This is a genomic window from Pseudomonas sp. NFACC46-3 (genome assembly GCF_900114515.1).
In the GTDB taxonomy this organism is placed as follows: Bacteria; Pseudomonadota; Gammaproteobacteria; order Pseudomonadales; family Pseudomonadaceae; genus Aquipseudomonas; species Aquipseudomonas fluorescens_Q.
This window is the reverse complement of the sequence record NZ_FOTH01000030.1, coordinates 1-57,671: the sequence shown is the minus strand read 5'-3', so window position 1 is coordinate 57,671 and position 57,671 is coordinate 1. Positions and strand designations below refer to the sequence as shown.

Annotated in this window: 52 protein-coding genes and 2 pseudogenes (1 of these 54 running past the window's edge); all 54 read right to left on the bottom strand. The window is 59.2% G+C overall.

The window, feature by feature from the left end:
• Positions 1-578: the 5' portion of a flagellar motor protein gene (locus BM300_RS24035; protein WP_063322393.1), read on the bottom strand. It extends 163 nt beyond the left edge of the window; 578 of the gene's 741 nt are visible here — the first part of the coding sequence; the start codon lies at positions 576-578; the stop codon falls past the left edge of the window.
• Complete coding sequence (locus tag BM300_RS24030) at positions 578-1,711, bottom strand: protein-glutamate methylesterase/protein-glutamine glutaminase (RefSeq protein ID WP_072341648.1); 1,134 nt, start codon at positions 1,709-1,711, stop codon at positions 578-580. Before BM300_RS24030 ends, BM300_RS24035 begins: the two co-directional genes overlap by 1 nt.
• 48 nt (positions 1,712-1,759) lie before the next feature.
• Positions 1,760-4,018, bottom strand: a complete 2,259-nt coding sequence (locus BM300_RS24025; RefSeq protein ID WP_092348947.1) for a chemotaxis protein CheA — start codon at positions 4,016-4,018, stop codon at positions 1,760-1,762.
• 30 nt (positions 4,019-4,048) lie between these two features.
• Positions 4,049-4,834 (bottom strand): protein phosphatase CheZ, encoded by a 786-nt coding sequence (locus BM300_RS24020; RefSeq protein ID WP_063322395.1) that lies wholly within the window; start codon positions 4,832-4,834, stop codon positions 4,049-4,051.
• 18 nt (positions 4,835-4,852) lie between these two features.
• Positions 4,853-5,224 carry a chemotaxis response regulator CheY gene (locus BM300_RS24015; protein ID WP_003199125.1) on the bottom strand — a complete coding sequence of 124 codons (372 nt, stop codon included), beginning with the start codon at positions 5,222-5,224 and terminating at the stop codon, positions 4,853-4,855.
• Between the two features lie 167 nt (positions 5,225-5,391).
• Positions 5,392-6,135 carry an RNA polymerase sigma factor FliA gene (gene fliA, locus BM300_RS24010; protein WP_014337177.1) on the bottom strand — a complete coding sequence of 248 codons (744 nt, stop codon included), beginning with the start codon at positions 6,133-6,135 and terminating at the stop codon, positions 5,392-5,394.
• Complete coding sequence (fleN, locus tag BM300_RS24005; protein WP_003184001.1) at positions 6,132-6,962, bottom strand: flagellar synthesis regulator FleN; 831 nt, start codon at positions 6,960-6,962, stop codon at positions 6,132-6,134. Before fleN ends, fliA begins: the two co-directional genes overlap by 4 nt.
• A 116-nt stretch (positions 6,963-7,078) precedes the next feature.
• The gene (gene flhF, locus BM300_RS24000) at positions 7,079-8,428 is read right to left on the bottom strand and encodes a flagellar biosynthesis GTPase FlhF (RefSeq protein WP_063322396.1); all 1,350 of its coding nucleotides are present in this window, start codon (positions 8,426-8,428) and stop codon (positions 7,079-7,081) included.
• 11 nt (positions 8,429-8,439) lie between these two features.
• A complete protein-coding gene (gene flhA / locus BM300_RS23995; protein ID WP_092145041.1) occupies positions 8,440-10,569 on the bottom strand; it encodes a flagellar biosynthesis protein FlhA in 2,130 nt (709 codons plus the stop codon).
• Between the two features lie 339 nt (positions 10,570-10,908).
• On the bottom strand, positions 10,909-12,045 hold the full coding sequence (gene flhB / locus BM300_RS23990) for a flagellar biosynthesis protein FlhB (protein ID WP_092144955.1): 1,137 nt from the start codon (positions 12,043-12,045) through the stop codon (positions 10,909-10,911).
• 3 nt (positions 12,046-12,048) lie between these two features.
• On the bottom strand, positions 12,049-12,831 hold the full coding sequence (gene fliR / locus BM300_RS23985; RefSeq protein WP_063322398.1) for a flagellar biosynthetic protein FliR: 783 nt from the start codon (positions 12,829-12,831) through the stop codon (positions 12,049-12,051).
• 4 nt (positions 12,832-12,835) lie between these two features.
• Positions 12,836-13,105 (bottom strand): flagellar biosynthesis protein FliQ, encoded by a 270-nt coding sequence (gene fliQ, locus BM300_RS23980; RefSeq protein WP_014337170.1) that lies wholly within the window; start codon positions 13,103-13,105, stop codon positions 12,836-12,838.
• A 23-nt stretch (positions 13,106-13,128) separates the two neighbouring features.
• Positions 13,129-13,878, bottom strand: a complete 750-nt coding sequence (gene fliP / locus BM300_RS23975) for a flagellar type III secretion system pore protein FliP (protein ID WP_003199111.1) — start codon at positions 13,876-13,878, stop codon at positions 13,129-13,131.
• Positions 13,878-14,288 (bottom strand): flagellar biosynthetic protein FliO, encoded by a 411-nt coding sequence (gene fliO, locus BM300_RS23970; protein ID WP_063325145.1) that lies wholly within the window; start codon positions 14,286-14,288, stop codon positions 13,878-13,880. The genes fliP and fliO overlap by 1 nt, the downstream gene beginning before the upstream one ends.
• A gap of 27 nt (positions 14,289-14,315) precedes the next feature.
• The gene (fliN, locus tag BM300_RS23965) at positions 14,316-14,774 is read right to left on the bottom strand and encodes a flagellar motor switch protein FliN (protein ID WP_003199107.1); all 459 of its coding nucleotides are present in this window, start codon (positions 14,772-14,774) and stop codon (positions 14,316-14,318) included.
• Between the two features lie 72 nt (positions 14,775-14,846).
• Positions 14,847-15,815 carry a flagellar motor switch protein FliM gene (gene fliM / locus BM300_RS23960; RefSeq protein WP_003184019.1) on the bottom strand — a complete coding sequence of 323 codons (969 nt, stop codon included), beginning with the start codon at positions 15,813-15,815 and terminating at the stop codon, positions 14,847-14,849.
• Between the two features lie 9 nt (positions 15,816-15,824).
• Entirely contained in the window at positions 15,825-16,328 is a 504-nt protein-coding gene (gene fliL / locus BM300_RS23955; RefSeq protein WP_092348944.1) for a flagellar basal body-associated protein FliL, read from the bottom strand.
• A 233-nt stretch (positions 16,329-16,561) separates the two neighbouring features.
• Positions 16,562-17,938, bottom strand: coding sequence for a flagellar hook-length control protein FliK (locus tag BM300_RS23950; RefSeq protein WP_092348941.1), 1,377 nt, complete (start codon positions 17,936-17,938; stop codon positions 16,562-16,564).
• Positions 17,939-18,026: 88 nt separating this feature from the next.
• Positions 18,027-18,371: an Hpt domain-containing protein gene (locus BM300_RS23945; protein WP_063322400.1), complete on the bottom strand. Its 345-nt coding sequence runs from the start codon at positions 18,369-18,371 to the stop codon at positions 18,027-18,029.
• Positions 18,372-18,402: 31 nt separating this feature from the next.
• The gene (locus BM300_RS23940) at positions 18,403-20,109 is read right to left on the bottom strand and encodes an ATP-binding SpoIIE family protein phosphatase (RefSeq protein ID WP_072341619.1); all 1,707 of its coding nucleotides are present in this window, start codon (positions 20,107-20,109) and stop codon (positions 18,403-18,405) included.
• 5 nt (positions 20,110-20,114) lie between these two features.
• On the bottom strand, positions 20,115-20,420 hold the full coding sequence (locus BM300_RS23935) for an STAS domain-containing protein (RefSeq protein ID WP_053182985.1): 306 nt from the start codon (positions 20,418-20,420) through the stop codon (positions 20,115-20,117).
• 102 nt (positions 20,421-20,522) lie between these two features.
• Positions 20,523-20,972 (bottom strand): flagellar export protein FliJ, encoded by a 450-nt coding sequence (gene fliJ, locus BM300_RS23930; RefSeq protein ID WP_003199091.1) that lies wholly within the window; start codon positions 20,970-20,972, stop codon positions 20,523-20,525.
• Between the two features lie 6 nt (positions 20,973-20,978).
• Positions 20,979-22,337 (bottom strand): flagellar protein export ATPase FliI, encoded by a 1,359-nt coding sequence (fliI, locus tag BM300_RS23925; RefSeq protein WP_063322402.1) that lies wholly within the window; start codon positions 22,335-22,337, stop codon positions 20,979-20,981.
• On the bottom strand, positions 22,327-23,172 hold the full coding sequence (fliH, locus tag BM300_RS23920) for a flagellar assembly protein FliH (protein ID WP_092348938.1): 846 nt from the start codon (positions 23,170-23,172) through the stop codon (positions 22,327-22,329). Before fliH ends, fliI begins: the two co-directional genes overlap by 11 nt.
• A gap of 7 nt (positions 23,173-23,179) precedes the next feature.
• Complete coding sequence (gene fliG / locus BM300_RS23915; RefSeq protein ID WP_003199086.1) at positions 23,180-24,199, bottom strand: flagellar motor switch protein FliG; 1,020 nt, start codon at positions 24,197-24,199, stop codon at positions 23,180-23,182.
• On the bottom strand, positions 24,192-25,976 hold the full coding sequence (gene fliF, locus BM300_RS23910) for a flagellar basal-body MS-ring/collar protein FliF (RefSeq protein WP_092464213.1): 1,785 nt from the start codon (positions 25,974-25,976) through the stop codon (positions 24,192-24,194). Before fliF ends, fliG begins: the two co-directional genes overlap by 8 nt.
• 15 nt (positions 25,977-25,991) lie before the next feature.
• Complete coding sequence (fliE, locus tag BM300_RS23905) at positions 25,992-26,318, bottom strand: flagellar hook-basal body complex protein FliE (protein ID WP_003199082.1); 327 nt, start codon at positions 26,316-26,318, stop codon at positions 25,992-25,994.
• Positions 26,319-26,525: 207 nt separating this feature from the next.
• The gene (gene fleR, locus BM300_RS23900) at positions 26,526-27,920 is read right to left on the bottom strand and encodes a sigma-54-dependent response regulator transcription factor FleR (RefSeq protein WP_092464211.1); all 1,395 of its coding nucleotides are present in this window, start codon (positions 27,918-27,920) and stop codon (positions 26,526-26,528) included.
• A gap of 5 nt (positions 27,921-27,925) precedes the next feature.
• Positions 27,926-29,134 (bottom strand): sensor histidine kinase, encoded by a 1,209-nt coding sequence (locus BM300_RS23895; protein ID WP_092222859.1) that lies wholly within the window; start codon positions 29,132-29,134, stop codon positions 27,926-27,928.
• A gap of 110 nt (positions 29,135-29,244) precedes the next feature.
• Complete coding sequence (locus BM300_RS23890; RefSeq protein WP_003199076.1) at positions 29,245-30,720, bottom strand: sigma-54 dependent transcriptional regulator; 1,476 nt, start codon at positions 30,718-30,720, stop codon at positions 29,245-29,247.
• Positions 30,721-30,888: 168 nt separating this feature from the next.
• A complete protein-coding gene (locus BM300_RS23885) occupies positions 30,889-31,185 on the bottom strand; it encodes a flagellar protein FliT (protein ID WP_092144965.1) in 297 nt (98 codons plus the stop codon).
• Positions 31,186-31,196: 11 nt separating this feature from the next.
• Entirely contained in the window at positions 31,197-31,592 is a 396-nt protein-coding gene (fliS, locus tag BM300_RS23880; RefSeq protein ID WP_092222857.1) for a flagellar export chaperone FliS, read from the bottom strand.
• Between the two features lie 131 nt (positions 31,593-31,723).
• A complete protein-coding gene (fliD, locus tag BM300_RS23875; protein WP_092222855.1) occupies positions 31,724-33,157 on the bottom strand; it encodes a flagellar filament capping protein FliD in 1,434 nt (477 codons plus the stop codon).
• Positions 33,158-33,239: 82 nt separating this feature from the next.
• Positions 33,240-33,605, bottom strand: coding sequence for a flagellar protein FlaG (locus BM300_RS23870; protein WP_092222853.1), 366 nt, complete (start codon positions 33,603-33,605; stop codon positions 33,240-33,242).
• Positions 33,606-33,677: 72 nt separating this feature from the next.
• Complete coding sequence (locus BM300_RS23865; RefSeq protein ID WP_092222851.1) at positions 33,678-34,529, bottom strand: flagellin domain-containing protein; 852 nt, start codon at positions 34,527-34,529, stop codon at positions 33,678-33,680.
• 251 nt (positions 34,530-34,780) lie between these two features.
• Positions 34,781-35,050, bottom strand: coding sequence for a hypothetical protein (locus BM300_RS23860; protein ID WP_092222849.1), 270 nt, complete (start codon positions 35,048-35,050; stop codon positions 34,781-34,783).
• Positions 35,047-36,339, bottom strand: a complete 1,293-nt coding sequence (locus BM300_RS23855; RefSeq protein ID WP_092222847.1) for a motility associated factor glycosyltransferase family protein — start codon at positions 36,337-36,339, stop codon at positions 35,047-35,049. The genes BM300_RS23860 and BM300_RS23855 overlap by 4 nt, the downstream gene beginning before the upstream one ends.
• A gap of 83 nt (positions 36,340-36,422) precedes the next feature.
• Positions 36,423-37,349 (bottom strand): ketoacyl-ACP synthase III, encoded by a 927-nt coding sequence (locus BM300_RS23850; RefSeq protein ID WP_092222845.1) that lies wholly within the window; start codon positions 37,347-37,349, stop codon positions 36,423-36,425.
• A gap of 197 nt (positions 37,350-37,546) precedes the next feature.
• Entirely contained in the window at positions 37,547-38,599 is a 1,053-nt protein-coding gene (gene pseI, locus BM300_RS23845; protein ID WP_092222843.1) for a pseudaminic acid synthase, read from the bottom strand.
• Positions 38,592-40,095, bottom strand: a pseudogene (gene pseG, locus BM300_RS23840) (UDP-2,4-diacetamido-2,4,6-trideoxy-beta-L-altropyranose hydrolase). Before pseG ends, pseI begins: the two are co-directional and overlap by 8 nt.
• Positions 40,092-40,793, bottom strand: a complete 702-nt coding sequence (pseF, locus tag BM300_RS23835; RefSeq protein WP_092222841.1) for a pseudaminic acid cytidylyltransferase — start codon at positions 40,791-40,793, stop codon at positions 40,092-40,094. Before pseF ends, pseG begins: the two are co-directional and overlap by 4 nt.
• A 4-nt stretch (positions 40,794-40,797) precedes the next feature.
• Complete coding sequence (gene pseC / locus BM300_RS23830) at positions 40,798-41,958, bottom strand: UDP-4-amino-4,6-dideoxy-N-acetyl-beta-L-altrosamine transaminase (protein WP_092222839.1); 1,161 nt, start codon at positions 41,956-41,958, stop codon at positions 40,798-40,800.
• Positions 41,955-42,954 (bottom strand): annotated as a pseudogene (pseB, locus tag BM300_RS23825) (UDP-N-acetylglucosamine 4,6-dehydratase (inverting)). The gene pseC and the pseudogene pseB overlap by 4 nt, the downstream one beginning before the upstream one ends.
• Before the next feature lie 30 nt (positions 42,955-42,984).
• Positions 42,985-45,912 (bottom strand): TIGR00180 family glycosyltransferase, encoded by a 2,928-nt coding sequence (locus BM300_RS23820; RefSeq protein WP_092222835.1) that lies wholly within the window; start codon positions 45,910-45,912, stop codon positions 42,985-42,987.
• 44 nt (positions 45,913-45,956) lie between these two features.
• Entirely contained in the window at positions 45,957-46,685 is a 729-nt protein-coding gene (locus BM300_RS23815) for a cephalosporin hydroxylase family protein (RefSeq protein ID WP_092222832.1), read from the bottom strand.
• A 26-nt stretch (positions 46,686-46,711) separates the two neighbouring features.
• Positions 46,712-47,377 (bottom strand): DapH/DapD/GlmU-related protein, encoded by a 666-nt coding sequence (locus BM300_RS23810; protein ID WP_092222830.1) that lies wholly within the window; start codon positions 47,375-47,377, stop codon positions 46,712-46,714.
• The gene (locus tag BM300_RS23805) at positions 47,374-48,495 is read right to left on the bottom strand and encodes a DegT/DnrJ/EryC1/StrS family aminotransferase (protein ID WP_092222828.1); all 1,122 of its coding nucleotides are present in this window, start codon (positions 48,493-48,495) and stop codon (positions 47,374-47,376) included. Before BM300_RS23805 ends, BM300_RS23810 begins: the two co-directional genes overlap by 4 nt.
• Positions 48,492-49,718 (bottom strand): class I SAM-dependent methyltransferase, encoded by a 1,227-nt coding sequence (locus tag BM300_RS23800; RefSeq protein WP_092222826.1) that lies wholly within the window; start codon positions 49,716-49,718, stop codon positions 48,492-48,494. The genes BM300_RS23805 and BM300_RS23800 overlap by 4 nt, the downstream gene beginning before the upstream one ends.
• Entirely contained in the window at positions 49,715-50,275 is a 561-nt protein-coding gene (locus tag BM300_RS23795; protein ID WP_092222824.1) for a dTDP-4-dehydrorhamnose 3,5-epimerase family protein, read from the bottom strand. Before BM300_RS23795 ends, BM300_RS23800 begins: the two co-directional genes overlap by 4 nt.
• Complete coding sequence (gene rfbG, locus BM300_RS23790; protein WP_092222823.1) at positions 50,272-51,354, bottom strand: CDP-glucose 4,6-dehydratase; 1,083 nt, start codon at positions 51,352-51,354, stop codon at positions 50,272-50,274. Before rfbG ends, BM300_RS23795 begins: the two co-directional genes overlap by 4 nt.
• Positions 51,336-52,109, bottom strand: a complete 774-nt coding sequence (rfbF, locus tag BM300_RS23785; protein ID WP_092222821.1) for a glucose-1-phosphate cytidylyltransferase — start codon at positions 52,107-52,109, stop codon at positions 51,336-51,338. Before rfbF ends, rfbG begins: the two co-directional genes overlap by 19 nt.
• A gap of 214 nt (positions 52,110-52,323) precedes the next feature.
• Entirely contained in the window at positions 52,324-53,634 is a 1,311-nt protein-coding gene (locus BM300_RS23780) for an HlyD family type I secretion periplasmic adaptor subunit (protein WP_092144997.1), read from the bottom strand.
• Positions 53,634-55,373 carry a type I secretion system permease/ATPase gene (locus BM300_RS23775; protein ID WP_092348934.1) on the bottom strand — a complete coding sequence of 580 codons (1,740 nt, stop codon included), beginning with the start codon at positions 55,371-55,373 and terminating at the stop codon, positions 53,634-53,636. Before BM300_RS23775 ends, BM300_RS23780 begins: the two co-directional genes overlap by 1 nt.
• A 271-nt stretch (positions 55,374-55,644) precedes the next feature.
• Positions 55,645-57,671: calcium-binding protein (locus BM300_RS23770; protein WP_092464209.1), on the bottom strand; the 2,027-nt coding region annotated here is incomplete at its 5' end.

Below are 57,671 nucleotides of genomic sequence, written 5' to 3'. Positions count from 1 at the left end.
ACGCCATAGATCGTGGCGACGAACGCCACGGCGATGCCGCTGCCCAGTTGCGATGGATCGGCCAGGTTGCCCATTACATGGATCAGGCCCATCACCGCACCGATGATGCCGATGGTCGGCGCGTAGCCGCCCATGCTTTCGAATACCTTGGCCGCTTCGATATCGCGACTTTCCTGGGTGTAGAAATCCACTTCCAGAATGCTGCGGATGGCTTCCGGCTCGGCGCCGTCCACCAACAATTGCAGGCCTTTGCGTGAGTAGCTGTCAGGTTCGGCATCGGCCACCCCTTCCAGGCCCAGCAAGCCTTCCTTGCGCGCGGTCAGGCTCCAGTTCACCACCCGGTCGATACCACCGGCCAAGTCGACACGGGGCGGGAACAGAATCCAGATCAGCACCTGCATGGCGCGTTTGAAAGCGCTCATGGGCGACTGCAACAGCGCCGCGCCAATGGTGCCACCGAGCACGATCAACGCCGCCGGGCCGTTGGCCAGCGCGCCCAGATGCCCACCTTCCAGATAATTGCCGCCAATGATGGCGACGAACGCCATGACGATGCCGATCAGGCTGAGCACATCCATTACAGGCACGCCTCGACCAGGTGTCTACCGATGTCGTCCAGCCCGTACACCGCGTCGGCGAGGTCCGCCTTCACGATGGCCATCGGCATGCCGTAGATCACGCAGCTGGCTTCGTCCTGGGCCCAGATCGCACTGCCGCCTTGCTTGAGCAGGCGCGCACCTTCACGACCGTCGGCGCCCATGCCGGTGAGCACCACCGCCAGAACTTTGTCACCGTAGGACTTGGCCGCGGAACCGAAGGTAATGTCCACGCAAGGCTTGTAGTTCAGACGCTCGTCACCGGGCAGGATTTTCACCGCGCCCCGACCATCGATCATCATCTGCTTGCCACCGGGTGCCAACAACGCCAGGCCGGGACGCAGGATGTCGCCATCCTCGGCTTCCTTGACGCTGATGTTGCACAGCTTGTCCAGACGCTCCGCGAAAGCCTTGGTGAACGCCGCCGGCATGTGCTGGATCAACACGATGGGGGCCGGGAAGTTGGCCGGCAACTGGGTCAGGACCCGTTGCAGTGCCACCGGGCCACCCGTGGACGTACCGATAGCGACCAGCTTGTAGGCTTTGCGCTTGGGTGCCGGCGACGTTGCACTGGCGGGTGCCGAACGCGTCGGCGCAGGTGCCGGCGCGCTGCGTACCGGGGCCGGATTGAAACTGCTCGATGCCGTCGGCGCTGGCGCAGGGCTTGGTGCCGCAACCGGGGCTGGCGCCGGTGCGCTGTAGGCACCGACACGGCGATTGCTGCGGGAAATGCTGTGGACCTTTTCGCACAGCAACTGCCGGACCTTGTCGGGGTTGCGCGAAATGTCTTCGAAATTCTTCGGCAGGAAATCCACCGCCCCGGCGTCCAGCGCATCGAGGGTCACCCGAGCGCCTTCATGGGTCAGGGACGAGAACATCAATACCGGGGTCGGGCAGCGCTGCATGATATGCCGCACGGCCGTGATGCCGTCCATCATCGGCATCTCGTAGTCCATGGTGATCACGTCCGGCTTGAGCGCCAGGGCCTGATCAATCGCCTCTTTGCCATTGGTCGCGGTACCGACGACCTGAATACTCGTGTCCGCCGAAAGAATTTCCGAGACGCGGCGGCGGAAAAACCCCGAATCGTCCACCACCAGGACTTTAACTACCATAAACACTCCGTTAGACGAGGCGCGGCCCTGGGCCACGCCCCTCCAGAATCAAATACGCCGAGCGGCGTAACGCTTGAGCATGCTTGGCACATCGAGGATCAACGCGATGCGGCCGTCGCCGGTGATGGTGGCGCCGGACATGCCCGGGGTGCCCTGGAGCATCTTGCCCAACGGCTTGATGACCACTTCTTCCTGGCCCACCAACTGGTCGACAACGAAGCCGATCCGCTGGGTGCCCACCGAAAGGATCACCACGTGGCCTTCGCCCTGCTCCACATGAGCGGCGGAACTGACCAGCCAGCGCTTGAGGTAGAACAGCGGCAGTGCCTTGTCCCGTACGATCACCACTTCCTGGCCGTCCACCACGTTGGTGCGCGACAGGTCGAGGTGGAAAATCTCGTTGACGTTGACCAGCGGGAAGGCGAACGCCTGGTTGCCCAGCATCACCATCAGGGTCGGCATGATCGCCAGGGTCAGCGGGACCTTGATGACGATCTTCGAGCCCTGGCCCTTGGTCGAGTAGATATTGATCGAACCGTTGAGCTGGGAAATCTTGGTTTTCACCACGTCCATGCCCACGCCACGGCCCGACACGTCGGAAATCTCGGTCTTGGTCGAGAAACCTGGGGCGAAGATCAGGTTGTAGCACTCGGTGTCGCTCAGGCGGTCAGCGGCATCCTTGTCCATCACACCGCGTTTCACCGCGATGGAACGCAGCACGTTAGGGTCCATGCCTTTGCCGTCGTCGGAGATCGATAGCAGGATGTGGTCGCCTTCCTGCTCGGCGGCCAGGATCACCTTGCCGCTGCGGACCTTGCCCGAGGCTTCGCGTTCTTCCGGCGACTCGATGCCGTGGTCGACCGCGTTGCGCACCAAGTGGACCAGCGGGTCGGCCAGGGCCTCGACAAGGTTCTTGTCGAGGTCGGTTTCTTCACCCACCAGTTCCAGGTTGATTTCTTTCTTGAGCTGGCGAGCCAGGTCGCGAACCAGGCGCGGGAAGCGCCCGAAGACTTTCTTGATCGGCTGCATCCGGGTCTTCATGACCGCGGTCTGCAGATCCGCCGTGACCACGTCGAGGTTCGACACGGCCTTGGACATGGCTTCATCCTGGCTGTTGAGGCCCAGGCGCACCAGACGGTTACGCACCAGCACCAGTTCGCCGACCATGTTCATGATCTCGTCCAGGCGCGCGGTATCGACCCGAACAGTGGTCTCGGCTTCGCTGGCCGGTTTTTCCGCTGGCGCAGCCGCCGCAGCACGGGCGGGCGCCGGAGCAGCAGCGGCAGGCTTGGCAGGTTCGGCCTTCGGTTCCGGTGCCTTGGCAGCGGGTTTGGGCGCAGCCTTGGCCGCCGGTGCAGCCGCTGCGGCAGCGGCAGCAGGCGCAGCAGAAGCGGTACCGACTTCGCTGAACTTGCCCTTGCCATGCAACTCGTCGAGCAGTGATTCGAATTCGTGATCGCTGATCAGGTCGCTGCCCGCGGTAGCAGCGGCAGGCTTGGCCGGTGTCGGCGCCGAAGCGATGGCTGAATCCAGCGCGTCAACGGCAAAGGTGCCCTTGCCATGCAACTGATCGAGCAAGGCTTCGAATTCGTCGTCGGTGATGTCCGAGCTGTCGCCCGCGGCTTTCGGGGCGGCCGGAGCCGTCGGCGGCACGACCGCATCCGGCGCGAACTGGCCCTTGCCATGGAGCTGGTCGAGCAGTGACTCGAACTCGGCATCGGTGATTTCATCGCTGGCAGCCCCATCGGCGACCGGTGCAGCAGGTGCAGCCGGAGCGACCGGCGCCTCGGCCTGGGCCTTGACGGTATTCAGGGAGTCCAGCAGTTGTTCGAATTCGTTATCGGTGATGTCGCCCGATGCCTCGGCGACCGGTTCTTCAACCGCAGGCTCGGCAACCGGAGCCGCTTCGTCAGCCGATTGCGGCTCGGCCAGGCGCGCCAGCGCAGCGAGCAGTTCGGGGGTGGCAGCGGTGATCGGCGAGCGCTCACGCACTTCGCTGAACATGCTGTTGACCGCATCCAGCGCTTCAAGCACCACGTCCATCAGTTCCGAATCAACGCGACGCTCACCCTTGCGCAGGATGTCGAACACGTTTTCGGCAATGTGACAGCACTCCACCAACTCGTTGAGCTGGAGGAAGCCGGCGCCTCCTTTTACAGTGTGGAAACCGCGAAAAATTGCATTGAGCAGATCCGCATCATCTGGTCGGCTTTCCAGCTCGACCAGCTGTTCAGACAGTTGCTCTAGAATCTCGCCGGCCTCAACCAGGAAATCCTGAAGGATCTCTTCATCGGCGCCGAAGCTCATTAATGGCTGCTCCTAAAACAGGGCTAAAACTCAGAATCCAAGGCTGGACAGCAAATCGTCCACATCGTCCTGACCGGACATAACGTCTTCTCTTTTATCGGCATGAATCTGCGGACCTTCACCCTGAGAGAGATGTTTTTGTGGATCTTTTTCAGCGAGCATCGCTTCACGGTCGTGTTCGATGCCTGCAAAGCGGTCGACCTGGCTGGCCATCAACACCAGTTTGAGCAGGTTGCTTTCGACTTCGGTGACCAACTGGGTCACGCGCTTGATCACCTGACCGGTCAGGTCTTGATAGTCCTGAGCCAGCAGGATGTCGTTGAGGTTACTGGCCACGGCGCGGTTCTCGTTGCTGCTGCGCGTCAGGAAACCGTCGACCCGACGGGCCAGCTCCCGAAATTCTTCGGCGCCGACTTCGCGCCGCATGAACCGACCCCAGTCGGTGCTCAAGGCCTGGGCTTCGTCGCTCAGGCCATTGACCAGGGGCGTTGCGCTTTCCACCAGGTCCATGGTGCGGTTGGCCGCAGCCTCGGTCAGCTTGACCACATAACCCAGACGCTCGGTGGCGTCGGTGATCTGCGAGACTTCCTCGGCCTGCGGCATATTCGGGTCGATCTGGAAATTGACAATCGCGCTGTGCAATTCACGCGTGAGCTTGCCCACCTCCTGATACAGACCGCGGTCACGGGTCTGGTTGAGCTCATGGATCATTTGAACCGCATCGCCAAAGCGACCTTTTTCAAGGCTGTCGACCAGTTCGCGGGCATGTTTTTTCAGGGTCGATTCGAAATCGCCCATTGAAGATTCGTTATCCATAGCTCCCCCGTGGCGCCGTTAACCGATGCGTTCGAAGATTTTTTCGATCTTCTCTTTCAACGCCTGGGCCGTGAAGGGTTTGACCACATAGCCGTTTACACCGGCCTGGGCCGCTTCGATGATCTGCTCGCGCTTGGCTTCGGCAGTGACCATCAGCACCGGCAGATGCTTGAGTTTTTCGTCGGCACGCACCTGGCGCAACAGGTCGATACCGGTCATGCCCGGCATGTTCCAGTCGGTGACCAGGAAATCGAAGTTGCCACTGTGCAACATCGGGAGCGCAGTGGTCCCGTCATCTGCTTCGGCCGTGTTGGTGAACCCAAGGTCACGCAACAGGTTTTTTATGATCCGCCGCATCGTTGAGAAGTCATCAACGATGAGGATTTTCATGTTCTTGTCCAATTCGACCTCCAAGCAGTCTTAAACGCGCCCAGCACCTGGACGCGCCATTTCAATCAATCCGGCACAACACTCGACAACGGTCTGGAGCACAACGGATGGAGACTGGTACAGCACCTGCCAGGCCAGCCTCGTTCGCAGTGTCCCCACACTGCCTGTCAACGCGCTCGCCACTCCCCCAAACGCCCCCGCAAACGGGCCGCGCACTGGCTGTGTAACTGGCTGACCCGCGATTCGCTGACCCCCAGGACCTCACCGATTTCCTTGAGGTTCAGCTCTTCGTCGTAGTACAGCGCCAAGACCAGCCGCTCACGCTCCGGCAGATTGGCAATCGCATCCGCCAGCGCGCTCTGGAAACGTTCATCTTCCAGGTCACGCGACGGCTCCATGTGAGCACTTGCATTATCCTCGTGCAGCCCTTCATGCTCGCCGTCCTGCAACAGGTCGTCGAAACTGAACAGGCGACTGCCCAAGGTATCGTTCAAAATCCCGTAATAATCGTCGAGACTCAACTGGAGTTCGGCCGCAACCTCGTGATCTTTAGCGTCACGCCCGGTTTTAGCTTCAATTGCCCGAATTGCATCACTGACCATGCGGGTATTGCGGTGTACCGAACGCGGCGCCCAATCGCCCTTGCGGACTTCATCGAGCATCGCACCGCGAATGCGAATACCGGCATACGTCTCGAAACTCGCGCCCTTGCTCGCGTCGTATTTGTTCGACACTTCGAGCAGGCCGATCATGCCCGCCTGGATCAAGTCCTCGACCTGGACACTGGCCGGCAACCGCGCCAGCAAGTGATAGGCGATACGCTTGACCAGTGGCGCGTAACGCTCGATCAATTCGTATTGGGCGTCCCGTGCCGATTTTTTGTAGAGATGGTTGTAACCGCTGGCTGTCATAGCACGGGCCCTGCTGTTTGTTGCACAAGACGCTCGACGAAAAATTCCAGATGCCCGCGAGGGTTGGCCGGCAGTGGCCAGGTATCGACCTTCTGGGCGATTGCCTTGAACGCCAGCGCGCATTTGGAACGTGGAAAGGCTTCATAAACGGCACGTTGCTTCTGGACGGCCTTGCGTACGCTTTCGTCGTAAGGCACTGCGCCGACGTATTGTAGGGCGACGTCCAGGAAACGATCCGTGACCTTTGTCAACTTGGCGAACAGGTTGCGTCCTTCCTGCGGGCTCTGGGCCATGTTGGCCAGGACGCGGAAGCGGTTCATGCCATAGTCGCGGTTAAGCAACTTGATCAGGGCATAGGCGTCGGTGATGGACGTCGGTTCGTCGCAGACCACCAGCAGCACTTCCTGGGCCGCGCGGACAAAACTGACGACCGAGTCACCGATACCGGCTGCGGTGTCGATCACCAGCACATCGAGGTTGTCGCCGATGTCGCTGAAAGCCTGGATCAGGCCCGCGTGCTGGGCCGGGGTCAGGTGAACCATGCTCTGGGTGCCTGAGGCAGCCGGCACGATGCGAATCCCGCCCGGCCCCTGCAACAATACGTCACGCAGCTCACAGCGCCCTTCAATCACGTCCGCCAGCGTGCGTTTGGGTGTAAGCCCCAACAACACGTCGACGTTCGCCAGGCCCAGGTCGGCGTCCAGCAGCATGACCCGTCGGCCAAGCTCTGCCAGAGCCAGGGACAAGTTCACTGACACGTTAGTCTTCCCGACGCCACCTTTGCCGCCGGTCACCGCGATCACCTGTACGGGATGCATGCTGCCCATGTTCGTTCTTTACCTTGTCTTACTTAGACGGAGGCCACATTACTGGCTGCGCGTTCACATACGGAACAATGCATGGCAGACCATCGATGTAGGTACAAAAAATATTCATGATTACCTCAGCCGACCTGCTTGGTCGGGCTGTGGTAGATATCAGCGAACATATCAGCCATGGCTTCTTCGCTGGGTTCTTCCTGCATTTGCACACTCACGGCACGACTGACCAGTTGATGACGGCGCGGCAGATGCAAATCATCCGGGATCCGCGGCCCGTCGGTCAGGTAGGCCACCGGTAATTCATGACCGATCGCCAGGCTCAACACCTCGCCCAGGCTTGCCGTTTCGTCCAGCTTAGTCAGGATGCAGCCGGCCAGCCCGCAGCGTTTGTAGCTGTGGTATGCGGCGGTTAGAACCTGTTTCTGGCTGGTGGTTGCCAATACGAGATAATTTTTTGACTTGATACCGCGTCCGGCCAGGCTTTCGAGCTGCATGCGCAGGGCTGGATCGCTGGCTTGCAGGCCTGCGGTATCGATCAGCACGACGCGTTTGCGCAGCAGCGGCTCCAGCGCCTGGGCCAGGGACTGACCCGGATCCACATGGGTCACCGACACATTGAGGATCCGGCCGAGGGTCTTGAGTTGTTCCTGGGCGCCGATACGGAAACTGTCCATGCTCACCAGGGCAATGCTCTGGGCGCCGTACTTGAGTACATAACGGGCGGCGAGCTTGGCCAGGGTGGTGGTCTTGCCCATGCCGGCAGGACCGACCATGGCGATTACCCCGCCTTCTTCCAACGGCTCGACTTCCGGGGTCGCGATCATCCGCGCCAAGTGCGCCAGCAACATGCGCCAGGCCTGACGAGGCTCCTCGATATCATTGATCAGCGCCAGCAGGTCCCGGGACAACGGGCCGGACAGGCCGATGCGTTGCAGGCGACGCCACAGGTTGGCCTGGGCTGGACGGCTGCCTTGCAGCTGGTTCCAGGCCAGGGAGCCGAGCTGGACTTCCATCAGCTCACGCAGGCTGTTGAGTTCAAAGCGCATCGAATCCAGGGCCCGCGGATCGACACCCCGGGCAGGCGCTGCGGGCGCTGGCTCAGGACGACGCGGTTCGGCGTGGGCCTGCTCGATCAGCGGTTCGGCAGCAGTCAAAGGCAGGCCGGCCGTCAGCGGCTGACCGGCAAACAATTGACGATTGGTGCCTGCCGCGCCCTCGCCTTCGCTGCTGCGCAGGCTCAGCTCGGCCTGGGCGCTGGCGATGCGCGATTGGGTCTTGCGCAGCTCGTCTTCAAGTTCCATGTTCGGAACCCGGGGAGCCAGCGCCGACAATTTATAATCCAGCGCAGCCGTCAGTTCGACACCGCCAGCGATCCGGCGATTACCGATGATGGCCGCTTCAGCGCCCAGCTCGTCACGAACCAGCTTCATGGCCTGACGCATATCGGCGGCGAAAAAACGCTTCACTTGCATAAACCACTACCTCAGCCGTTGGGCCCTACTGTCGCAACGATGGTCACTTGCTTGTTGTCCGGTATTTCCTGGTACGCCAGCACATGCAGCCCCGGAACCGCGAGGCGCCCGAATCGCGAGAGCATCGCGCGAATCGGACCGGCCACCAGCAGGATCACCGGTTGGCCTTGCATCTCTTGCCGCTGGGCTGCTTCGATCAGCGAACGCTGCAGCTTCTCGGCCATGCTTGGCTCCAGCAGAACACCCTCTTCCGAGCCTTGTCCTGCCTTCTGCAGACTATTGAGCAATATCTGTTCCAACCTTGGCTCCAAGGTGATCACAGGCAGCTCAGACTCAGTGCCTACAATGCTTTGGACGATTGCACGGGACACGCCGACCCGAACCGCAGCCACCAGGGCGGCGGTATCTTGACTCTTGGAAGCGTTGTTGGCGATAGCCTCGGCAATACTGCGTATGTCGCGCACGGGCACCTGTTCGGCCAACAGCGCCTGCAGCACCTTGAGCAACTGCGACAACGAAACCACACCCGGCACCAGCTCTTCGGCCAGCTTCGGCGAGCCTTTGGCCAGTACTTGCAGGAGTTGCTGGACTTCTTCGTGGCCGATCAGCTCGCTGGAGTGCTTGTACAGGATCTGGTTCAAGTGGGTCGCCACCACTGTACTGGCGTCCACCACGGTGTAGCCAAGGGACTGCGCCTGGGCCCGTTGACTGATTTCGATCCACACCGCTTCCAGGCCGAAAGCCGGATCCTTGGCGGTGATGCCGTTGAGGCTGCCGTAGACCTGCCCCGGGTTGATCGCCAGCTCGCGATCCGGGTAGATCTCGGCTTCAGCCAGGATCACCCCCATCAAGGTCAAGCGATACGCGCTCGGCGCCAGATCGAGGTTGTCGCGGATATGCACGGTGGGCATCAAGAAGCCCAGGTCTTGGGAGAGCTTCTTGCGCACCCCCTTGATACGCGCCAGCAACTGACCACCCTGGTTGCGGTCGACCAATGGAATCAGGCGGTAACCGACTTCCAGGCCGATCATGTCGATAGGCGTCACGTCATCCCAGCCCAGTTCCTTGGTTTCCATGGCGCGGGCCGGCGACGGCAGCAGCTCCTGCTGACGCTTGACCTCTTGCAGGGCCTGGACTTTCTGCACGTTCTGCTTTTTCCAGAACAGGTAGGCGCCACCGGCAGCCATGGCAGCCATGGTCAGAAAGGAAAAGTGCGGCATTCCCGGCACGATCCCCATCACCGCCATCAAGCCTGCGGCCACGGCCAAGGCCTTGGGCGAGGCGAACATCTGACGACCAATTTGCTTGCCCATGTCTTCGGAGCCCGAAGCGCGGGTCACCATGATCGCAGCAGCTGTGGATAGCAACAGTGATGGCAATTGCGCCACCAAACCGTCACCGATGGTCAGCAGGGCGTACACCTTACCGGCATCGCCAAAAGTCATGCCGTGCTGGAAGATACCGACGGCCATGCCGCCGATCAGGTTAATGAACAGAATCAGCAAACCGGCGATGGCGTCACCGCGTACGAATTTGCTGGCACCGTCCATGGAACCGTAGAACTCGGCCTCCTGGGCCACTTCCAGACGACGCAGCTTGGCCTGGCTCTGGTCGATCAAGCCGGCGTTGAGGTCGGCGTCGATCGCCATTTGCTTGCCAGGCATCGCATCGAGGGTAAAACGCGCGCTCACCTCGGAAATCCGTCCGGCACCCTTGGTCACCACGACGAAGTTGATGATCATCAAAATGGCGAAGACCACGATACCGACCACATAGTTGCCGCCGATCACCACCTCACCGAACGCCTGGATCACCTTACCGGCGGCAGCGTGCCCTTCATGCCCGTGGATCATCACGACCCGGGTGGAGGCCACGTTCAACGCCAGGCGCATCAACGTGGCTACCAGCAGGATGGTGGGGAATACTGCGAAATCCAATGGCCGCAAGGCGTAGACACAAACGAGCAGCACCACGATCGACAGCGCGATGTTGAACGTGAAGAACACGTCCAGCAGGAACGGCGGCACCGGCAGCATCATCATGGCGAGCATGACCAGCAGCAACAGCGGCACACCCAGGTTACCCCGGCTGAGGTCTGCTACGTTGCTGCGAGCGGTGCTGAGTAACTGAGAGCGATCCACCAATAATCCCCGTGCCTGTAAAGCAAACTTTTGACGCCCCGGACGGGCGCAGACGGGGTATTGCAAGAAGCCTTCCAACTTTGGCCGCAGGTAGGAACGGAGGGCGCTACAGGAAAAATCATGCCCCGCCGAACGCAGAACCTGTAGTGAGGGGATTTATCCCCGACGGGCTGCGAAGCGGCCCCTGAATCTGGGATATTCAGGTATGCCTGGGGAATTGAGTGGGTCTGGTTTGGGGCCGCTTCGCAGCCCAGCGGGAGCAAGCTCCCTCGCCACAGGTCCACCGTGTCCCCGCTCCAAACAGTTCTGCACCTGGTTCAACGCCTGCAATAGCCAGACTCAGGAATCCCGTCGCAAATCCGGCGGAATCGGCAAATCCTTGAGTGGCTCGGGGCGCTTGCCCTTGCCGGCGCGGTGTTGGCGGATCTGGTAGACGTAGGCCAGTACCTGGGCCACGGCCAGGTACAGGCCGCCAGGGATTTCCTGATCGAGTTCGGTGGAGTAGTAAATCGATCGCGCCAGGGCCGGGGATTCGAGCAACATCACTTCATTGGCCACGGCGATTTCACGGATTTTCAGCGCCAGGAAGTCACTGCCCTTGGCCAGCAACACCGGAGCGTTGCCTTTTTCGGGGTCGTACTTGAGGGCTACGGCGTAGTGAGTCGGGTTGGTGATAACCACATCGGCGTCGGGGATCGCCGCCATCATCCGCCGCTGGGACACCTCGCGCTGCAACTGGCGAATCCGCTGCTTGACCTCCGGCTTGCCCTCCTGGTCCTTGTGCTCGTCGCGTATCTCCTGCTTGGTCATCATCAACTTCTGCTTGCTCTGATACAGCTGGATTGGCACATCGATGGCAGCGATCAGGATCAGGCCGCAGGCCATCCACAATGTGCTCCAGCCCACCAACTGCACACTATGGATAATGGCCTGCTCCAGAGGCTCATGGGCGATGCGCAACAGGTCGTCAATGTCGGACTGCAAGACGGTGAGCGCCACAAACAGAATCAGCAGGAATTTCCCAAAAGCCTTGAGCAGCTCCATCAGCGCCGTAGTAGAGAACATACGTTTGATGCCGGCGGCCGGATTCATCCGGCTGAATTTAGGGGCCAAGCTCTTGCCGGCGAACAGCCAGCCACCGAGGGAAATCGGGCCAATGATGGCAGCCAACAACAAGAAGAGCAGGACTGGCTGTACCGACAGAATCGCAATTTTTCCCGAGTGCAGCAGATACTGCCCCATCGCTCCCGGACTCAGCAGCACTTCACGGGGCAGGGAGAAATTCAGCCGCATGATTTCCAGCAAGTCCAAGGCCAACCCACCACCATAAATCAGCAACCCGCCCGCCCCGGCCAGCATCACCGCCAGGGTATTGAGTTCCTTGGAGCGAGCGATCTCACCCTTTTCCCGGGACTCCCTCTTGCGCTTATCCGTGGGGTCTTCTGTCTTGTCCTGACCACTCTCGCTCTCGGCCATGGTTCAGCGCGCCTGTGCCATGTCGCGTAAAAGCTGCAAGGCCTGGGTAGCCAGCGGCTGATACTGATTGAGGATATCCCCCAGGCTGACCCAGAAAATCACCATGCCCAGCACAAGGGTGAGCGGGAAACCAATGGAGAAAATATTCAACTGCGGCGCCGCGCGGGTCATCACGCCAAACGCGATGTTGACTATCAGCAACGCGGTGATCGCCGGCAATACCAGCACCATCGCCGCACCCAGGACCCAGCCGAGCTTGCCGGCGATTTCCCAGAAATGATTGACCAGCAACGCACTGCCCACCGGCATCGTGGTGAAACTCTCGGTCAACACCTCGAACACCACCAGATGCCCGTTCATGGCGAGGAACAACAGAGTCACCAGCATCGTCAGGAACTGACCGATCACCGCCGTGTTGACGCCGTTGGTAGGGTCGATCATGGACGCGAAGGCCATGCCCATCTGGATCGAGATGATTTGCCCGGCCACCACGAAGGCCTGGAAGAACAGCTGCAGCGAAAACCCCATCAAGGCGCCGATGAGGATCTGCTCGGCGATCAACATCAGGCCGCTGAGATCCAAGGCATTGACCGGCGGCATCGGTGGTAACCCAGGCGCAATGACCACCGTGATGGCCAAGGCGAAATACAGCCGCACGCGGGTCGGCACCAGGGTCGTGCCGAAGACTGGCATGCTCATGAGTACCGCGGTGACGCGAAACAGCGGCAGGATGAACGACGCCACCCAGGTACTGATCTGGGTGTCCGTCAGCGCGAGCATCGACATGGGGTCAGCCGATCAACTGCGGAATACTGCCATACAGCTGCAGAATGTATTCCATGAAGGTTTGTACCAGCCAGGGGCCAGCGACGATCAGCGTCACCAGCATCACCAGCAGGCGCGGCAGGAAGCTCAAGGTCTGTTCGTTGATCTGGGTCGCGGCCTGGAACATTGCCACCAGCAACCCCACCAGCAGACTGGGGATCACCAGGATGGCAACCATTATGGTCGTCAGCCAGAGTGCTTCACGGAACAGGTCTACCGCTACTTCAGGCGTCATATCGCCCTCCCCGCACAAAAGGCCTAAACACCGCCGAAACTGCCCGCCAGGGTACCGATGATCAGCGCCCAGCCATCCACCAACACAAACAGCATGATCTTGAACGGCAAGGAAATGATCAGCGGAGAGAGCATCATCATGCCCATGGCCATCAGGATACTGGCGACCACCAGGTCAATGATCAGGAACGGGATGAAAATCATGAAGCCGATCTGGAACGCGGTCTTGAGTTCAGAGGTCACGAACGCTGGCACCAGGATGGTCAGCGGCGCCTGGTCGGCACTGGGGATATCGGTGCGCTTGGACAGGCGCATGAACAGCTCCAGGTCGCTGCTGCGAGTCTGGGCCAGCATGAAATCCTTGATCGGCACTTCAGCCTTGGCCACGGCATCCTGGGCGGTGATTTTTTCTGCCAGGTAGGGTTGCAGCGCATCCTGGTTCACCCGGTCGAACACCGGCGCCATGATGAACATGGTCAAAAACAGCGCCATACCGGTGAGGATCTGGTTCGAGGGGGTCTGTTGCAGGCCCAGGGCCTGGCGCAGGATCGAAAAGACAATGATGATCCGGGTGAAGCTGGTCATCAGCATGACGAACGCCGGGATGAAACTCAGCGCGGTCATGATCAGCAGGATCTGCAGGCTGACCGAGTATTCCTGGGCCCCTTCGGCGTTGGTTCCGAGGGTGATCGCCGGGATCGACAGCGGATCGGCGGCGAACGCCAACGGTGCGGCCAGCATCAAGGCCAATGCCAACAGAATGCGCAATGGCATTACTTTTTATCCTTCTGGTCTTTACCCAACAGTTCCATGAGGCGCTGGGCAAATTCGGGGCTGGCCTGCTCGGCGGAGGGCACCTGCACCGGCTCCTTGAGGACGTGCAAGGCGGTGATGGTGCCCGGGCTCAAGCCGAGCAGGATCTGCTCGTTACCGACCTGTACCAGCACCAGCCGGTCGCGTGGCCCGAGCGCGCGCGAACCGACGATGTCGATGACCTGCCCCTTGCCAGCCGGCCCCGCCTGCTGCACACGCCGCAATAACCAGGCGAGAAAGAAGATCAAGCCCAGAACCAGCAGCAAGCCGAGCACCAACTGCGCCAATTGCCCGGCGATACCACTGCCTGCTACCGGCGCAGCGGCGGCCGTGGCAACCGGTTCGGCCGCCAGCACACTCAATGGCAGCATCGCGGCTGCAGCGAAGAAACCTTTCACTCAGCGCAACTTCTTGATGCGTTCGCTCGGGCTGATCACGTCCGTCAGGCGAATGCCGAACTTCTCGTTGACCACCACCACTTCGCCATGGGCGATCAAGGTACCGTTGACCAGTACGTCGAGCGGCTCGCCGGCCAGGCGGTCCAGTTCGATCACCGAACCCTGGTTGAGCTGCAGCAGGTTGCGGATGTTGATGTCGGTGCTGCCCACTTCCATGGAGATCGACACCGGGATATCGAGGATCACATCCAGGTTCGGACCATCGAGCGTCACCGGCTCATGACTCTTCGGCACGCTGCCAAATTCTTCCATCTGCAGGCGACTGGACGCATGGGCGCCAGTATCGGCCGCCAGCAAGGCGTCGATGTCGGCTTGCCCGGCATCGCCGGTTTCTTCCAGGGCCGCGGCCCATTCGTCGGCCAGCGCCTGGTCATCCTGGGTATTCATATCGTCAGCCATCATGTTTCCTCGGCGGGCAAAAATTCAGTTAGAAGCAAAAAACCGTTACAAACTTAAGGCGTTCGACACCGCTCAGCGGCGTTCGATCGGCTCGATCACCTGCAACGCCAGGTTGCCTTTGTGAGAGCCCATCTTGACCTTGAAGGCCGGCACGCCATTGGCGCGCATGATCATGTCTTCCGGCATCTCTACGGGGATGATGTCCCCCGGCTGCATGTGCAGGATGTCCCGCAGGCGCAGTTGCCGGCGAGCGACCGTCGCACCGATCGGCACGTCGACATCCAGCACGTCCTGGCGCAAGGCATTGATCCAGCGCTCGTCCTGATCGTCGAGGTCCGACTGGAAACCGGCGTCGAGCATTTCACGCACCGGCTCGATCATCGAGTACGGCATGGTCACGTGCAGATCGCCGCCACCGCCATCGAGTTCGATGTGGAAGGTCGAGACCACAATGGCCTCGCTCGGGCCGACAATGTTGGCCATGGCCGGGTTCACTTCCGAGTTGATGTACTCGAAGTTCACTTCCATGATCGCCTGCCAGGCTTCCTTCAGGTCGACGAAGGCCTGCTCCAGCACCATGCGCACCACCCGCAACTCGGTTGGGGTGAATTCCCGACCTTCGATCTTGGCGTGACGGCCGTCACCACCGAAGAAGTTGTCCACCAGCTTGAACACCAACTTGGCGTCAAGGATGAACAACGCGGTGCCGCGCAACGGCTTGATCTTCACCAGATTGAGACTGGTGGGCACGTACAGCGAGTGCACGTACTCGCCGAACTTCATCACCTGCACGCCACCGACGGCCACATCGGCCGAACGGCGCAGCATGTTGAACATGCTGATGCGGGTGTAGCGGGCGAAACGTTCGTTGATCATTTCCAGGGTCGGCATGCGTCCGCGAACGATGCGATCCTGGCTGGTCAGGTCGTAGCTTTTGACGCTGCCCGGTTCAGCAGCGTTTTCGGTCTGTACCAGACCGTCGTCGACACCATGCAACAGCGCATCGATTTCGTCCTGGGACAGCAGGTCCTGCACGGCCATGTCGTGTTCCTACTGCAATACGAAGTTAGTGAAGAGCAACTGTTCGATCACCACTTTGCCAAGCTCTTTCTGAGCGACTTCCTGCACGCTGGCCGTGGCTTTCTGACGCAACATTTCCTGGCCGACGGGCGTGGCCAAGGTGTCGAAACTCTGTCCGGAAAAGAGCATCACCAGGTTATTGCGGATCAGTGGCATGTGTACCCGCAGCGCTTCCAGGTCAGCCTGGTTGCGACCCAGCAGGGTAATGCTCACCTGCATGTAGCGTTGACGACCGTTCTGGGTGTAGTTGGCCACGAAGGCTGGCGCCATCGGTTCGAAAATCGCCGGCTGCTTGCCCACTGGCGCAGCTTCGACCGCCACTGCCGGCTTGCTTTGAGCGCTGTGCATGAAATACCAGGTCGCACCCACAGATACACCGATCGCCAGGAGCAAACCCACTACGATCATGATGATCAGCTTGAGTTTGCCTTTGGTTGCAGGGTCTTTTACAGCTGCTGCTTCACTCTTCGCCATGCCAATAATCCGTCACTAATCGGGGTTTTCACTGTTGCACGGCAAGGCTGGAGCAAGTGTTATGCCAGAAGTGGCAAGAGAGAAGATGGCTGGGCGGATGCAATCTTTGATCGCCCTGAAACCAATGTGGGAGCGAGCTTGCTCGCGATAGCGAAGGATCAGTTACCTGCAAGGTAACTGACAAGCCGCTATCGCGAGCAAGCTCGCTCCCACTGAGGGGGGGGGCTGTGACATCAGGCGTAGTAGTCGACCGCACTGGAGCCAATGACGCTGGTGGTACTGGCCGCCACTTCCGCAACGCTGGCCGGCAGGTGTTCATCCGCCGAGTCCACTCGCCCACCGGACGACGTCGTGCGCCCGGCCTGGGCTTGCTGCTGGGCCTGCTGCCCCTGGTTCTGCGAGCCTCGGGATTGATCGGACACGCTGACATCGACCTGGCCCATGCCCTGCTGGGCGAAACTGTCCCGCAGGCGATGCATCTGACCCTCGAGAGCTTCGCGAACGCCGGAGTGGGCACTCATGAACGTGACCTGGGTCTGCTGGTCCGGAACCATGTTCACCCGGATATCCAGGCGTCCGAGTTCGGCGGGTTGCAGCTGGATGTCGGCCGCCTTGAGATTGACGCTGGACAGGTACATCACCCGGTTGACCACCTCTTCGGTCCAACCGCTCTGATTCATCGCGATAGGTTGATTGACCGGCACCGCGTTGGCGGTCTTGGGCGTAGCAGCCTGGGTCAGTGCGGCCAGGCGGTTGGCGAAATCGTCCACGCGAGTATCATTGGAAGCGGCGCTCAGGTCCTTGAGACCCTCGCTGATCAAGCCGCCGAATGCCTTGTCACCGCCCTGCTGGCTACCAGAATCGGTACTGTTCTGGTCGGCCTGCACGGTGAGCATGCTCGCCATGCCTGCGGCGAAGGTCTGCGCCGAAGTCGGCTCACCGTCGAGCGACGCCGAGGCAGCAGTCTTGGATTGCGCCTGGCTGGAGGCGGAAACATGACCGCCCTGCTCCATCGCCAACCGCAAGGCAGGCAATGCGTCGAGCGGGTCGGCTTCAGGGTCAAAGGCTGGGTCGACCTCCGGGACCACCGCAGCCTGGGCTGGCGCCACCAGCGGGGCAAGCGGTGCCGCGACGGCTGTGGAGACCTGAGTCTCGGTCGTGGCCACAGGCGCAGGTTCCGGCGCGATTGTCGCCACCGGCACCGTCACGTCGGGTAGCAATCCTGGATCAAGGCTCGGATCGACGGGTGCAGCATCCGCCACTGGCGTCTCAGCCGAGTCGGCGTTGTCGTCACTGGCAGTCTCGTCGTCGGCGCTAACCGGTTTGTCCGCGGGCAAGGGTTTGCCGCTATCGGCAACTGTCGGTTCCGAGGTGGCAGGGGTTTGGTTGCCGGTGTCTTTTTTGACGGTGTTACTGGAAGCGTTGTCGCGCGCCGATTTCACTGGTGGCTCAGGGGCCGCCGCAGCCTTGTCAGGCGCCTGCTTGGCGAAGACTTGAGCGAAGCTGGAGGCTCTATCCCCGAGATCCGGGGCCGCTGCCGGTGAATTGACGGCGGCCTTGGGCTTGGCCTGGACAGAGGCCTGAAGCAGTGTATTGGGGGTAACGGGCATAAAAAGGTCTCCGCTGCACTGGAATCATAGGTACAGTCGAGACTAGGCAATGCAAGGCACGGGCCAACGTCTGCCCGACCGTCAAATCTCAGCAGTGAAAGCCTTCGCGCTCTTCCCTGCAAAGCTTGCGAACATAAGCAAATTCGCTGTCGATTTCGTTGACCAGTTTCTCGATACCGCCCAATGACGGCTGCTTGGCACGTTGCTCCAGTTCGCCACACAGCTCGGCCAGGCGGATAGCGCCCATGTTGCTGCTGCTGCCCTTGAAGCTGTGGGCCGTGGCGCTCAGTTTTTCAGCGTCCCGTGCCTCATGCAGCACGCGCAAGCGAGCCTCCGAATCATTGAGAAACGTATCCAGCAACTCCAGATACCCCTCCTCCATGACTTCCTTCAGCGTGCTGAGCACGTCGCGGTCCAGATGAATCTCGTTCACTTGTTCGCTCCCTGATCAAGAATGGCGCCGATTATGCCGGAGCCTCCCAGAAAAACTCCACGCGCGCACTACGACCATCGTCTGACCAACTGGCCTGGTGGCTCAACTGGCGTACCAGGCTCACCCCACGCCCCGACAACCGATCAGTGTCCACAGGACGCGCCAGCACCCTGGCGACGTCAAAACCCTCGCCACTGTCCTCGACCTCTATGGCCAGGCGACCACCCTCGCCGCTTGGCGAGACATGCAAGTGCACCCGCACATAGCCGTCGCTCAGCTCATCCAGGCGCGTATTGCGCTCTCTGTAATAGCGGGCAAAACCCACCGCGTCACGCTTGAGGCTGGAGTCAAGCCCCAGCACCCCATGATCCAGGGCATTGGAATACAGCTCCGACATGACGCTATAAAGGGCGCCACTTTGCACCCTGAGCCCATGGACCTCAAGTAACAACTGCAGCAAATAGGGCATCGGATTGAAGCGCTTGAGCGTCTGCGCCCGGAATTCGAAGCTCACCGACCAATCCAGAGGGCTGGACTGGCCGCTATCGGAATAGACCGGTGGCGGCGGATTGAGTTGCGTCGGGGCGACCAGTCGCAACTCGACCATGCTGAAGTCATCCCGCGACTCACCGCGAAAATCTCGCAAGGCCTGCTGGATGTCTTCAAACAGCAGGTCGGGTTCACGGTTGGCGGCAAACACCTGTTGCAGCCGTTCAACGCCAAACAGTTGCTCGTCTTCGTCAGTGGTATCGATCACGCCATCGGACAACAGGAACACCCGGTCACCCAGCGACATGGTATGCACTTCGGTGCGGTCATCGAATAATTGAGGGGTGAGCACGCCCAATGGCAGGTGACGCGCCGGCAATGGCGTACGCACGCCGCTGAGGCTGTCATGCAGGTATCCATCGGGCATGCCGCCGTTCCAGATCTCTACCGTGCAACGCTGGAAGCTCAGGCATAACAACGTCGCGCAACAGAACATGTCCACGGGCAGGATGCGTTTGAGCTTGGCATTCATCTCTCGCAGGATCTGCGCCAGGCCATAGCCTTTGGCAGTCATCCCGTAGAACACTTCCGCCAGCGGCATCGCGCCGACCGCCGCCGGCAAACCGTGGCCGGTGAAATCCCCCAGCAGGACGTGCATGTCGCCAGCCGGATTGAACGCTGCCAACAGCAGGTCACCGTTGAACAAGGCATAAGGCGATTGCAAGTAACGGATGTTCGGCGCACTCAGGCAGCCGGAGTGGGCGATCTTGTCGAACACGGCCTTGGCGACCCGTTGCTCGTTGAGCAAGTAGTCATGGTGCCGGGCAATCTGGTCGCGCTGCTCCACCACCGTGGCCTGCAACCGACGCAAACGGTCCATGGCCTTGATCTTGGCCGCCAGGATCACTTGGTTGTAGGGTTTGGCCAGGAAATCGTCGCCGCCCGCCTCCAGGCAACGGGCCAAGGCTTCGCTCTCGGTCAACGAGGTGAGGAAAATGATCGGGACCAACTGGTCCCCGGCCAACTGCTTGATTTTCTGCGCGGCTTCGAAGCCGTCCATTACCGGCATCATTGCGTCCATCAGCACCAGGTGCGGACGCTTTTCCAGATAGACCTCGACCGCTTCGGCGCCATCGGCCGCAGTGAGCACATGATGCCCCTGGCGGCGGACGATGGTCGACAACAGCAGTCGATCAGCGGCACTGTCTTCGGCAATCAGGACCGTCAGTGGCTCCGACGACGATTGCATGGCGATCAACTGATGTCGAACAGCTTGTCAAAATTGGAGATCGCAAGGATTTTCTTGACGTCGCTGCTGCTGTTGACGACCCGGATGTCCGACTCGTCGCCACCGGCATGATCACGTAACAGCAAGAGCATGCCCAAGGCGGAACTGTCGAGATAGGTGGCTTTCTTCAAATCCACCACAATGGACTCGGGCTTGTTATTGAGTCTCTCGTAAGACTCGCGAAACTCCTGGTGCCGTCCGAAATCGAATCGACCTTCGATCGAAATCGTCAATTTCTTCCCATCTTGGGATACTTCTGTAACGACTGACATGTTCAGCTTCCCTGTCATGGACATACGTGTACAAGGTGTAGCATCAGGTAGAGGTCTGAGCAAGGTTTTGCCTCGATCATCCGACAAAATCCTGGTTTCTCATCAATAGGGATTCTGACGCGGCAGGCGCTGGGACAACTCATCCAGCAGTTTCTGTTCGCGCTTGTCTTCCAGTTGCCGCGCCTCATCAATATAGCGCTGCACCAGTTTGCGCAACCCTTCGACCCGGGCAAACGCCTCTTGCCAGCTCTGACGGGCCTTTTCCAGGTTGTTCTGGTGCCAGACCAGGCTTTGACGCTGTTGGTCGATAGCGGTACCCAACTGCGCGAGGAATCCTTGGTAACCCAACAACCACTGCCCGGAAACCCCATGGGCGCCACGGGCGATCCACTGTTCCTGGTATTCGAGTCGAAAGTTTTCGAGGTCAGCCAGCTTGCTTTCGGCGACTTTGACCTGGCCCTGGAAATAGGCCAGTCGCTGGACGGCGGTCTTCTCGGCCTTTTCGGCCATGTCCACCACTGGCGCCAGGCGTGCCGCACGACTCGTGGCCATGGCCGGTTACGTGCCTGAGACCGGGGCGAAAATAGTCTGCAAGTGCGCTTCGCTGGCGCCCATGCCGATGTTGTCGTTCAGGCTCTGGCGCAGGTAAACGGCCATGGACGGGTAAAGACTGATGGCGGTGTCGGTCTCGCGATCACCGCCGGGGACATAGGCGCCGACGCTGATCAGGTCGCGGCTTTGCTGGTAGCGCGACCAGTACTGCTTGAACTGCTGGGCCCGCTTCATGTGTTCGGCACTGATCACCGACGGCATGACCCGACTGATGGACGCCTCGATGTCGATGGCCGGGTAATGCCCTTCTTCGGCCAGGCGTCTGGACAGCACGATGTGCCCGTCGAGTACGCCCCGGGCCGAGTCGGCGATGGGGTCCTGCTGGTCGTCGCCTTCGGACAGCACGGTATAGAAGGCGGTGATGGAACCGCCGCCCTTTTCCGCATTGCCGGCGCGTTCCACCAGTTTCGGCAGCTTGGCGAATACCGAAGGCGGATACCCCTTGGTGGCCGGCGGCTCGCCGATGGCCAAGGCGATTTCCCGCTGAGCCTGGGCGAAACGGGTCAGAGAATCCATCAGCAACAGCACGTTCTTGCCTTTGTCGCGAAAGTACTCGGCAATGCGCGTGCAGTACATGGCTGCCCGCAGGCGCATCAATGGCGCATCGTCCGCTGGCGAAGCCACCACCACCGAACGCTTGAGCCCTTCCTCGCCAAGAATGTGCTCGATGAATTCCTTCACCTCACGACCCCGCTCGCCGATCAGTCCCACCACGATGATGTCGGCCTCGGTGAAGCGGGTCATCATGCCCAGCAGCACACTCTTGCCCACCCCGGTACCGGCAAACAGGCCCAGGCGCTGGCCGCGCCCGACCGTCAATAAACCGTTGATGCAGCGGATGCCCACGTCCAGCGGTACGCTGATGGGGTCGCGCTTGAGGGGGTTGATCGTCGGGCCGTCCATCGGCACCCAATCTTCGGCCTTCATGCCGCCCTTGCCGTCCAGGGCGCGTCCGGCCCCGTCCAGCACGCGCCCGAGCATGCTCATGCCCATGGGCAGGCGACCGTTATCGGCCAGGGGCACCACGCGCGCACCGGGCGCGATACCGGCGACACTGCCCACCGGCATCAAGAAAACCTTGCTGCCGGAAAATCCCATGACTTCGGCTTCGACCTGCACCGGGTGGTAGCTGTCGTCGTTGATCACCATGCAACGGCTGCCCATGGCGGCACGCAGGCCCTCGGCTTCGAGGGTCAGGCCGACCATGCGCAGCAGGCGACCTTCCAGGATCGGTTGGCCGGCCAGCTCACTGGCCTCGGCGTAGCTGCCCAGGCGCTTGCCGAAGCTGGTTCGCTCAAGGCGCATCGCGGCTGTCCAGTGCAGAAGCGTCCAATTCAGGTACATCCAAGCCAGCATCGGCCGGCGCGGCATCAGCGCTGATCAGGGGTTCGTCCGGCAACTCCAGGCTCAGGTCGGGAGCGGCCGGATGCAGGGCCTGTTCGTGCAACTGGTCGAACAATTTGGCCATGATCTGGCTGATGCGGGTTTCAACGGTTGCGTCGATGCGGCTGTGTTCGGTTTCCACACGGCAACCGCCGGGCAGCAGCGAAGCGTCCTCGACGATACGCCAGGTTTCTTCATGACGTTCGCGCAGGGCCTTGACCAGCTCGAAGTCCTGGGGATTGATGTACAGCCGCACATTGCCCACGCCCAATGGCAACAACTTGAGCGCTTCGCGCATGACATGTTCGATCTGGGTCGAATCGATGGCCAGTTCACGCTGGATGACTTGCCGGGCAATGTGCTGCACCAGCCCGACCAGGGATTTCTCGATCTGGGTGTCCTGCTCGGCGATGGGGTCGAACAGGTTGAGCATCAGCGATTCCAGCGCACGGAGCTTGGCCGTCAGCGCCACGTCGGCTTCCTGGCGGACCTTGAGCGTGGTGCTGTGGAAGCCTTCCTTTTCACCCACGGCAAAGCCTTCGTTGTAGGCCTCCTGGCGAATGCTCTCGACTTCCTCGAGGGTCAGTGGCTGGACTTCCTCCAGCGGCACTTCCTCCGGTTCCGGCAACTCTTCCACCGGTTCCGGCTCAGGCTCGGGAACATGGGGGTCGAAGCTGGGCAGCGACCAGACGTCGAAACCACCGACGTCACGGGCGCGGATCAGGTCGCTGGGTGCTTCATCACTCTTGGCAGACATAACGACCTTAGATCATCTCTTCGCCGCCCTTGCCACCGAGAACGATCTCCCCGGCTTCGGCCATGCGGCGGGCGATGGTGAGGATTTCCTTCTGTGCGGTTTCCACGTCGCTGACGCGTACCGGGCCCTTGGCCTCGAGATCGTCGCGCAACAGTTCGGCCGCCCGTTTGGACATGTTCTTGAAGATCTTTTCCTTGACGCCTTCGTCCGAGCCCTTGAGGGCCAGTACCAGCACGTCGGACGACACTTCGCGCAACAGCGCCTGGATGCCACGATCGTCGACATCGGACAGGTTGTTGAACACGAACATGAGATCTTCGATCTGACCGGACAGGTCTTCGTCGAACTCGCGAATCGAGTCCATCAACTGACCTTCGATCGAACTGTCGAGGAAGTTCATGATGTCCGCCGCGCGCTTGATGCCGCCCAGGGTGGTGCGCGAGGCATTGGAGTTGCCCGAGAACTGCTTCTCGAGGATCTGGTTCAATTCTTTCAGCGCCGCCGGCTGCACGGTGTTGAGCGAAGACACCCGCAGGATGATGTCCAGGCGGACCTTGTGGTCGAAATTGCCCAGCACTTCACCGGCCTGATCCGGGTCGAGGTAAGCCACCACGATCGCCTGGATCTGCGGGTGCTCGTAACGGATCACGTCGGCAACCGCCCGCGGTTCCATCCACTTGAGGCTGTCCAGGCCACTGGTGTTGCCGCCCAGCAGGATCCGGTCGATCAGGCCGTTGGCCTTGTCCTCGCCCAGTGCCTGGGTGAGCATCTTGCGCACGTAGTCGTCGGAACCGACGCCCAGGCTGGTCTGATCGCCGACGATGTCGACGAACTCGCTCATCACCTGCTCGACCTGTTCACGGTGCACGTTGCCCATCTGCGCCATGGCCACGCCCACGCGCTGGACCTCCTTGGGCCCCATGTGGCGCAGCACCTGGGCGGCGTCGGTCGAGCCCAGGGACAGCAGCAGGATCGCGGCTTTGTCGACCCGGGACAATTTGGCAACAGCGGCTCGATTATCACTCATCTGCGTTAATCCACTCTTTCACGACCTGGGCCACACGACCCGGATCTTCTGCCACCAGACTCTTGATAGCGTTCAACTGAGCGTCATAGCCTTCGCTCGGGCTTGGCAGCAGAATGCTCTGCGGCCCGCCGAGGCTGACGCGATCGTTGGCCAATTCGCCATCCAGGCCGCCCATGCCTCCCAGCTCGACATCGCCGAAAGCTGCCAACTGCTTGTTCTTGCCGCCACCGGTGATGTTGTTGAGCACCGGACGCAGCACGCCAAACACCAGCACCAGGATAAACAACACACCCAGTACTTGCTTGACCACATCCCAGAACCAGGGTTGCGAATAAAACGGAATATCGGCGACCACTTCACCGCGCTCCAGGGAGAACGGCACGTTGATCACACTGACGCTGTCGCCGCGGCTGGCGTCGAAACCGACGGCGTCCTGCACCAGGCGAGTAAAGCGCGCCAATTCGTCGGCGCTCCATGGCGCACGACTGGTTTCGCCGTTGGCCGCGTTGACCTTGACCTGATCGTCCACCACCACGGCGACCGACAGGCGGGTCAAACGGCCCTGCTGCTGCTTGGTGTGGCTGATGGAGCGGTCAAGCTCGAAGTTCTTGGTCGACTGCTGACGCTTGTCGGCCGGATACGGCGCCAGCATCGGCTGGCCGGTGGCCGGATCCATGATCTGCTGGCCATTGGCATCGATCAGCGGCTGCCCAGGCTGCACCATGCCGGCGGCCGCGGTGGCGCCACCGGTGGTCTGCGGCGCGCTGGCCGGCGATGGCGGCTGGTTGCTCAGGGCACCCGGTACGCCTTGCGGGCCATTGCTGGCGGTACGCTGTTCATTCACCGACTGTTCGCTGCGCAACGCCGGTTGGTCCGGGTTGAACTGCTCGGAAGTGGACTCGACGGCGCTGAAATCCACATCGGCCGACACTTCGGCTTTGTAGCGATCGTTACCCAGGATCGGTTGCAGGATGTTGTGCACCCGCTGGGTCAGCATGCCTTCCATGCGGCGGCTGTAATCGAATTGCTTGCCGGCCATGGTCAGTTCGGAGTTTTCCGCCTGATCGGACAACAGGTTGCCTTTCTGGTCGACCACGGTGATCTGCGATTTGCTCAGTTCGGGTACGCTGGTCGCCACCAGATTGACGATGGCCACGACCTGGCCTGGCTCCAGGGAACGGCCCGAATACAGCTCGACCAATACCGAAGCGCTGGGCTTGCGTTCATCGCGCACGAACACCGAGCTTTTCGGAATCGCCAGGTGCACACGGGCGCCCTTGACGTTGTTCAGGCTGGAAATGGTCCGCGCCAGCTCACCTTCCAGGCCGCGACGATAACGGGTCGCTTCCATGAATTGGCTGGTGCCCAGGCCCTGATCCTTGTCCAGGATCTCGAAACCGATGTTGCCATCGGTAGGCGTCACGCCAGCGGCGGCGAGCTTGAGGCGCGCACGGGCAACGTCATCAGCCTTGACCAGCAACGCGCCGGAATTGGGTTCGACGGTGTAAGGAATGTCGGCGGAAGCCAGGGTTTCCATGACTTGCTTGGCGTCCATGCCCGCCAAGCTGCCATACAGCGGCCGGTAGTCCGGCTGCTGGGACCACAGCACCACGGCAAAACCAATCGCCACGCTGGCAGCCAGGCCGACCAACAGGCCCACCTGACGCAGCATGGTCATCTCGGAGAGATTTTCCAGGAAGGACAGACCGAACAGCGGCGGTTTGCCGTCTACCGGAGTGGCCTTGGCCGGAACGTTATCAACGGCTGCTTCTGCCATGACTCAATAATTTCCTTAAACCGGCATCTGCATGATGTCTTGGTAGGCTTGAACCAGTTTGTTACGAACCTGGGTCAACGCCTGAAACGAGACACTGGCTTTCTGCGAGGAGATCATTACGTCCGTCAGGTCGACGCCACTTTTGCCAATCTCGAAAGCACTGGCCAACTGGTTCGATGCCTGCTGGGTATCGTTCACTTTATTGACGGCCTGACCGAGCATGTCGGAAAAGCTGCTGCCACCCACCTGGGGGACCGCGACCGATTTAGGCTGGGCCATGGCGTCCATTTGCATGGCCCGCATGTCCAACATCAACCGATTAAATTCAATACCTTGGCTCATGGTCTACTCTCTCTGGCGGCCCGCATTTTTTTGACACTTACTCAGCGGGTATTCAGGTATTAGCAACAAGGGTGCCAGCTCCATGGCCGAAAGAAACAAATGCGCGCCCCTCTGTGGGAGCGAGCTTGCTCGCGATGACTTAGTCACATCTAACATCAATCTGACTGACCGACCGCTATCGCGAGCAAGCTCGCTCCCACAAGGATTTCAACTGGCGAAGAGGTAGGCCTCGACGTCCATGCCGGCGTCACGCATCTGCGCCAACTTGTAGCGCAGGGTACGCGGGCTGATCCCCAGGCGCTCGGCGGCTTCCTTGCGACGACCACGCTCGGCACGCAGGGTGTCGATGATCATCTGGAATTCACGGCGACGCAGGTCGTCTCCCAAGGCGCCAGCCGACTCACCGTCCACCTCCATCGGAGGGACGAGTGTCGGCGTCGACGGGGGCGACAATGCAGGCAACGGCGCACAGGCCACCGGCCCGGTCAGGCAGAAATCTTCCGGCTGGATCAAACCGCCCTGCTGCAGGATCAGGGCCCTCTGGATGGCGTTATCCAGTTCTCGCACGTTGCCGGGCCAGGGGTAGGCAATCAGGAACGCCTGGGCCTGGGGCGACAGCCGGGCCGCCGCATGCTTCATTTTGTTGACGTGCTTGGCCAGCAAGCGCTCGGCCAGCGGGAGAATATCGGCCGTGCGCTCGCGCAAGGGACGCCAGGCCAGCGGGAATACCGACAAGCGATAGTAAAGGTCTTCACGGAAACGCCCCGCCGCCACTTCGCCGGCCAGGTCGCGGTTGGTAGTCGCCACCACGCGGATGTCCAGACTGATGGGCTTGCGCGCGCCGACCCGCTCCACTTCCCGCTCTTGCAGCACCCGCAACAACTTGGCCTGCAGGCCCATGGGCATTTCGGAAATTTCATCGAGCAGGATCGTGCCACCGTCAGCCTGTTCGAACTTGCCAGCCTGGGCTGCAATGGCGCCAGTGAACGAACCCTTCTCGTGACCGAACAGCGTGGCCTCGAGCATATTGTCGGGAATCGCCGCACAGTTGATGGCAATGAACGGTTCGTTGGCGCGGCGCGATTGCTGGTGGATGTAGCGCGCCAGCACCTCTTTGCCGGTGCCGGACTCGCCGGAAATCAATACGGTCGAATCGCTGCGAGCGACCCGTGCCGCCAACTCCAGCAATTGCGCACTGGCCGGCTCGAGCGCCACCGGCCCCTCGCCTTCGATGACGGGACTGCCCAGGGCATGACGAGCCACCAGGTCCAGCAATGCCTTGGGTTCGAACGGCTTGACCAGATAGTCCGCAGCGCCTTGGCGCATGGCATCCACCGCGCGCTCGACAGCACCGTGGGCGGTCATCAGCAATACCGGCAGCTGCGGCTGGCGGGCACGCAACAGGCCAAGCAATTGATGGCCGTCCATGCCCGGCATATTGACGTCACTGACCACCAGGCTGAATGCTTCGCGCCCCACGGCCAGCAGCGCTTCTTCCGCCGAACCGACAGCGGCGTAGTCGTGCCCGGCCAGCACCAGCGTATCGGCCAGCGCTTCGCGCAGGGCCCGGTCATCCTCAACCAGTAACACCTTGATCGCCATTGCTTTCACTCCACCCCTGGCGCATTGGAAAACAGCGGCAAGCACACCGTCGCACAGGTGCCACGGCCCAGCCGCGAGCGCAGTTGCAATTCTCCCTGATGGGCACGCGCCACAGCCTTGACCACGGTCAGGCCCAGGCCGGTGCCAGTGGTCTTGGTGGTGAAGAATGGCTCGCCCAAGCGCGCCAGCACGACCGGCTCGATACCACTGCCGTTGTCGCTGACACACAGGCGCAAGGTGTGATCGCGTGTATATAAGTGCACTTTCAGCCGGACGTCGCCGCCGCTGGCCTGGATCGCGTTTTCAATGAGGTTCAACACCGCGCCCACCAACGTGTCGCGGTTACACAACACTTCGCCGACGTGACTGTCGCACTGCCAGCGGATCGGCAGCTCCTGTACATGGGTCAACGCCGCGGCCTGCAGTGATTGCAGCAAGGCCTTGGGGGTGACACGGTCGGTCAACGGCAACTCGCCGCGAGCGAATACCAGCATGTCCCGCACCTGGTGCTCCAGTTCGTGCAGGCGCTCTTTCAAGCGTCCGGCGAAGCGTTGCTGGGTTTCCATCGGCAATTGCTGTTCAGTCAGATGACTGGCATAGAGCAGCGCGGCAGAAAGCGGCGTACGAATCTGATGGGCCAGCGACGCTACCATCCGCCCCAGGGAAGACAAGCGCTCGTGGCGAGCCAACTGGTCTTGCAGGTGCCGGGTTTCAGTCAAGTCATTGAGTAGCACCAATTGCCCAGGCTCGGCGTCCAGCGAGCGCGTCGAGATGGACAGGCGCCGACCGTCCTTGAGGGAGACCTCATGACCATCGTCGTCCCGGGGCGCAAAGCAGCGGGCGATGACGTGCCGCCACAGCTCGCCTTCCAGGGGCAGGCCGAGCAACTCGCAGGCCGCCGGGTTGGCTTCGCGCACACGGCCGTGGGCGTCGATGACGATCACGCCACCAGGCAACAGGTCGAGGAGATTTTGCAGACGATTGGCCAGGCGCTCCTTTTCCGCCAGCTCCTGCATGCGCTGGGCGCTGACCACGGCCAGCTCACCCTTGAGCTCGGTGACCCGGGCTTCAAGCAGGCTGTAGGAATCCGTCAGTTGGCTGGACATCTGGCTGAACAGCGAAAATGCCTGCTCAAGTCCAAGCCGGCTTGCCTGCTCGGCGGAGGGCATGTGTCCCGGCTCGGGGACAGGAGACATCTGGGCGACTTGGGTCATCGTGCTCTCTCGCTTGGCTGACCGTCAGTTAAACGGAACGTTGCGAGGGCTATAGCAATACCCGTGCCGAAAAAAAACCGCCTGAAAATCAGGCGGTTGGAAAACAGGCGTCAATCATCCGCCTGTTCATCTCCTTCGCGACGGCTCATGCCGTACTTGCGCATCTTCTCCACCAGGGTGGTGCGACGGATGCGCAGGCGTTCTGCGGCGCGGGCCACGATGCCGTTGGCATCGTCCAGCGCCTGCTGGATCAGCCCTTGTTCAAGGCCTCCCAGGTAATCCTTGAGATCCAGGCCTTCGGGCGGCAGCAAGGCATTGGCGGTAAAGTCCGGCGTGTGACCGTTGATGGCCACCCGCTCCTCCAGGTCGCTGCGCAGGCTGTCGACCATTTGCTCGTCTTCGTCGTCGACGTAGCGGAATTTCTTCGGCAGTTCGTTCACGCCAATCACCCCGTACGGGTGCATGATCGCCATGCGCTCCACCAGGTTGGCCAGCTCACGGACGTTACCCGGCCAGCCATGGCGACAGAGGGACATGATCGCCGCCGAGTTGAAGCGGATCGAACCGCGTTTCTCGTGCTCCATGCGCGAGATCAGTTCGTTCATCAGCAACGGGATGTCTTCGACCCGCTCACGCAGCGGCGCCATTTCGATCGGGAAAACGTTAAGACGGTAATAGAGGTCTTCGCGGAAACTGCCAACCTCGATCATGCTCTCGAGGTTCTTGTGCGTAGCGGCAATGATGCGCACATCAACGCTCTGGGTCTTGTTGCTGCCTACGCGCTCGAAGGTGCGCTCCTGCAGGACCCGCAACAGCTTGACCTGCATCGGCAGCGGCATGTCGCCGATTTCATCGAGAAACAGCGTACCGCCGTTGGCCAGTTCGAAACGCCCGGCGCGGCTGGTGATCGCGCCGGTGAAGGCGCCTTTCTCATGGCCGAACAGTTCGCTTTCCAGCAACTCGGCCGGGATCGCGCCACAGTTGACTGGCACGAACGGCGCTTCGCGGCGCTTGGAGTGGTAATGCAGGTTGCGCGCGACCACTTCCTTGCCGGTGCCCGACTCGCCGAGAATCAATACGCTGGCGTCGGTATCGGCGACCTGCTGCATCATCTGGCGCACGTGCTGGATCGCCCGGCTGGTGCCGACGAGGCTACGGAAGAGATTGGGTTCGCGATGCCTGCCACGCTCGCGGGCCTGGTCATACATCTCGCGATAAACCTGCGCGCGATGCAGAGAATCCAGCAGCTTGCTGTAGCTGGGCGGCATTTCGAGCGTGGAAAGTACCCGGCGGCGCTGGTCTTCAGGCAAGTCAAGGGAAGAATTTTCGCCCATTAACAAAACCGGAAGGAACTCATCCCAGGTTGAGAGTGTCTTTAGCAAGCCCAAAAGCGTTGCGGGAGCATTTACGGTCCCGATAAGGACACAGATGACTTCACGACTGGACGACAATGAGCCGACAGCCTGCTGCCAGTCATGGCTTCCGCAGGGTAAATTTTCTTCACCAAGAAAATTTAGGATCACCGCCAGGTCGCGGCGGCGGACGCTATCGTCATCGATCAGGAGAATTTTGGTTTCACGCCACATGCAATAGCAACTTCCCTAGTCAACCCAATGCCCGAAATTAGGGGCAAGCTAGACGCTTGCAGACTTGTCATGCCTGTAGACGCCTTAAATCTGTAAACAGCTACTAGTTAAGTCAAAAAACCGTGCACAGTCAAATTTATGGCGCAACGGGCTCGGATTAACTGAGCATTAACCGAACAGATGGTAAACCTTTGCGGCGTTCTGTGCTTGATGGATCTGTTGCATCTCGTCGACGATCGCCTGACGCTCTCCCGTCGCAGCCTCCAGCAATTGCCGATAGACCCCTAGCAATTCCTCAAGATTGATCCGCAACGCCGCCTCGTCCACCTGAGGCTCACCCAGGACGTCTTCCATGCAGGAACGGCACGCCAGGTCCAACTGACCGATGGCCTCCCAGTTACGCGCTGCCAAAGCATCGACCAGGGCGTCACGGGTTTGTTCTATTCGCTGCAAGACAAGACTCATGAGCGTACTCCTTAGAATTGCGGACCAGGTGGCGCAATGCCGTCCCAGCCTTCCTTGACCGTGCGAAGCAGATCGGCGACTTCGTCGAGGATCTTCGGATCGGTCTTGGCATTGGCTTCGGCCAGGCGCTTCATCATGTAGGTGTAGAGAGCATCCAGTTCGGCTACCGACTCAGCCTGGTTCTCCAGGTCCAGGCCTTCACGCAAGCCGCCAACGATACCGATAGCCTTGCTGATCAGTACGCCTTTGTTGGCAATATCCTTGCGTTCCATCGCACCCTTGGCCTGGGCGATACGGTCCAACCCGCCCTCCATGAGCATCTGCACGAGACGATGGGGACTTGCTTCGGAGGTTTGCGCCTGGGCGCCAATCTTCTGGTATTGGCGAAGGGCTAACATCGGATTCATGTTCTACCTCATCAAAAAACTTCGGTTCGTATAAACAGCGTATCGACACTGCGTCAAAAAACTTTAGGTCGAAAAGCCGAAAGCCCGGAGCGCTGTCAAATCGCTGCCGGGCTTTTTGCATCGGTCGAAAATCAGCTGTTCTTCTGTTGTGCCGTCAATGCTTCGAACATGGAAGTGATGTTGCTGGCGGTGGCTTTCAGCTTGCCGACCAAGGTATCCATGTCGTTGTACTTTTTGGTCAGCACAGCAGTCAGGGTCTCGATCCGACGGTCCAAGGCCAACTGATCTTCGCCCAATTTCGCCTTGAGGATTTCAAGATTTTTGGAGCGTGCCGTCAGGATGTTATCGACAGGCTTGCCGTTGGAATCTTTTTTGCCAGTCTCAGTGTAAGGCTTGAGCGCGTTCTGCATACGCTCGATCAAACCGTTTTCACCGGTGAACAGCGTCTGGACCTCTCCCCCCAACTGCTTGGTGTTCAAGGCTTCGGTGAATTTCGCGCTGTTGAAATCAAGCGCACCCGTTGTCTGGTTGGTGGTGATACCCAACTGAGACAGTACGGTGAGCTTGTCGCCCGCTCCTGTTTCGGACAAAGGCGCACGAATGGCCGCCAACAGAGAACGCGGCAACGAGTCGCCCGTCAGCGCTGCCGGGACCGAATTACCATTAGCGTCCGTCGAAGGCTTGGTCAACGAGGTGACTGCCTTGGCAATGGCATTATAAGCATCGACGAATTTTTGGATCGAAGCTTTCAGGCCATCGGCGTTGGTGGCGACGGTGACAGTCGTCGGTCCGGAACCGGCGACGAGCAATGTCATATTCAAACCAGAAATAACATTATCCAACTTGTTGGTTGGACTGGTCATCGACAGCCCATCGACCGTAAAAACCGCGTCCTTGGCGAGGCCGATTGATCCCGAAGAGGTTGCACTAGGCGTCCCCATCTCCACGGAGCCGTTGGCAGCCAGGCTGGCAATACCGCTGAGCGAAATATCACTGCCTGCGCCAGTTTTTGTCGATCCCACCACTAAACGGGAACCAAAATTGTCCGTGACGATGTTGGCAGTCAAACCACTGGAAGAATACTTGCTATTGATCGCGTCTCGAACCGACTGCAGCGTCGCGTCGGCCGGAATATCAAGCGTGTAATCCTTACCACTTTGACTAATGGTCAGCGTGCCAGCCTCTACGGCACTGGAAGCGCCACCGGCGAACGCGGCGGTGGCGACTTTTGATGACGTCGCCAACTGAGTGACGTTTACCGCGTAAGTGCCGCTTACCGCCGAGTTGCCGGCCGTCACCGTCAAGGCACTGTTGTTGGCCGACGTGGCAGCAACTCCGGTGAACTGAGGGGTGGTCGTGCTACCCAGGCTTTCAAGCGCGGACTGAAAGGTAGCCAGCAACGACTTCAGGGTGCCGATCCCTGAAATATTGGCCGTGTTGGTTTTGGTGGCGCGGTCGATCTGACCTTGCTTGGCCGCCTTGTCAGAATCAACCAGTGCCTTGACGATAGCAGTGGTATCAAGGCCGGAGCCTAAACCCAAGCCAGGTAGAATTGGACTTGCCATGTGGGACTCCCTTCAGTGTGTCGCCGGTCTTTTGACCCTTACAACGCCCAAAAGAACATAACAACAAAATTCGTGCCGGTTGTCAGGCTTCTGCGCTGAACAACAAGCTGTTTGCATCATTCAAACTATTGGCCAGTTTCAGAACTTCTTCATTCGGGATCTGGCGAATCACTTCACCGGAACCACTGGCGATCACTTTAACGACTACTTTGCCTGAAGGCTCATCGATCGAGAACTCCAGGTTGCGCTTGACCGACTGAACGAACTTCTCGATTTCCTGAACGGCCTTCTTCAGTTTGTCCTGCTCAGCAGCAGCATCCTTAGGGGCTTCTTTGACCGGAGCTACCACCGCAACCTCGGCCCGAGGCTTCTCCACGGGCTTATCGGCCACACTGGGCGCCGGTTTCACCGCCGGATAAGACAAGTTCAGCTTCACGCTCATATCCATGTCCATCACCTCTTGAACGGAAAAAGCGAGAGAGTACGCAAGCGCACTCCCCCGCTAAAACTCATCCAGCTATTACTGAAGCAGCTTCAGTACAGCGGATGGCAACTGGTTGGCCTGGGCCAGAACCGAAGTGGAAGCCTGTTGCAGAGTCTGCTGCTTGGTCAGCTGGGCAGTTTCAGCAGCGAAGTCGGTGTCTTGTACGCGACCCAGTGCAGCGGCGGCGTTTTCGTTGACGTTCTGCAGGTTGGAGATGGTGCTGGTCAGACGGTTTTGTGCAGCACCGAGGTCAGCACGGCTGGCGTTGATGGTTGCCAGAGCGGCATCGATCGCGTCCATTGCAGCAGAGGTGCTGGCTTCGGCGGTGGCGCTGTCGTTACCAGTGATGGTAACAGTTGCAGAATCAACGCTCAGGGTCGCTGCGTCGAAGCCGCTATCGAGGGTCAGGGTGATCTGGTTGGTGGCACCAGTGTTGGAACCGACCTGGAAAGTCATAGTGCCAGCGGAACCGTCGATCAGGTTCTTGCCGTTCAGGTTGGTCGACTCGGCGATACGGGTCAGTTCGTCCGACATCTGAGCAAATTCTTTGTTCAGAGCTTCACGGTCAGCGGTACCGTTGGAGTCGTTTCGTGCCTGGACAGCCAGTTCACGCATACGCTGCAGGATGTTGGTGGATTCCTGCAGAGCACCTTCAGCGGTCTGAGCGATGGAGATACCGTCGTTGGCGTTTTTGATCGCAACAGTCTGACCGCGAATTTGCGAAGTCATACGGGTAGCGATTTGCAGGCCGGCGGCGTCGTCTTTGGCGCTGTTGATTTTCAGGCCGGAAGACAGACGGGTCATCGAAGTGGACAGTGCATCGGAAGCCTTGTTCAGGTTCTTTTGAACGTTCAACGATGTGACGTTGGTGTTTACTGTTAAAGCCATGACGAATTCCTCGTTGGTTGGGTACTGCGGCTTCCGGCCCTGGCAACCGCCGGGTGTGGCCTAGAGAACCTTCGTAATAGTTATCGTCGTAATCGGAACTTGCTTTAGCAGAATTTTCAAAATTTTTGCCATCAGGGTGCCACCCCTCATAAATCAAGGACTTGGCCGCCGTGCAAAGGTAGAAAAATGGCGTCAGGGAAACGCCGCCGATGTCGCTGGAGATGAATGGCAGCGGTGCGGTGGCAAAAAAATCATAACGACTGATCAGCGGTCAGCAGTTGGACCCACTCGTACTCCAGATAATCGGCCAAGGAGATCCAGTTCTGCGCCTGCTGATCACCCAGCATCAAGGCAAGTAGCGTGTTCCATGACGAGGGGACATCGCCCGGCATCGATTCAACCAAGGGCTGAGCCGATTCGATCAACACGACCATTGCCAATCCCGCCTCAATGTCCCTTCCGAGACGAAACAGGCGTGCGCATTCGCGGGCGTCATCAACCACCCCTTGAAGCGGGTTCATTGCACATACTCCGGGTGGAAATCAGTGCCCGCAATCATAGCCCCGTCCCGACTGCTGTTATGGAAACGCACCTGGGGGTTACCGGCAATAAAACGCTCCAGCTCGCAGAGGTAACCGCGGAAGTTGAGCTGGGTCTTGACTCGCCGGCCATACCCATCGAACACCCAATGCCTGGACGCGGCCAACTGCGGTCCCAAGTCACCGTCCCCCCAACCTGCATGAGTCTTGTCATGGGGAAAGGCAAAATCAGCACCGAAGAGCGTGACCTGCGCAGCCCCCATTTTCACCGCCAGATCGACAGCCGGATGAATCACGCTGCCGCCTACATGGAGTTCGGCCCGGCGCAACAGTCCCCGCATCTGAAGGTAGATGGGACTCGAAGAGTAACCGGCGTAACGCGGCCCCTGCCAAGCCCCGATCACCAACGGGTCGGCCATCGGCAGATAGACCAGGGCAATGGCGTCCGTACTTTCGGATGGAAGATGACGCGCCGAGATACGCTGGTCGATGCTGACCACGATATCCGGGGTAATGCCACGATCGATCAACGGTCGGTAAGCAGTATCGACACAAATCAGCAACGGTCGCTCGGTTTGTTTGCTCAGACGACGCAGTTTCTCGAAGTGCTGTTCGAGACTGGGGCCGGTAGCAACGACAAACGCCTCACGCCCGTTCAAGGTGCCGAACAGCTCGGCAACGTCACGATCTTCACGCACAAGACTGAAAGTCGACTGCAAGCGCTCGACAATCTCAGGGGACTGCGGATCGAACGCGCGGTTAGTGAAGTCCAGATGAATTTCACTGATCAACCGATCACGAATCTTGGCGCTGTAATCATCGGCCAGCACCAATTCGGCGGGAAGAGCGAAAAATGGCAGTTGGATTTCCGCCAGATCACCGGCATAGAGCAGCACCACTCTCGGATCGGCAAGCCAAGGAGATTGATCCAGCACCTGCAGCACCAGGGCGAATACCGCACCGTTGAGGACATGCACAAATAACCGTTCAAGTCCGGCCCGCTCCAGCAAGCGATTCTGCAGATCGCCGAGCCCGGTACCATAGACATGCACAATGGAGGCATCTAACGCCACACTGGCGGCTTGCTGGTCCGCCTCGGCGAGACGGTCATGCCGGCTGGTCAGTTGGATACCATTGACGCTCAACGTCGACCCAAGCCCCTCTACCAGATCGACTTGCAATCCACCGACATCCTCCATCGACAAGCGCTCAGCCAAGACTGGCCAACGCTGCTGGATTATTTGGAGATTGCGCTCGAAGAACTCGCTCATGGTGTCTCGCTTTCGCGTCAGGCAAAAAAATAGCGTTCAAGGTTACACCTTGGACGCCATTTTTGTGCCTGGGTTTTATTGGCTCACGGGCGATAGATGATCGCCGAGCCCCATGACAGGCCCACACCGAAACCGCTCAAGGCCACGCGCTTCCAATCGGAATCGAGCACATGCTTCTCCAGCAGCAGTGGAATGCTCGACGACACGGTGTTGCCGGTCTCGACCATGTCCTTGATGAACTTCTCCGGCTCGCCTTCGAAGCGCCGCGCCACGGCATCGACAATCGCCGCGCTGCCCTGGTGAATGCAAAACGCATCGATATCACTGGGCTGCAGGTTGGATTCGGACAGTAGCTCATGCAAATGAGCCGGCACCTTGAGCAACGCAAAGTTGAACACCTGGCGACCGTTCATGAAGAACACACCGTCGCTGACCTTGAGGTGCGGCGCACCGGAACCGTCAGTGCCAAACTTGGCCTTGCCCAGTTGCCACGGCGCATCTTCACCCATCCAGGTGGCGGTGGCGGCGTCGCCAAACAGCATCGTGGTGTTGCGGTCTTCCGGGTCGACGATCTTCGAATACGGGTCGGCGGTCACCAGCAAGCCATTCTTCAGGCCAGCGGCCTCCATGAAGCCCTTGATGGCGTAGATGCCATAGACATAACCCGAGCAACCCAGGGAAATATCGAACGCCGCCACCGTAGTGGGCAGGCCGAGCTTGTCCTGGACGATGGCGGCCGTGTGCGGCAAGCCTTCTTCATCGCCGTTCTGCGTAACGACGATCAGCACGTCGATGGATTCGCGTTTCAGGCCGGGATTGTTGGCAAACAGCGCATTGGCCGCTTCTACACACAGGTCCGAGGTTTCCTGCCCGTCATCCTTGCGTGGCAAGAAGGCCGAACCAATCTTGCCAAGGATGAATTCTTCATCCTTCTCAAATTTTGCACCTTGTGCGTAATTGTCCACGCCGGCTACAGGAACGTAGCTCGCAATGCTTTTTATGCCAATCATTACGGCTTCCCAATCAAAAACAGCCCAATACCACCGCTCGCAAGGAATCGAGGGGCGCCGACAAGCGGGAAGTGTAAAGGGCTATCACTGGTCCTGATAAGGGCCAGGCGCCATCTTCCCGGTCAATACAATACAGTGAAGATGCGCGTTATGACTCGCAGGTCACGCGATTTTGCTGATTAAGCTCGATCATAAAGCTAGTGCACCAGCGACCAGGCCAGAGGTGTACCCCGCGTGATCGCCTGGCGAGCGCGACGGCCCATCAGGGATTCGGCATGTTTGGGCGCCAGCCCCAAGCCCGGGCGAATGGCCCGGACGTTCTGCGGTGTAAACACATCGCCAGGGCTCATGTCCTGCGTTACGTACAACGAACGACGGAAAACCAGCGATTTGCGCTCAGCCTCCGTCACGCCATAATGCACCTGCCCAAGCGCCTGCCAGGCGCGCTCGGTTTCAATCACCAGCGCCGCGAGTTCCGCCGGCTCCAGGGAGAAACTGGCGTCGACTCCGCCAGCGGCGCGGTCAAGGGTGAAATGTTTTTCCACCACAGTCGCCCCCAACGCCACGGCGGCGACAGACACCCCAACGCCCATGGAATGGTCCGACAAGCCCACTTCACAGCCGAACAACTCTCGCAAATGAGCGATGGTGCGCACATTGCTGTTGACTGGCGTGGCCGGATAAGTGCTGGTGCATTTAAGCAGCACCAGATCCTTGCAGCCGGCTTGGCGGGCAGCACGCACGGTGTCGTCGAGCTCGGCGATGCTTGCCATGCCGGTAGAAATAATCAACGGCTTACCGGTGGCAGCGACCCGGCGGATCAGCGGCAAGTCCGTGTTCTCGAAACTGGCGATCTTGTAGGCCGGCACCTCCAGGCTCTCAAGGAAATCCACGGCTGTCTCGTCAAACGGGGTCGAGAACGCCAGCATGCCCAGCGCCTTTGCCCGGGCGAAAATTGGCGCATGCCACTCCCACGGTGTATGAGCCTTTTCGTACAAGTCATAAAGCGAGGTCCCGGCCCACAGGCTGTTGGGGTCCTTGATGAAGAACTCACCTTCGCTCAAATCCAGCGTCATGGTATCGGCGGTGTAGGTCTGCAGTTTCAAGGCGTGGGCACCGGCTCGGGCGGCGGCCTCGACGATCTGCAACGCCACCTCCAAGGACTGGTTATGGTTGCCGCTCATCTCGGCAATGATGAACGGTGGCACCTGCGCCCCGATGCTGCGGTGGCCAATCTTGAAACTACTCATGGGGGTGATCCTTCAATACACGCGTAAACACGCAGGTACCTTGAATAAAACCGGCCTGTCGAAACAGGTTCAGGGATGCTGGGTTGCCGGGTAATATTTGCGCAGTGAGAGTCCGTAGTTGAGGCCAATGGGTGGTGACAAAGGCTTCGCCATGGGCCAGTAGCGCCCTGCCCCAACCAAACCCCAGGCGACTTTCGAACAGATAAATCGACACCAGCGCCTCGCTGCCTTGCAAGTCATACCGTAAGGCGCCCACGGGCCCGTCCGTGGATTCGCCGATCAGTAACAGACGCTGTGCGTTGACCAGGCTTGCTTGTAGCCATTGGCAATGGCGGTCCCAGTCAATGATCGACGTATCCAGCGATACGCGGCGCACGGCCTCGGCGTTACGACCGTCAAAAAGCAGCTGGGCGTCGGCTTGCGTGGCCGGGCGAATCTGGAGCAAGGCACCGGCCAGCGTCGCGGCGACCCTTTTTGCGCCCAAGCCATCGACCAATTGCCGTGAGCGCTGGGCCAAACTACAGCGCATGCCGTGATTGTCCGCAACGAACCCAATGGCCTGGCGCAACTGCTCGACGCTGACCGCTTCCCGAGGACCGAGATACACGTGTGCGCCGAACGTCGCCATCACCTCGCCATTGGCCTGTTGATTGTTCGACACCGCAATGCAAATTGTCGGCAGCCCCATTACGGCGCGTTCCCAACTGGTACCATCACCGGCGCCAATGAACAGGTCGGCCTCGAACATGAGCTGATGAAAGTTACGCACGAAGCTGTGCAACCGCCAGCGCGGCCGACTCGCCACCATCGCCTGCATCTGAGCCCAGGCCGGGTTGTCGGCTCCGGCGACAAAATCGACGTCAAGATTATGAAAATCCACCATCGCCCGCATGGCGTGATGGGTTTGCATCGCTGCATCAAACCCGCCGAAGTTAACCAATACCCTTCTGACCTTGGGTTTTGGCTCAATCGCCCGAGCACAAAACTCATCACGCAACAACGCGTACCGCGGCCCCAGCAGTGTCTGGCAATGCTCCGGCAATAGCCCTGCGTAGGCGGCCCGGGTGCCGGACAGGTTCTGATTGAGCAGTAGATCGACGCTAGGGATGCGTTGCCAGGTCGTCCAGGGCCATGATCCTGGGCGCAAAGCGCCGTGCGGCGGTTTGCCAATGATGATCCAGGCCGTAGTGGTCGACGATGATCCAGTCGAAACCCCGCTGACCGCTCAAGGCCTGTTCCAACGCAGTGATATCCGCCTGCCAGGGCAGCAACGACTCGATCGCCTGTAGCGGATCCTCGTCGGGATAGAGATCCGGCAAGGCAAAGGTTTCGAAGCCTTCGGTTGCCAATGCCTGTAATCGATGCCCTGACAGCAAGCGACAGGCAAACGCGACATGCGCCCCCTGCCCGCGCAACTCGCGAGCCAGCGTCAGGCAGCGAGCAATGTGCCCGCTGCCAATGGTTGGCGAAGCGTCCGCGCGAATCAGTACCCTCATTGCAGCTCCCCGCCTGCTTTCAAGGCCGCGTAGAGATATTCAGCCCGCTTCCAGTCTTCAGGGGTATCAATGTCTTGCACCAGATGGCGGGGCAGGATCACCGGCAAACTCTTGGACGAAAATAGCACGTCCCCCCGTAACCATGCCTCCCGGCGCCCCCAGTAGAATTGGCCGGCGTCCTGAAACGCTTGGGGCAGGTCCTGGGAGCGAGTGTCGCGAAACTGCGGATAGAGCGGGGTCAGCGCGCCCTGCTCATCCAGGGTCAAGGCCCGTTGTACGGGAAAACCAAAACCGGACACTGAAAACGCGAACGACTTGTCAGGGTGCTCGCGCAGCAACTCAAATCCCTCACGCAGGAAACGCATCTGCAACAGCGGCGCGGTGCCATAGATACAACAGGCAAAATCGAACGACTGCTCGCGCAACTCGCCCACCGCATGGGCGATCACCGCTGCCGTCCCGGTGAAATCATCAGCCAGCGCGGACGGACGCATAAACGGTACCCTCGCGCCGTGAACCTGCGCCAGCTCGGCGATTTCTTCGTCGTCGGTGCTGACGATCACCTCATCGAACAGCCGCGACGCCAGGGCCGTGCGAATCGAGTGGACAATAATGGGTACGTCAGCGAACAGCTTCAGGTTCTTGCGCGCAATCCGCTTGCTGCCGCCCCGGGCGGGAATGATCGCGATGGCGTTCACCTCGTTACTCCTCAAGCAATCGGCGCAGTTGCTCGACCACATAGTCCTGCTGTTCATCACTGAGGGAAGGAAACATGGGCAAGCTGATGGCTTCGCTGTAATAACGTTCGGCCTGGGGAAAATCACCTGTGGCGAATCCCAGGTCACGGTAATACGGTTGCAAATGAACCGGAACGTAATGCAGGTTTACGCCAATCCCGGCCGCACGCAAGCCCTCGAACACCTGAAGATGGTTGAGGGTAATGGCATCGAGTTGCAAGCGCACCACATACAAATGCCAGGCCGACTCCGCGTCAGGCTGTAAGCCGGGCAAGGTCAATGGCAAACCGCCCAGCAAACGATGGTATCGCGCTGCCAGCTCACGGCGCCGTGCGATAAACCCATCCAGCTTGTTCAACTGCGAGAGCCCCAGCGCGGCCTGCAGGTCTGTCATGCGGTAATTGAAACCCAACTCGACTTGCTGGTAATACCACGGTCCATGGCTGGGCTCGGTCATTTGTCCGGCGTCGCGGGTCATTCCGTGGCTGCGCAGGCGTTGCAGGCGCTGTGCCAGGTCCGGGCGATTGGTCAGGACCATGCCGCCTTCGGCGCTGGTGATGATTTTCACCGGGTGGAAACTGAACACGGTCATGTCCGCGAACTCGCCGCAGCCCACCGGCCGGCCCGCATAAGACGCCCCCACGGCATGGGAAGCATCCTCTATCACTGTAAAGCCGTATCGCTCGGATAGCTGACCGATTCTGCGCATGTCACAGCTTTGTCCCGAGAACGCCACCGCCACCAGCACCTTGGGCAGCCTCCCATCGCGCTCGGCCTCTTCAAGTTTTGTGGCAAGGGCAGCGGCATCGAGATTCCAGGTCGGTGGATCTATATCAACAAAATCGACCTGCGCACCGCAGTAACGCCCGCAGTTGGCCGAGGCCAAGAAGGTGTTGGGGGTGGTCCATAAACGATCACCTGGCCCAAGCCCCGCCGCCACGCAGGCAATGTGCAGCGCAGCGGTCGCATTGCACACCGCCACGGCGTGAGCGGCCTGGCAACGCAAGGCCATGGCCTGCTCGAAACGCTCAAGAGTCGGCCCCTGGGTCAGCCAATCGGAGTGCAATACCGCGATCACTGCATCGATATCAGCCTGATCGAGACTTTGCCGCCCGTAGGGGATCATGTCGGCAACCGGGCATGAAGGTCGGCAATCTGATCCACCGACAAAAAGTGCGGATTGGTGTCGGAGCGATATTCGAAGTCCTCCGCCACAGGCTTGCCGCGCTCACCCAGGTTGTCCTGTGCGAAATCCACATCCACGCTGGTGAAACGAATCGACGGCTGGATAGTGTAGTGATCGGCAAACTCGATGGTCATGCGCATCATCGAGCGGCACCATCAGCTCATGGAGTTTTTCGCCAGGACGAATACCGACGTTCTGGTGAGGTAAATGCCCAGCCATGCCCAACGCCAGATCGACGATACGAATCGACGGAATCTTCGGCACGAATACTTCACCGCCGTGCATGCGGGCAAAGCTGTCGAGCACAAATTGCACGCCGTGATCAAGGGTGATCCAGAAGCGGGTCATGCGCTCATCGGTAATCGGTAGCTGCGTGGCGCCTTCTGCAATAAGCTTGCTGAAAAATGGCACCACCGAGCCTCGTGAGCCGGCGACGTTACCGTAACGCACCACGGCGAAACGGGTCTGCTGTTCACCGGCGATATTGTTGGCCGCCACGAACAGTTTATCCGACAGCAACTTGGTCGCGCCGTATAGATTGATCGGGCTGGCCGCTTTGTCGGTGGACAGCGCAACGACCTTTTTCACACCATTGTCGATGGCTGAGGCAATAATGTTCTCGGCGCCATTGACGTTGGTGCGTATGCATTCGGTGGGGTTGTATTCCGCTGCTGGCACTTGCTTGAGGGCCGCCGCATGCACCACGTAGTCAATCCCGCGTATGGCCTGACGCAAACGGTCAGCGTCACGTACGTCCCCCAAAAAATAACGCATGCAAGGGGCGTTGAACGTCTGCTGCATTTCGTATTGCTTGAGCTCATCGCGGGAAAATACCACCACGCGCTTGGGCTGGTATTGCTCCAGCAACCGGCGGATGAAATTGCGCCCGAACGAACCGGTGCCACCGGAAATAAAAATCGATTTACCGTTGAACATGCTTTGAATCCTTTTGCCTGACAGCCAGGCCTATGCCAACAACCGCGCCCAGTCCACCGCCGTGGCGGTGCCCAGCGCGAAGCCCGTACCGGTCAAGGCCAGGTTGGGGTTACGGGCCGCGTCGTGTTCGAAGCGCGCCTGCCATTTGTCCTGAAGAGCGTCGGCAGCCTGTGGCGCTTCGGCGAGTGTGCCGGGGTGCAGCATCTGGGCCTGAGGGGTCCAGACGGTGAGATAACCCGCATCGGCCGCTTTGAGGCACAGGTCGATATCGGCAAACGCTTCAGCGAAGTGCTCCTCGTCCAGGCCGCCCACGGCTTCGAACAAGTCCTTGCGGATCATCAGGCAAACGCCCGACACCGCCGAATAGTTCTGCTCCACCTGATGGCCGTTGAGGTAGCCCTTGGCGTCCTTGCGCTCGCCGACAAACACCGAGGCCACCTGACCATCGGGCTTGAGCACCAGACCGGCCTGAGTGGTGATACCGCGAATGTCCATCTGTTTGCTGCCAACGATCCCCACTTCAGGCCGCTGGGCCTGGTTGAGCAAACTGTCGAGCCAGTTGGCATTGACCACTTGCGACTGGGCCGACAGCATCACCAGATAATCCCCTTTGGCCTCGGTACTGGCCCAGTTGTACAACGCCGAAGTGCTCAGACGTCGGTCGCTGCGCAGAATGCGAATCCGCTCGCCCTTGCCTTCCAGACTGTCCAACCACTGGGCCAGTTCCACGGATTGGCTGTGGTTGTCCGCGATCACTATTTCATGACGATGGTAGCGCGTACGTTGCAGCACGCTGACCAACGCCTGTTGGATGTACTCGAAGTTGTCGCGACTCTCGAGAATGATCGACACCAGAGGCCGCTCGGCGTGCTGGTAATCGATCTGATAGCTCAGCGGTTGGGCCGAAGTGACCTGAGCGCGATAGCCCCTGGCAGCCAAGTGACGAGTCAGCACCTGACGCTCTTGAGGGTTTTCCTCCTGCGATGGCGCATTGCAAATCAACAACGGTTCGGCCAAATGCGCCAGACCGGCCAGCCCTTCGTCTTCGATCAGACGCAACAGCAGGTCAAGCTCCAAGGCTTGGGTGTATTGCGCGGTAAAGCCACCGGTCTGGGTCAGCACCTCACGGCGAATCAGCCAGTGTCGCGCCATCAACGACGGCACCGACTGCAACAGATCAAGGTTGACCCCCGGACGGAATACGTCAGTGAGACTGCCATCAGCCTTGCGCTGGATTTCATCCATGGCCACGGCGCGCACACCTTCGGCACCGATCAGTTCGAGGCTGGCGCGCAGCAGCCCGCTCGGAGTGAACTGGTCACCGGCCTCGGCCAGCAGCAGCCAGTCGGCGGCAGATTGCCCGATGATCTGGTTGATGAAGTCGATGTAATTGGTCGTGCTGACTTTGACGAAATGCACGGTGTCACGCGCCGTGGTTGTAGCCGGTAGGTCACCGGTGGTGAACACCACTATGTTGAACGCTTTGCAATAGCTGTTGACCAGGCTGTCGAAGGTGGCCTGCAACTTGAACATGTCAGCGTCCAGATCCAGCAGCAGGATGCCGAACCGCGGCCCGCCCTGATGCTCGGCCAAATGGGCAGCGATCGACTTGAGTTGTTGCGCATCGGGGTTACGCGCTTCGAGCCAGTTCAACAGGCGACCAGAAGGCAAGTTTTTTAACAGTTCGTCGCCTGCTTGTCCCGGCAACGAATCCAGTCGCTCGGCCCAGACCTGCAACTTGAGCCCCTCTTGGTATTCCTCGGTGCCCTGAAGCGACTCGGCCAGACGTTTGACCACCGAGCGATTGAATACGTTTAGGCCTAGTGCCTCCCACAGGCGAGCCCGGATAGTGCGTTCGTTGTCGTTGGGATGGACGCGCATCAACTCATGCTGGCGCACCAAAATGCCTTCCAGTTCCTGAAGCTGCAGGCGGCCAGCCGGCATCGCATGCAACATGAACTCTAAATCCTGAAGCAGATCGAAGAACGGCTTGTTATAAAACGGAAGCTCTAGGTACTGATTGGGTCGAAACTGGCGTAGCGGCTCTTGGAAAGCATTACGCCAATAGGAATTAACAATAACCTCAAGCGTCAATGACCGACGTCCCAGCAAGCCATCTCTCATGGCCGTAAAGCTGTCGAGTGCAGTTTGTCGGCGCTGTGCCGCGTTCCCTTCGACACCGATGGGTAAAGAAGCAAGAAACTCAGCGAACTGTTCACGTTCCTGCACAGATTTTGCGTCGCTATTTGCAAGCACAGTCAACACGTTAGTACTGTGCTCTGAATAGCCGTAATTGACTTCACGCAATGAATAGGGGATGGGCAGCAAGCGAGCTTTAGCACGCCCCAACAAATAATAAGCATGACCGATTTCTTGCCATTCAAAACGAGTTCCATCCGGTAGTACCTTATACCAATCACGTAGCAGATCGGTTCGAGTAACCGCGTAGAACGGTGGCAAAAACTGCCCCAAATAACTTTGCACTCGCTCAGCAGCACTGGGTGAGCAATAATCCTCGCAAACAATCTTATCCCGACGGTAAAAATCAACCGAAGTAGCATGTGCCAAGTACATCATGCCATAACCATGACACAGCCCGTAATCGCTATTCGCCTTAAGAAACTCAAGGGATTGGGTAATACCGTCAAATAAAATGAAATCGTCGTCAGCGGCAAAAACCATAAACTCAGTGGTGACTCGGCTTACCCCATAGACGAGTTTTGACTGAATACCCCAATAGCCAAATTGAGGAAGATGCTGATAATCAATATTCGGGTAGAGTCTGGCAAGTTCAACACACGCCTCATCCGACGAGTCGAGCACCATAATCGAGCAGGGATACGCGCTGTAATAATGCAATGCCCTACGCAGGAAAGCAGGTCGATTGTGGGTCATCAATACGATGGTAAACCGCTCTTCTGATGAAAGCCTTTGTCCCGAACCATTACTGCCTAGCATAAATCCTCCCCACAACCGACCAAACCAACGCTGATGATTTTAACTTAACTAATCCGACGCAGATAGCCATCGGGAGCAACTGTAATTAGCAACTTGCTTTGAATTTTTTCGTCAACTTCGAAATCGTGATTTTCCTGAAGGTAAGCCCACACCGCAGTTTTAGGATTGTTGCCTTTACTCCACGGACGATCTGGAAAGGAGTCAGCAGGCATATCTTCCACTACCGTATCCATCACTACACAATAACCGCCTACCGACACCAATGGTGCATAAAGACGCAGTTCGGCCAGTACATGTTCGTGTGTATGGTTTGAATCAAGGACCACCAATACTTTCTTACCGGCTACCCGTGCGCGGACCTGATCAACAATGGCCTCGTCGATACTGGAGCCTTGGATCATATGGATACGACGCTTCATCGGATGTGCTTCGATCGCCTCACGATTGTGTTGACGAATATCGACATCAATCCCAATCACCTCCCCCTTTCCGATCAACTCAAGCAGTGAAGCGTAATACACAATTGAACCGCCGTGGGCAATGCCGGTTTCGATGATGACATCCGGCTGCAAGGACCAGATGATTTCTTGCATGGCAATCATGTCCTGAGGGAACTGGATAATCGGACGGCCCATCCAGCTAAAGTTGTAGGTGTATTTGTGTTTGGCGGTATCGCATACCCAAGCCAAAGATGCGGCTTGCACGGCTTCGTCGTGTTTCAAACCTTCAATATTTGAAGCCACTTCTTCGCGAAACTGTTCCTGAGGATTCATTTTAAACTCTCCAAAAAACGCTAGGATCACTTGAGAACTTGGGCATCCTGATAAGGAACATCCTGAATTCTTAGAATTTTTCCGGGATTACCTACAACAACCGCGTAATCCGGGACATCTTTATTAATAACCGCACCCGCACCAATTGTTGCCCAGCGGCCGATGCGAACGCGAGGCAGAATACTTGCATTAGTTCCAACAAAAGAACCGTCGCCAATTTCACAACAACCGGAAACACTGACCCCGTGAGCAATAAATACCGAATTTCCGATACGGCTCTCATGACCGATCAGCGTGCCCATGTGAATGCTGCTATTATTTCCAATTGAAACCTCGGCCTGCACCATCACTCCATCTTGCAGGTAGTTACCCAAACCTATTTCGGTCATCGTCAGATCAATATTGGGGTGCAGGAAGTTACCTAGGGTTGCACCAGCCTCTACCAGCCGACACGTAGTTTCATAACGCGTGACAGTGTTACCGGTTATCAAATTGACGAAACGCACATCATCACCCTTGAGTTCACCCACTCGATCCAGACCTCCCACAACGGGAACACCATAAAATAAAGTGCCCTGCTTGGCCGGATCGTTATCTAGAAACGCGAACTCCAAGTTTGGCGTAGCGCGCCGCACTGCTTGGATCATACGAATCGACTCGGGATTAGCCGCACCCAACAAATAAACTTTCATAATTTTTCCTTATGCTCAAGAACCGCTCGCACAACATCAATGACCCTGTGCTGATCGGCATAGGTCATGTCGTGATAGCTCGGCAAATTAATCGCACGCCCCGGCAGCGAATTGGAAACTGGCGTGTCGACCGTCTTACCACAGAACATCGGCAACGAGGAGAGCGGCCAAAAGAACACTCGGGCATCAATGTTTTCGGCCTGGAATGCGCCAATTAGATGCTCCCGATCAATACCAGTGGACTCGTCGAAAACCACAGTAGGCATCCAATAGCCGTTACGGGAATGCGCCGGTTCAGGATTCATGTACAGGCCCGGCAAACAAGTCAATGCTTGGGCATAAACATCAAATATCACGCGCTTGCGCTGAATGAGCTCCTCTATCCGCTCGACCTGGGCACAACCCACCGCCGCTTGCAAATTGCTCATTTTATATTTATAGCCAATAAAATCCGGCCAGAATTGTCGGACGCTACCAGCAACACGACCATGGTTGGACAGGGTAAGAACTCGCTCATACAATCCCTTATCCGAAGTAACGAAAATCCCCCCCTCGCCGGTAGTCATGGTCTTTGTGCCATGAAAAGAAAACGCACCAAATGCTCCCAAGGATCCCGCAGCTTTACCACGCCATTGCGAACCAATCGCCTCAGCAGCATCTTCGATTACCGGTATGCCGTGCTCGCGGCCGATTGCCAGCAGAGCATCCATGTCACATAGGTTGCCGTAAAGGTGCACCGCCAGAATTGCTTTAGTTCGCGAAGTAATTGCACGTCGGACCTGTTCCGGGTCCAGGCACCAACTATCTGGCAGTACGTCAACGAACACCGGCGTGGCGTTCAGGTAAGTTATGGGGGCCGCGGACGCGATCCAATTGGTATTGGCGAGGATTACCTCATCACCGATGCCAATATCCAGGGCCGCCATACCCATGTGCAACGCCCCGGTACAACTGGAGGTTGCGATGGCATAAGTCACTCCAAGGTGCTCAGCAAAACCGCGCTCGAAACGGTTCAGGTACTCGTAGCAACGCTCCCCCCAACCGTTCTTCACTGCGTCAAGTGCGTACCGCGCTTCCAGTTCGCCGATGCTCGGTTTGGTGTAATGAATTCTGCTCATTGAATACTCAACTCCGGGACCGCCACAACGAACTGTGCGCCCCAACTGTTAATCGAGGCAAACTGACCTGTGATCTCTGCCAGTAGGTTCCAAGGCAGTACCAACACGTAATCAGGTTCCTCCTGAGCGATACGCTCCGGCGAGACGATAGGAATCCGGCTACCTGGCAGGTATTTACCCTGCTTGTGCGGATTAGCGTCCGCCACCCAGGCTAAAAGATCGGATTTGACCCCGGCATAGTTGAGCAACGTATTGCCTTTGGCGGCCGCGCCATAACCGACCACATGCTTGCCATCAGCCTTGGCCTGCAACAGGAAACGCAGCAAACCATGCTTGATGGCCTCGGCGGCCGGCGCCAGGGTGGCGTAATATGCGGAAGTTTTCACACCGGCATCAAGCTCAGCCTGCAGTTGCTGTTGCACCGTGGCCTGCACCGGACGACGCACGCCATCGGTACGCTGGACGAACACCCGCAACGAACCGCCGTGGGTCGACAGTTGGCTGACATCGAAAACTTCCAGCCCGTTGCGCTCGCACAGTGTTTGCACGGCCGTCAGCGACAGGTAGGAAAAATGTTCGTGATACAGGGTGTCGAACTGCTGCCCGGCCATTAGCGTGAGCAATTGCGGAAACTCAAACGTCGCTACGCCCGTAGGCTTCAGCAGCGTGGCGAAACCGGCGAGGAAATCATTGATGTCAGGCACATGGGCGAGCACGTTATTGGCCGCCATCAAGTCGGCTGCCCAACCCTCCCCCATGAGTTGCGACGCGGTATCGCGGCCAAAGAATAGCTCGCGAATTTCCAGGCCTTTTTCACGGGCAGCCTTGGCGGTGCTGCGAGTTGGCTCGACACCCAGGCACGCAATCCCGCGCTTGGCCACGTACTGCAACAGGTAACCGTCGTTGGCGGCAATCTCCACCACGCGGCTGTTCGGGGTCAAATCGAAGCGTTCGACCATCTCGGCCACATAGCGCTCGGCATGGGCCAGCCAGGTACTGGAGAACGAACTGAAATAGGCATACTCGGCGTCGAACAAACTGTCGGCGCGGGTGTAATCCTCGGTCTGTACCAGCCAGCACTGCTGACATACAGCAACCTTGAGCGGGACCCACTGCTCGGCCTGCTCCAGTTGGTCGGCCCGCACGTATGCATTGGACGGCGGCGACGTGCCAAGGTCAATCAGTGGCAACACCAGGGCAGTCCCGCAACCTCGGCAATTCATACACGCACTCCAGCGAAACGCTCATCGAGCAAGGGATGACTGCTGTCCCGGGTCGACAGATTATTGACAGGCAGCGGCCAGGCAATCGCCAGCCGCGGATCACTCACCGACAGGCCGCCCTCGTGCTCCGGGGCGTAATCGGCGCTGTGCAGATAAAGCAGCTCGGCATCGTCGGTCAGGGTCTGGAACCCATGGGCGAACCCAGCCGGGATCAACAGGCTGCGGCCATCACCGGCCTTCAGGTGCTCGGCGTGCCAATGCAGGAAAGTCTCGGAGTCGGGACGCAAATCCACAGCCACATCCCAGACTTCGCCACGCAGACAGGTAATCAGCTTGGCTTCCGGTTGTGCCGCGTTCTGATAGTGCAACCCACGCACGCTACCGCGCTCATGGGTACAAGAATGATTGATCTGACGGATATGGAATGGCTGGCCGAACGCGCTCAGGCTGCCTTCGCAGAACAGCCGGGCGAAATGCCCGCGCTGGTCTTCGAAGCGCTTGTGCTGGACGGTGAACAAACCGGCCAACGGTAATGCCTTCATTGAAAACTCGCTCACAACGTGCCTCGGTACAGGTTCAACTGCCCCAGCGTGACTTGGCGCATGTCGTCGCCGTTCTGCCAGGCAAGGTGCCAATCGAGGGTCTGGGCCAGGCATTGCTGCAGCGACCAGCGCGGCTGCCAGCCCAGCAATTGCCGGGCGCGGCTGCTGTCCAGGCGCAGCAGGCCGGCTTCATGCAGATCACTCGGCTCGATGCGCAGGCCCGGCGCTTGCGGCCAGCGCTCGGCCAGCAACTGGACGACGTCACCGACACTGCACATATCCGCTTCGCCGGGGCCAAAGTTCCAGGCGCCGGCAAATTCCGGCCCCTGCTCATGAAGGCCTGCGGCCAACTGTAAATAACCGGCCAGCGGTTCCAGGGCGTGCTGCCACGGGCGTACGGCTTGTGGATAACGCAGCGTCACCGGCTCGTCCGCCGACCAGGCCTTGAGCACGTCCGGAATCAGGCGCTCAGGGGCAAAATCACCGCCGCCCAATACGTTGCCAGCCCGCGCCGTGGCCAAGGCCAGGCCGTGCTCAGCGAATCGCTCGGCCGAAAAGAACGACGCGGCATAAGACTGCGCCAGCAATTCGCAGCAGGCCTTGCTGCTGCTGTAGGGGTCGTGGCCGCCCAAGGGTTCATTTTCGCGATAGGGCCACAGCCACTCCTGGTTGGCGTAGACCTTATCTGTGGTCACCAATACGCAGGCGCGCACGCCGCCAACCTGACGGATTGCTTCGAGCAGGTTCAGGGTGCCCATGACATTGCTGGAATAGGTCCCCAACGGGTCGCGATAACCCTCGCGTACCAGCGGCTGGGCCGCCAGGTGCAGGACGATCTGAGGCTGCACGTCGGCAAGCACTTCCAGCAAGGCGCCAAGGTCGCGCAAATCAGCGCGCCGATCATCGATGCCCTCGCCGACCCGGGCCAGTTCGAACAGGTTCGGTTGAGTGGTCGGGTCCAGGGAAAAACCACTGACCTGTGCGCCCAGGCTCTGCAGCCACAGCGTCAACCAGCTGCCTTTGAAACCGGTGTGACCGGTAACCAGCACCCGCTTGCCGCGCCAGAACTCGGGGCTCAGTCCCACTGCTTCCATGGGGCCTCCCCGCTTTGCCACAGGGCTTCGAGGTGATTTTTATCCCGCAGGGTGTCCATCGGCTGCCAAAAGCCATCGTGCTGGAACGCCATCAACTGGCCTTGCGCGGCAAGGCCGTCCAGAGGACCGGATTCCCATGAAGTTGCATCGTTTTCGATCAACGGCAACACCTTGGGCGACAATACGAAGAAACCGCCGTTAATCCAGCCACCATCCCCCCGTGGTTTTTCGGTGAAACCCAATACTTGGTCGTTATCCCTGTCCAGAGCCCCGTAACGGCCTGGCGGTTGGACGGCCGTCACCGTGGCCAGCTTGCCGTGCGAAAAGTGAAATTCCACCAGCGCGCCAATATTGAGATCCGACACGCCGTCGCCATAGGTAAAACAGAACGCTTCTTCATTTTCCAGATAACGCGCCGCCCGACGCAGCCGGCCGCCGGTCATGGTGTCTTCACCAGTGTCGATCAGGGTCACGCGCCACGGCTCGCTGTAGTTCTGGTGAACGTCCATGCGGTTGTTGCACATGTCGAAAGTGACGTCGGAGGTGTGCAGAAAGTAGTTGGCGAAAAAATCCTTGATGGCGTAGCCCTTGTAACCCAGGCAAATGACGAAGTCGTGGATTCCATGGGCGGAATACTGCTTCATGATGTGCCAAAGAATTGGCTTGCCACCGATCTCGATCATCGGCTTGGGCTTGAGGTGCGACTCCTCGCTGATCCGTGTGCCGAGACCACCTGCCAAGATAACTGCCTTCATCGTCTCCCCTCTTGTCCATCACCGGGCTCAGCCAAGCGTTGTTTCGCTCTGCTGGCGCGGGGATTACACCTTCAATGCCGATCCGGGCGCTGCGATGGTCCGCGAGCGCTCGTTTTATGGCGATATGAGGGGGGCTTGCAGGAAACGCGCCAGCAAATCCTGATATCGAAAGCTCTAGCGTTCATAACCTCGCCAAGCCATTCAACGTTAAAAACTAGCCCTCTCTGAATGCTCGCTGGGCATGGTCGCTGATTGGTTTGAGCAAGTAAGACATGACGTTTCTGGAGCCGGTCTGGATCATCGACTCAACCGGCATTCCCGGCACCAGGGCTAGCCCTTGCAGCTTCGCCAATTCGCTTTGAGGAATTTTGATACCCGCCCGATAGAACCCCGCCCCTGTGCGCTCATCCTGAATCAGATCTGCTGACAGTCGCACCACGGTGCCGGTCAGTTCGGGCGTGGTGCTGCGGTTGAACGCGCTCAAGCGCAAGGTCGCGGATTGCCCGACCGTTAGCTGGTCAATGTCTTGGGCACTGATTTTCGCCTCCACCAGCAGTTCATCGTCGGCGGGTACGATCTGCATGAGCCCCTCGGCCGGTGAGATGACGCCACCGATTGTGTGGACGGCCAATTGCTGCACGCGTCCGGCAATAGGCGAGGTGATGTCGATGCGTTTGAGCTGATCGCTGGCAGTGATTTCCCGCTCGATCAATTCGCCCTGACGGGCCAGCAAATCTCTCAGTTCCTGGGACACTTCACTGCGGAAAGTCTGGTCAACCTGGAGTCGTTGCAACTCGGTTTCGGCGATCTTGCCCCGAGCCTCGGCAATGGACGCCATCAACTGTCCCCTCTCTCCGCGCAAGCGGGCAATACCTCGAGCCAGGGCATTGACCCGATCGAGAGTCATCATGCCTTTGTCGAACAGTTTCTTGACGGCCTGGTATTCGCTATCGATCAGTTCGATTTCTTCCAGCTTGGTTTTCTGCTGGATGTCGTGACCGGCAATGGTTTCGTTGAGTTGCTGGACACGCTCGCGCAGTTGCTTCTTCTGGCCTTCGCGGGAAGCGCGCCGGTCAAGAAACAGTTGCTGCTCTATAGCCATGACCGACTCGGCCTCCTCCAGGCTCATGCGGGACAGCAACTCCGTTGGTACCACTACCTCGCTGGCATCGTCCCGCTCGGCCTCCAGGCGAGCCAGACGCGCCCAAGCCTGGTTCAAGGATTTACTGACAATGGCCTGGCTGGCGGCGGGCAATGTGGCATCGAGGCGCAACAGCACGTCCCCTGCCGCGACTGTCTGCCCTTCCTTGATCAGTAATTCGGCCACCACACCTCCGGTAGGATGCTGAATCGTCTTGACGCTGCCCTCCACGGCCACTACCCCCGAGGCAATGACTGCACCAGACAGGTTGGTCAACATCGCCCAAGTCAGGCTTCCACCGAGCAGCAGCACCAATGACACCGCCCCCCAACGCAGATGACGGGATAAAGAATCGGTCAGATTGGCTTCTTGATCGGCCTGCATCAGTTGGGCACTCCCAATTCCACGACATTGTTGGCGGGCCTGGGAGCTGGTGCAGGCGGCCTTTTAAGGACGACATCCTTGGGACCGAAAGCTGCCTGCATGCCGTTTTCGAGAATCAGCACATGGTCAATCACCGACAAGATACTGGTGCGATGGGCAATCACCACCACGATTGCACCACGAGCCTTGAGCGCCAGGATGGCTTTGGCCAGCGCCTGTTCGCCTTCGGCATCGAGGTTTGAATTTGGCTCGTCCAGCACCACCAGGAACGGATCACCGAATAAAGCCCTGGCCAGTGCCACCCGTTGTCGCTGACCGGCCGAGAGGTTGACCCCGCCCTCGCCTACTTGGGTTTCATAGCCTCGGGGCAACTGCAGGATCAGCTCATGAACCCCGGCCAATTGCGCAGCGCTGACAATCGCGCTGTCCGGTGCCGAAGGGTCTAGGCGGGCGATGTTCTGGGCGACGGTTCCGGTAAACAGCCCAACGCTTTGCGGCAGATAACCGATCAACTTGCCTCGAGCCTGTTCGGTCAGCAGATCCAGCGGCGCGCCATCGAGCCGGACATGCCCCCGCGCCGGGGCCCAGGCGTTGACTAGGACCCGCGCCAATGACGACTTGCCCGATGCGCTCGGCCCCACCACCCCCACAGCAGTGCCCGCGGCGACCAGGAAGTTGATATTTTGCAAGGTCAGGCGCTGCGCGCCGGGTGGCGCTGCGAAAACACTTTCGACCTGCAAGTTGCGATGGGCCGCAGGAAGCTCGGTCTTGCTCTGGGCATCCGGGAACAGCGAGAACACTTCCACTAGTTTCTTCCAGGCGATCTGGGCACCCAACAGGCTGCGCCACGAGGCAATGACCTGCTCCGCCGGTGCCAGCGTCCGCGCCACAATAATCGAGGCCGCGATCATCGTGCCGCCGCTCAAGTCGCCTTGGATCACCAGCCATGCACCCAAGGCCAGGGCGGCCGACTGAACGACCTGGCGCAGGGTTTTGGAAATGCCACCGTAAAAGCCACCAATGTCGATCGAGCGTCGTTGCAGGGTAATGAAGGTGCTGTGATTCTTCTGCCAGATAGTCGACGTGTTGACCAACATGCCCATGGCCATCAGCGCTTCGGCGTTCTGGTGAGCTTGCTGGCCCAGGTGATTGCGCTTGTTCAACGCATCGGCCGACGCCTGCATCAATTTGCGGGTCTGCCGGTCAGTGAGTACGGTCAGCGCGATGAGGATAATCATCAAGGCGACGGTTAAAAGACCAAAGAGCGGGTGAATGTAAAAGCAGACCGCGAGGTAAACCGGCATCCACGGCAAATCGAAAAATGCCACAAGTCCCGGACCACCAATAAAACCGCGGATCTGATCCAGCTCCTGGGCCGGTTTCAGAGCGTCTCCGGTAATCGGCGTTTTCAGCGAAGCACCGGCAATCACGTTGAAGACTCTCGAAGACAGCGTCAGATCCAGCGAGGAAGCAATTCGCACCATGACTCGGGATCGAATGATATCCAGCAGGCCCGAAAGCGCATAAACCCCCAGCGCCAGTAGCCCCAGGGCGACCAGGGTCGGGACGCTCTGGCTGGGAATGACCCGGTCGTAGACTTCCAGCATGAACACCGGGCCAATCAGCGCCAGGATATTGATCACCCCGGAAAACAGCGCGGCGCCTATCAGCCCCCGGCGCAATGCCGATTTCAATGGAGGCGCAACAACAGGCGCACTGACAGCGTTAGGGGTTTTCAACTGTTATCCATCCCTTGGTTTTTCATGACATCCATGTCGCCAGTCAATACTGACTTGATGACAGAGGTCGTAAGGAAACTTGACGCTCTTCGAGCGCTTTGCGCTGGGCTGCAAGTTCCGCACCAGACAGTCCGTTTACGGCTGGACTCGCCTGCGTAAAATTGCGCCCATGCTGCGCGGGCAAATAAAAAACGCCTCTGGGTCTTATTGACCCAGAGGCGTTTTTGTAGCCCTGTCCTATATCAAGCACCCCGGGCAAGGGGGAACGCTGTTATGCGGGGATCGTAAAGACATCTCCATTAGAGGTATGGAACTGCTCGATGGTGTTGAAGCCCGCGTACCAATCCTGCAGCTTCACGCCCATGTCCGAAAGCGGTTGGCCTGAATGGTAGCTCGAGGTATTGAAGATATACGCGTCATTGCCACTGCGCACGGTCGTTATCGTGTCCATCGACTCCATTCCGTTCAGCAACACCCGATCAAACCCTCCTGTACCGTCATCCTTGATCGTGACCTGGCCGTAGGTATCGATGACGTAGGTATCGTCATCCTGACCTCCATTAACGAACCCCTGACCACCTTCGGCGACAGTTAAAGTGTCATCGCCGGCCCCGCCCAACAAGCGGAAACCATCCCCTCTGCCCAACAAAATATCGTTGCCTGCCCCACCATCAGCAGTGCCGCTGAACACGGCAATGCCGTCGTTGCCTGCCTCTCCATAGGCCACTGCTCCGGTGTCCAGGTTGGCCGTGGTAAGCGCATCGTTGCCGAGGCCGCCATAGAGCTGATCGGCCTGGGCTACGTTGGCAGGGCCACCGGGAAGCATCGGGCCTGTAGCAGTGTACAAGCCGCCATAGATGTAATCGGCGCCATCGCCCCCGTAGATGGTGTCATTGCCCAGCCCACCCTCCAACCAGTTAGCCAGGCTGTCTCCTGTCATCGAATCATTGAACTGGCTGCCCATGACCCGCTCGATGTTAGTCAGCACATCACCCTGGGCGTCGCCGCCCTGGTGAATACCCGTCTGAAGGTTGATATCCACAGCGGCAGCACTGTTGATATACCAGGCTTGATCCACACCATCGCGACCATCAATGACGTCGGCGCCCGCACCACCAATAAAAATGTCGGCTTTAGCAGAGCCCAATAGCGTGTCATCGAAATCGGAGCCCTGATAGATCTCAATCGCGGTAAACGTATCGCCTGCCGCATCACCGGCATTCACATTGGTTGTCAGGTCGATGGTCACCGCGCTGGAGGACTGTTCATAGCTGGCCAGATCAGTTCCCAACGCGCCATCCACGCCCATCGCTTGCGAACCGCCGATGAAGGTGTCGTTAAAACCCGACCCACGCAGCGTTTCAATCTCTTGATAGGTATCGCCTGCTGCAATACCGGAATGGACGCCTGTGGTCATATTAAGGGTAACCGCTACCCGGCTATCGCCATAGCTGGCGACATCCACGCCTGCTCCACCAATGAGTTGATCTGCACCAGCAGCGCCGAACAGTACGTCGTTGCCTGCGCCACCTATGATGATGTTATCGCCGGTGTTGCCGTAGCCTGTGAATGCCACCGTGCCAGTGTGAGTCATCTTCTCAATGAACGGGTCCATGGTGAAGATGGCCTGGTTAGTAAATACTTCGTCGAAGCCGCCATCAGCCAGCTCGACCGTCTTGTTCCCGCTGGTGTTGACAATGTAGACGTCGTCACCGAGCCCTCCCTCCAGCGTTACAGCCCCCCAGGCACTGGTGAATGTGTCATTGAACGCCGTACCGATAACCTTTTCGATACCTTCCAGCGTGTCGCCCTCGGCATCACCGCCAATTCCAGGCAAGCCTTTATAGACGCGAATATCGACATTGATCGCTTCGGCCGAGGTCGAATAATCTACCGTGTCTATTCCCAGACCACCATCGAAGCCAATCGCCAGACCGTCAGCTACAAAGGTGTCGTTGTAACTTGAGCCACGAATCACTTCGATGTCGGTAAAGGTATCGCCGGTAGCGATACCAGAGTGAACCCCCGTCTTGAGGTTGATATTCACCGCCACCTTGCTGTCGGTATAACCGGCGACGTCCAACCCTTCGCCGCCGAAGAGCTGATCGGCGCCGTCACCGCCGAACAGCACGTCGTTACCTGCGCCGCCGATGATGATGTTATCGGTGACACTGCCATAAGCAGTGAAAGCCGTCGTGCCGGTGTAGGTCAATTTTTCGATGTACGGGTTCAGGGTGAAGGTGGCCTGATTAGTGCGCACTTCGTCGTAGCCGCCGTCAGCCAACTCGATCGTCTTAT

Coding starts and splice junctions, on each gene's coding strand:
- BM300_RS23935 (WP_053182985.1), bottom strand. CDS start 20,420: ATGTCAGTCGTTACAGAAGTATCCCAAGATGGGAAGAAATTGACGATT.
- BM300_RS23805 (WP_092222828.1), bottom strand. CDS start 48,495: ATGAGCAGAATTCATTACACCAAACCGAGCATCGGCGAACTGGAAGCG.
- flhB (WP_092144955.1), bottom strand. CDS start 12,045: ATGGCCGAGAGCGAGAGTGGTCAGGACAAGACAGAAGACCCCACGGAT.
- BM300_RS23940 (WP_072341619.1), bottom strand. CDS start 20,109: ATGCAATCGTCGTCGGAGCCACTGACGGTCCTGATTGCCGAAGACAGT.
- BM300_RS23815 (WP_092222832.1), bottom strand. CDS start 46,685: ATGAATCCTCAGGAACAGTTTCGCGAAGAAGTGGCTTCAAATATTGAA.
- fliE (WP_003199082.1), bottom strand. CDS start 26,318: ATGAGCCAAGGTATTGAATTTAATCGGTTGATGTTGGACATGCGGGCC.
- fliS (WP_092222857.1), bottom strand. CDS start 31,592: ATGAATCCGATGTTAGCCCTTCGCCAATACCAGAAGATTGGCGCCCAG.
- BM300_RS23800 (WP_092222826.1), bottom strand. CDS start 49,718: ATGAATTGCCGAGGTTGCGGGACTGCCCTGGTGTTGCCACTGATTGAC.
- fliF (WP_092464213.1), bottom strand. CDS start 25,976: ATGGCAGAAGCAGCCGTTGATAACGTTCCGGCCAAGGCCACTCCGGTA.
- fleN (WP_003184001.1), bottom strand. CDS start 6,962: ATGGGCAGCATGCATCCCGTACAGGTGATCGCGGTGACCGGCGGCAAA.
- BM300_RS24020 (WP_063322395.1), bottom strand. CDS start 4,834: ATGGATAACGAATCTTCAATGGGCGATTTCGAATCGACCCTGAAAAAA.
- fliN (WP_003199107.1), bottom strand. CDS start 14,774: ATGGCTGACGATATGAATACCCAGGATGACCAGGCGCTGGCCGACGAA.
- BM300_RS24015 (WP_003199125.1), bottom strand. CDS start 5,224: ATGAAAATCCTCATCGTTGATGACTTCTCAACGATGCGGCGGATCATA.
- BM300_RS23890 (WP_003199076.1), bottom strand. CDS start 30,720: ATGTGGCGTGAAACCAAAATTCTCCTGATCGATGACGATAGCGTCCGC.
- BM300_RS23850 (WP_092222845.1), bottom strand. CDS start 37,349: ATGATTGGCATAAAAAGCATTGCGAGCTACGTTCCTGTAGCCGGCGTG.
- fliM (WP_003184019.1), bottom strand. CDS start 15,815: ATGGCCGTGCAGGACCTGCTGTCCCAGGACGAAATCGATGCGCTGTTG.
- BM300_RS23860 (WP_092222849.1), bottom strand. CDS start 35,050: ATGAACCCGCTTCAAGGGGTGGTTGATGACGCCCGCGAATGCGCACGC.
- BM300_RS24030 (WP_072341648.1), bottom strand. CDS start 1,711: ATGGTAGTTAAAGTCCTGGTGGTGGACGATTCGGGGTTTTTCCGCCGC.
- fliG (WP_003199086.1), bottom strand. CDS start 24,199: ATGAGTGATAATCGAGCCGCTGTTGCCAAATTGTCCCGGGTCGACAAA.
- BM300_RS23810 (WP_092222830.1), bottom strand. CDS start 47,377: ATGAAAGTTTATTTGTTGGGTGCGGCTAATCCCGAGTCGATTCGTATG.
- BM300_RS23870 (WP_092222853.1), bottom strand. CDS start 33,605: ATGGATATGAGCGTGAAGCTGAACTTGTCTTATCCGGCGGTGAAACCG.
- flhF (WP_063322396.1), bottom strand. CDS start 8,428: ATGCAAGTGAAGCGTTTTTTCGCCGCCGATATGCGTCAGGCCATGAAG.
- BM300_RS23885 (WP_092144965.1), bottom strand. CDS start 31,185: ATGAGTCTTGTCTTGCAGCGAATAGAACAAACCCGTGACGCCCTGGTC.
- rfbG (WP_092222823.1), bottom strand. CDS start 51,354: ATGGAAGCAGTGGGACTGAGCCCCGAGTTCTGGCGCGGCAAGCGGGTG.
- fliD (WP_092222855.1), bottom strand. CDS start 33,157: ATGGCAAGTCCAATTCTACCTGGCTTGGGTTTAGGCTCCGGCCTTGAT.
- BM300_RS23950 (WP_092348941.1), bottom strand. CDS start 17,938: ATGCCCGTTACCCCCAATACACTGCTTCAGGCCTCTGTCCAGGCCAAG.
- fliR (WP_063322398.1), bottom strand. CDS start 12,831: ATGTCGATGCTCGCGCTGACGGACACCCAGATCAGTACCTGGGTGGCG.
- BM300_RS23780 (WP_092144997.1), bottom strand. CDS start 53,634: ATGCAGGCCGATCAAGAAGCCAATCTGACCGATTCTTTATCCCGTCAT.
- BM300_RS23855 (WP_092222847.1), bottom strand. CDS start 36,339: ATGAGCGAGTTCTTCGAGCGCAATCTCCAAATAATCCAGCAGCGTTGG.
- fliL (WP_092348944.1), bottom strand. CDS start 16,328: ATGGCGAAGAGTGAAGCAGCAGCTGTAAAAGACCCTGCAACCAAAGGC.
- fliQ (WP_014337170.1), bottom strand. CDS start 13,105: ATGACGCCTGAAGTAGCGGTAGACCTGTTCCGTGAAGCACTCTGGCTG.
- BM300_RS23865 (WP_092222851.1), bottom strand. CDS start 34,529: ATGGCTTTAACAGTAAACACCAACGTCACATCGTTGAACGTTCAAAAG.
- fliO (WP_063325145.1), bottom strand. CDS start 14,288: ATGCTGCCATTGAGTGTGCTGGCGGCCGAACCGGTTGCCACGGCCGCC.
- fliA (WP_014337177.1), bottom strand. CDS start 6,135: ATGACAGCCAGCGGTTACAACCATCTCTACAAAAAATCGGCACGGGAC.
- pseC (WP_092222839.1), bottom strand. CDS start 41,958: ATGATCCCCTACGGGCGGCAAAGTCTCGATCAGGCTGATATCGATGCA.
- BM300_RS23895 (WP_092222859.1), bottom strand. CDS start 29,134: ATGACCCAAGTCGCCCAGATGTCTCCTGTCCCCGAGCCGGGACACATG.
- BM300_RS23820 (WP_092222835.1), bottom strand. CDS start 45,912: ATGCTAGGCAGTAATGGTTCGGGACAAAGGCTTTCATCAGAAGAGCGG.
- fliP (WP_003199111.1), bottom strand. CDS start 13,878: ATGCCATTGCGCATTCTGTTGGCATTGGCCTTGATGCTGGCCGCACCG.
- fliI (WP_063322402.1), bottom strand. CDS start 22,337: ATGCGCCTTGAGCGAACCAGCTTCGGCAAGCGCCTGGGCAGCTACGCC.
- BM300_RS24025 (WP_092348947.1), bottom strand. CDS start 4,018: ATGAGCTTCGGCGCCGATGAAGAGATCCTTCAGGATTTCCTGGTTGAG.
- pseI (WP_092222843.1), bottom strand. CDS start 38,599: ATGAGTAGTTTCAAGATTGGCCACCGCAGCATCGGGGCGCAGGTGCCA.
- rfbF (WP_092222821.1), bottom strand. CDS start 52,109: ATGAAGGCAGTTATCTTGGCAGGTGGTCTCGGCACACGGATCAGCGAG.
- fliH (WP_092348938.1), bottom strand. CDS start 23,172: ATGTCTGCCAAGAGTGATGAAGCACCCAGCGACCTGATCCGCGCCCGT.
- fliJ (WP_003199091.1), bottom strand. CDS start 20,972: ATGGCCACGAGTCGTGCGGCACGCCTGGCGCCAGTGGTGGACATGGCC.
- fleR (WP_092464211.1), bottom strand. CDS start 27,920: ATGGCGATCAAGGTGTTACTGGTTGAGGATGACCGGGCCCTGCGCGAA.